The 57,671-nt window shown below is 72.2% G+C and carries 49 protein-coding genes (2 of these 49 only partly in view); 23 read left to right on the forward strand and 26 right to left on the reverse strand.

Annotated features, from left to right (window positions below; genetic code table 11):
- Window positions 1-2,625, forward strand: partial view of a type II toxin-antitoxin system Rv0910 family toxin gene (locus tag V6S66_RS16540; protein WP_334207895.1) — the 3' portion only. 330 nt of this gene lie to the left of the window's left edge; only the last 2,625 of its 2,955 coding nucleotides appear in the window; the start codon falls outside the window, past its left edge; it ends in the stop codon at window positions 2,623-2,625.
- 121 nt (window positions 2,626-2,746) lie between these two features.
- On the opposite strand, the gene V6S66_RS16545 is transcribed toward V6S66_RS16540, so the two are convergent.
- Window positions 2,747-3,583 carry an SDR family oxidoreductase gene (locus V6S66_RS16545; RefSeq protein ID WP_334207896.1) on the reverse strand — a complete coding sequence of 279 codons (837 nt, stop codon included), beginning with the start codon at window positions 3,581-3,583 and terminating at the stop codon, window positions 2,747-2,749.
- Window positions 3,583-4,932, reverse strand: a complete 1,350-nt coding sequence (locus tag V6S66_RS16550) for a cytochrome P450 (protein WP_334207897.1) — start codon at window positions 4,930-4,932, stop codon at window positions 3,583-3,585. The genes V6S66_RS16545 and V6S66_RS16550 overlap by 1 nt, the downstream gene beginning before the upstream one ends.
- 82 nt (window positions 4,933-5,014) lie before the next feature.
- Between V6S66_RS16550 and V6S66_RS16555 the strand changes: the two genes are divergently transcribed.
- Window positions 5,015-5,671 carry a TetR/AcrR family transcriptional regulator gene (locus tag V6S66_RS16555; protein ID WP_334207898.1) on the forward strand — a complete coding sequence of 219 codons (657 nt, stop codon included), beginning with the start codon at window positions 5,015-5,017 and terminating at the stop codon, window positions 5,669-5,671.
- Between the two features lie 6 nt (window positions 5,672-5,677).
- Here the strand turns inward: V6S66_RS16555 and V6S66_RS16560 are convergent, their stop codons facing one another.
- Entirely contained in the window at window positions 5,678-6,877 is a 1,200-nt protein-coding gene (locus tag V6S66_RS16560) for a sensor histidine kinase (protein ID WP_334207899.1), read from the reverse strand.
- A 113-nt stretch (window positions 6,878-6,990) separates the two neighbouring features.
- On the opposite strand from V6S66_RS16560, the gene V6S66_RS16565 reads away from it, so the two are divergent.
- Window positions 6,991-7,932 carry a DMT family transporter gene (locus V6S66_RS16565; RefSeq protein WP_334207900.1) on the forward strand — a complete coding sequence of 314 codons (942 nt, stop codon included), beginning with the start codon at window positions 6,991-6,993 and terminating at the stop codon, window positions 7,930-7,932.
- A gap of 38 nt (window positions 7,933-7,970) precedes the next feature.
- Here V6S66_RS16565 and V6S66_RS16570 read toward each other — a convergent pair whose 3' ends face one another.
- Window positions 7,971-8,195 (reverse strand): RNA-binding S4 domain-containing protein, encoded by a 225-nt coding sequence (locus V6S66_RS16570; RefSeq protein ID WP_334207901.1) that lies wholly within the window; start codon window positions 8,193-8,195, stop codon window positions 7,971-7,973.
- A 31-nt stretch (window positions 8,196-8,226) separates the two neighbouring features.
- Between V6S66_RS16570 and V6S66_RS16575 the strand changes: the two genes are divergently transcribed.
- The gene (locus V6S66_RS16575; protein ID WP_334207902.1) at window positions 8,227-8,631 is read left to right on the forward strand and encodes an RNA-binding S4 domain-containing protein; all 405 of its coding nucleotides are present in this window, start codon (window positions 8,227-8,229) and stop codon (window positions 8,629-8,631) included.
- Between the two features lie 33 nt (window positions 8,632-8,664).
- Here the strand turns inward: V6S66_RS16575 and V6S66_RS16580 are convergent, their stop codons facing one another.
- The 3 genes from V6S66_RS16580 to V6S66_RS16590 form a co-directional block, all read right to left on the reverse strand.
- Window positions 8,665-9,321, reverse strand: a complete 657-nt coding sequence (locus V6S66_RS16580) for a hypothetical protein (RefSeq protein ID WP_334207903.1) — start codon at window positions 9,319-9,321, stop codon at window positions 8,665-8,667.
- Window positions 9,305-10,657, reverse strand: a complete 1,353-nt coding sequence (locus tag V6S66_RS16585; protein WP_334207904.1) for a hypothetical protein — start codon at window positions 10,655-10,657, stop codon at window positions 9,305-9,307. Before V6S66_RS16585 ends, V6S66_RS16580 begins: the two co-directional genes overlap by 17 nt.
- 149 nt (window positions 10,658-10,806) lie before the next feature.
- The gene (locus V6S66_RS16590; RefSeq protein ID WP_334207905.1) at window positions 10,807-11,727 is read right to left on the reverse strand and encodes an alpha/beta fold hydrolase; all 921 of its coding nucleotides are present in this window, start codon (window positions 11,725-11,727) and stop codon (window positions 10,807-10,809) included.
- A 31-nt stretch (window positions 11,728-11,758) separates the two neighbouring features.
- Between V6S66_RS16590 and V6S66_RS16595 the strand changes: the two genes are divergently transcribed.
- Window positions 11,759-12,508, forward strand: coding sequence for an enoyl-CoA hydratase (locus V6S66_RS16595; protein ID WP_334207906.1), 750 nt, complete (start codon window positions 11,759-11,761; stop codon window positions 12,506-12,508).
- A 13-nt stretch (window positions 12,509-12,521) separates the two neighbouring features.
- Here V6S66_RS16595 and V6S66_RS16600 read toward each other — a convergent pair whose 3' ends face one another.
- Window positions 12,522-13,250: a hypothetical protein gene (locus tag V6S66_RS16600; RefSeq protein WP_334207907.1), complete on the reverse strand. Its 729-nt coding sequence runs from the start codon at window positions 13,248-13,250 to the stop codon at window positions 12,522-12,524.
- Window positions 13,251-13,354: 104 nt separating this feature from the next.
- On the reverse strand, window positions 13,355-14,086 hold the full coding sequence (locus V6S66_RS16605) for a hypothetical protein (protein WP_334207908.1): 732 nt from the start codon (window positions 14,084-14,086) through the stop codon (window positions 13,355-13,357).
- Window positions 14,087-14,281: 195 nt separating this feature from the next.
- Between V6S66_RS16605 and V6S66_RS16610 the strand changes: the two genes are divergently transcribed.
- The 5 genes from V6S66_RS16610 to V6S66_RS16630 all read left to right on the forward strand — a co-directional run bounded on the left by V6S66_RS16610 (window position 14,282) and on the right by V6S66_RS16630 (window position 19,226).
- Entirely contained in the window at window positions 14,282-16,159 is a 1,878-nt protein-coding gene (locus V6S66_RS16610; RefSeq protein WP_334207909.1) for an acyl-CoA dehydrogenase, read from the forward strand.
- 157 nt (window positions 16,160-16,316) lie between these two features.
- Window positions 16,317-17,105 carry a maleylpyruvate isomerase family mycothiol-dependent enzyme gene (locus tag V6S66_RS16615; RefSeq protein WP_334207910.1) on the forward strand — a complete coding sequence of 263 codons (789 nt, stop codon included), beginning with the start codon at window positions 16,317-16,319 and terminating at the stop codon, window positions 17,103-17,105.
- A 23-nt stretch (window positions 17,106-17,128) separates the two neighbouring features.
- Window positions 17,129-17,647, forward strand: coding sequence for a hypothetical protein (locus V6S66_RS16620; RefSeq protein WP_334207911.1), 519 nt, complete (start codon window positions 17,129-17,131; stop codon window positions 17,645-17,647).
- A gap of 62 nt (window positions 17,648-17,709) precedes the next feature.
- The gene (locus V6S66_RS16625; protein WP_334207912.1) at window positions 17,710-18,651 is read left to right on the forward strand and encodes an oxidoreductase; all 942 of its coding nucleotides are present in this window, start codon (window positions 17,710-17,712) and stop codon (window positions 18,649-18,651) included.
- Window positions 18,652-18,716: 65 nt separating this feature from the next.
- Window positions 18,717-19,226, forward strand: a complete 510-nt coding sequence (locus V6S66_RS16630; RefSeq protein ID WP_334207913.1) for a GNAT family N-acetyltransferase — start codon at window positions 18,717-18,719, stop codon at window positions 19,224-19,226.
- 12 nt (window positions 19,227-19,238) lie between these two features.
- Here the strand turns inward: V6S66_RS16630 and V6S66_RS16635 are convergent, their stop codons facing one another.
- The 5 genes from V6S66_RS16635 to V6S66_RS16655 all read right to left on the reverse strand — a co-directional run bounded on the left by V6S66_RS16635 (window position 19,239) and on the right by V6S66_RS16655 (window position 25,214).
- On the reverse strand, window positions 19,239-20,522 hold the full coding sequence (locus tag V6S66_RS16635) for an MFS transporter (protein ID WP_334207914.1): 1,284 nt from the start codon (window positions 20,520-20,522) through the stop codon (window positions 19,239-19,241).
- 24 nt (window positions 20,523-20,546) lie between these two features.
- A complete protein-coding gene (locus V6S66_RS16640; protein ID WP_334207915.1) occupies window positions 20,547-21,821 on the reverse strand; it encodes a dihydrolipoamide acetyltransferase family protein in 1,275 nt (424 codons plus the stop codon).
- Complete coding sequence (locus V6S66_RS16645; RefSeq protein ID WP_334207916.1) at window positions 21,821-22,834, reverse strand: alpha-ketoacid dehydrogenase subunit beta; 1,014 nt, start codon at window positions 22,832-22,834, stop codon at window positions 21,821-21,823. The genes V6S66_RS16640 and V6S66_RS16645 overlap by 1 nt, the downstream gene beginning before the upstream one ends.
- Window positions 22,831-23,973: a thiamine pyrophosphate-dependent enzyme gene (locus V6S66_RS16650; protein WP_334207917.1), complete on the reverse strand. Its 1,143-nt coding sequence runs from the start codon at window positions 23,971-23,973 to the stop codon at window positions 22,831-22,833. The genes V6S66_RS16645 and V6S66_RS16650 overlap by 4 nt, the downstream gene beginning before the upstream one ends.
- A 194-nt stretch (window positions 23,974-24,167) precedes the next feature.
- A complete protein-coding gene (locus V6S66_RS16655; protein WP_334207918.1) occupies window positions 24,168-25,214 on the reverse strand; it encodes a histidinol-phosphate transaminase in 1,047 nt (348 codons plus the stop codon).
- A 56-nt stretch (window positions 25,215-25,270) separates the two neighbouring features.
- On the opposite strand from V6S66_RS16655, the gene V6S66_RS16660 reads away from it, so the two are divergent.
- From V6S66_RS16660 to V6S66_RS16695, 8 genes are all read left to right on the forward strand, one after another.
- Window positions 25,271-26,215, forward strand: coding sequence for an EamA family transporter (locus V6S66_RS16660; protein ID WP_334207919.1), 945 nt, complete (start codon window positions 25,271-25,273; stop codon window positions 26,213-26,215).
- 306 nt (window positions 26,216-26,521) lie between these two features.
- Entirely contained in the window at window positions 26,522-26,908 is a 387-nt protein-coding gene (locus V6S66_RS16665) for a phage holin family protein (protein ID WP_334207920.1), read from the forward strand.
- A gap of 3 nt (window positions 26,909-26,911) precedes the next feature.
- On the forward strand, window positions 26,912-27,409 hold the full coding sequence (locus V6S66_RS16670) for a low molecular weight protein-tyrosine-phosphatase (protein WP_334207921.1): 498 nt from the start codon (window positions 26,912-26,914) through the stop codon (window positions 27,407-27,409).
- Between the two features lie 27 nt (window positions 27,410-27,436).
- Window positions 27,437-28,297: a fructosamine kinase family protein gene (locus V6S66_RS16675; RefSeq protein WP_334207922.1), complete on the forward strand. Its 861-nt coding sequence runs from the start codon at window positions 27,437-27,439 to the stop codon at window positions 28,295-28,297.
- 95 nt (window positions 28,298-28,392) lie between these two features.
- On the forward strand, window positions 28,393-29,082 hold the full coding sequence (locus V6S66_RS16680; RefSeq protein WP_334207923.1) for a response regulator transcription factor: 690 nt from the start codon (window positions 28,393-28,395) through the stop codon (window positions 29,080-29,082).
- Window positions 29,083-29,090: 8 nt separating this feature from the next.
- Window positions 29,091-30,536 (forward strand): sensor histidine kinase, encoded by a 1,446-nt coding sequence (locus tag V6S66_RS16685; RefSeq protein WP_334207924.1) that lies wholly within the window; start codon window positions 29,091-29,093, stop codon window positions 30,534-30,536.
- A 19-nt stretch (window positions 30,537-30,555) separates the two neighbouring features.
- Window positions 30,556-32,040, forward strand: a complete 1,485-nt coding sequence (locus V6S66_RS16690; RefSeq protein ID WP_334207925.1) for a S1C family serine protease — start codon at window positions 30,556-30,558, stop codon at window positions 32,038-32,040.
- Between the two features lie 106 nt (window positions 32,041-32,146).
- Window positions 32,147-33,085, forward strand: a complete 939-nt coding sequence (locus V6S66_RS16695; RefSeq protein ID WP_334207926.1) for a DMT family transporter — start codon at window positions 32,147-32,149, stop codon at window positions 33,083-33,085.
- Here V6S66_RS16695 and V6S66_RS16700 read toward each other — a convergent pair.
- Window positions 33,082-34,989, reverse strand: a complete 1,908-nt coding sequence (locus tag V6S66_RS16700; RefSeq protein ID WP_334207927.1) for an anthranilate synthase family protein — start codon at window positions 34,987-34,989, stop codon at window positions 33,082-33,084. The two genes, V6S66_RS16695 and V6S66_RS16700, sit on opposite strands and share 4 nt — an antisense overlap.
- A gap of 189 nt (window positions 34,990-35,178) precedes the next feature.
- Here V6S66_RS16700 and V6S66_RS16705 point away from each other — a divergent pair, with 189 nt between their 5' ends.
- The gene (locus V6S66_RS16705) at window positions 35,179-36,378 is read left to right on the forward strand and encodes an ArgE/DapE family deacylase (RefSeq protein WP_334207928.1); all 1,200 of its coding nucleotides are present in this window, start codon (window positions 35,179-35,181) and stop codon (window positions 36,376-36,378) included.
- A gap of 193 nt (window positions 36,379-36,571) precedes the next feature.
- On the forward strand, window positions 36,572-37,525 hold the full coding sequence (locus V6S66_RS16710; RefSeq protein WP_334207929.1) for a hypothetical protein: 954 nt from the start codon (window positions 36,572-36,574) through the stop codon (window positions 37,523-37,525).
- A gap of 94 nt (window positions 37,526-37,619) precedes the next feature.
- Here V6S66_RS16710 and V6S66_RS16715 read toward each other — a convergent pair whose 3' ends face one another.
- The 10 genes from V6S66_RS16715 to V6S66_RS16760 form a co-directional block, all read right to left on the reverse strand.
- Window positions 37,620-39,215, reverse strand: coding sequence for a metallophosphoesterase family protein (locus V6S66_RS16715; protein ID WP_334207930.1), 1,596 nt, complete (start codon window positions 39,213-39,215; stop codon window positions 37,620-37,622).
- Window positions 39,216-39,271: 56 nt separating this feature from the next.
- Complete coding sequence (locus V6S66_RS16720) at window positions 39,272-41,371, reverse strand: HelD family protein (RefSeq protein WP_334207931.1); 2,100 nt, start codon at window positions 41,369-41,371, stop codon at window positions 39,272-39,274.
- 110 nt (window positions 41,372-41,481) lie between these two features.
- Window positions 41,482-42,228, reverse strand: coding sequence for an enoyl-CoA hydratase-related protein (locus V6S66_RS16725; protein ID WP_334207932.1), 747 nt, complete (start codon window positions 42,226-42,228; stop codon window positions 41,482-41,484).
- A gap of 149 nt (window positions 42,229-42,377) precedes the next feature.
- Window positions 42,378-43,565 (reverse strand): acyl-CoA dehydrogenase family protein, encoded by a 1,188-nt coding sequence (locus V6S66_RS16730; RefSeq protein ID WP_334207933.1) that lies wholly within the window; start codon window positions 43,563-43,565, stop codon window positions 42,378-42,380.
- Window positions 43,562-45,487, reverse strand: coding sequence for an acetyl/propionyl/methylcrotonyl-CoA carboxylase subunit alpha (locus V6S66_RS16735; RefSeq protein ID WP_334207934.1), 1,926 nt, complete (start codon window positions 45,485-45,487; stop codon window positions 43,562-43,564). The genes V6S66_RS16730 and V6S66_RS16735 overlap by 4 nt, the downstream gene beginning before the upstream one ends.
- A 43-nt stretch (window positions 45,488-45,530) precedes the next feature.
- Window positions 45,531-47,066, reverse strand: coding sequence for an acyl-CoA carboxylase subunit beta (locus tag V6S66_RS16740; protein WP_334207977.1), 1,536 nt, complete (start codon window positions 47,064-47,066; stop codon window positions 45,531-45,533).
- A 154-nt stretch (window positions 47,067-47,220) separates the two neighbouring features.
- A complete protein-coding gene (locus V6S66_RS16745; protein ID WP_334207935.1) occupies window positions 47,221-48,411 on the reverse strand; it encodes an acyl-CoA dehydrogenase family protein in 1,191 nt (396 codons plus the stop codon).
- Window positions 48,412-48,414: 3 nt separating this feature from the next.
- The gene (locus tag V6S66_RS16750; RefSeq protein WP_334207936.1) at window positions 48,415-50,139 is read right to left on the reverse strand and encodes an acyclic terpene utilization AtuA family protein; all 1,725 of its coding nucleotides are present in this window, start codon (window positions 50,137-50,139) and stop codon (window positions 48,415-48,417) included.
- Window positions 50,140-50,364: 225 nt separating this feature from the next.
- Window positions 50,365-51,180, reverse strand: coding sequence for a TIGR03084 family metal-binding protein (locus tag V6S66_RS16755; RefSeq protein WP_334207937.1), 816 nt, complete (start codon window positions 51,178-51,180; stop codon window positions 50,365-50,367).
- Window position 51,181: 1 nt separating this feature from the next.
- Window positions 51,182-51,826, reverse strand: a complete 645-nt coding sequence (locus V6S66_RS16760) for a TetR/AcrR family transcriptional regulator (RefSeq protein WP_334207938.1) — start codon at window positions 51,824-51,826, stop codon at window positions 51,182-51,184.
- Window positions 51,827-51,983: 157 nt separating this feature from the next.
- Between V6S66_RS16760 and V6S66_RS16765 the strand changes: the two genes are divergently transcribed.
- Window positions 51,984-53,864 (forward strand): DUF3352 domain-containing protein, encoded by a 1,881-nt coding sequence (locus V6S66_RS16765; RefSeq protein WP_334207939.1) that lies wholly within the window; start codon window positions 51,984-51,986, stop codon window positions 53,862-53,864.
- Between the two features lie 229 nt (window positions 53,865-54,093).
- Here the strand turns inward: V6S66_RS16765 and V6S66_RS16770 are convergent, their stop codons facing one another.
- A complete protein-coding gene (locus V6S66_RS16770; protein WP_334207940.1) occupies window positions 54,094-55,353 on the reverse strand; it encodes an alpha/beta hydrolase in 1,260 nt (419 codons plus the stop codon).
- A gap of 147 nt (window positions 55,354-55,500) precedes the next feature.
- On the opposite strand from V6S66_RS16770, the gene V6S66_RS16775 reads away from it, so the two are divergent.
- Window positions 55,501-57,030: a flavin-containing monooxygenase gene (locus V6S66_RS16775; protein ID WP_334207941.1), complete on the forward strand. Its 1,530-nt coding sequence runs from the start codon at window positions 55,501-55,503 to the stop codon at window positions 57,028-57,030.
- Window positions 57,031-57,158: 128 nt separating this feature from the next.
- On the forward strand, window positions 57,159-57,671 hold the start of the coding sequence (locus tag V6S66_RS16780; RefSeq protein WP_334207942.1) for an ATP-dependent 6-phosphofructokinase. 807 nt of this gene lie beyond the right edge of the window; the window shows 513 of its 1,320 coding nt (coding positions 1-513); the start codon lies at window positions 57,159-57,161; its stop codon lies beyond the right edge, outside the window.

Raw genomic sequence — 57,671 nt, forward strand, 5'->3', positions numbered from 1 at the left:
TTCGTGCAGCAGATCTCGCTGATGGACATCCCCGCCCAGGCGCGCTGGCACGTCGAGCGGGCCGACGACTCCGGCTACGCGCTGCGCGGCACCGGTCCGATGGGCATCACCGTGGGCCTGTGGTGCTCGATCGCACCGCACGCCGGCGGCACCGCCGTGCGGATGGACGGCGCCCTCGACGGGGCGCCCGTGCGCGGACCCATCGGGCTGACCGCGGTGCGCAGCGTCGAGTCCGCGCTGCAGGAGTCGCTGGCAGCGCTCGCCGCCCTGCTCGAGGGGGGTGCCGCCATGCTGCGCGTGCCTGACGAGCCCGTCCTGCACGAGCGCACCGGCACACTGCTCGACCCCACGACCCCGGTCGTGATCGGTGTCGGCCAGGTCGTCCAGCGCACGCCCGACCTCGAGGGCCCCCTCGAGCCCACCGCGCTCTCGGCCGAGGCGCTGCGCCGAGCGGCCACCGACGCGGGCGGCACCGCCGACCTGCTCGCCGCCGCCGACGTGGTCTACGCCGTGCCCAGCGCCTCGTGGGCCTACCGCGACCAGGCCGGTGCCGTCGCCGCACTCGTCGGCGCGCACGACGCGGCCACGGTGCAGACCTCCCAGTACGGCGGCGACGGGGCCCAGCTGGCGCTCAACGACGCCGCCCAGCAAGTCGTCGACGGCTCCGCGCACGTCGTGCTCGTCTCGGGCGCCGAGGCCGGCTCGACCGTCTCGGCGCTCCAGAAGGTCGGTCGGGACCCGGAGTGGACCCAGCAGGCCGACGACGCCGCCCCCGACCGCGAGATCGGCATCGACCGCTCGGCCAACACCGAGATCGAGACCGGCGTCGGGCTCGGCGCACCGATCTACGTCTACGCCCTGATCGAGTCCGCGCTGCGGGGCGCCGCGGGCGAGGACGCCGACGAGCACCAGGGCCGCATCGCCGACCTCTGGGCGCGGGGCAGCGAGGTCGCCGCCGACAACCCGTTCGCGTGGGACCCCACGGCACGCACCGCCGAGGAGATCGCGACGCCCACGCCCGACAACCGCAGCATCAGCGACCCGTACACGAAGCTCATGTGCGCGAACCTGCAGGTCGACCTCGCGGCCGGCGTCATCGTGGCGAGCGTCGCGGCGGCGCAGGCGGCTGGAGTGCCGCAGGACCAGTGGGTGTTCCTGCACGCGGGCGCCTCGGCGACCGACGAGTGGTTCGTCTCCGAACGTGCCGACCTCGCGGAGTCCCCCGCGATCGCCGCGGCCGCGTCGGCGGCGCTCGACCACGCCGGCATCACCGCGCAGGACCTCGGTCCGATCGATCTTTACTCGTGCTTCCCCGCCGCCGTCCAGCTCGGGGCGAAGGCGCTCGGGCTGCCGTGGGCCGACCCGGCACGGCCCCTGACGGTGACGGGCGGGCTGACCTCGGCCGGCGGCCCCGGCAACAACTACGGGCTGCACGCGGTCTCGACGATCGTGCCTCTGCTGCGCGAGGCGCGGGAGGAGTTCGGGCTCTCGAGCTCGCTCGGCTGGTACGCCACCAAGCACGCCCTCGGCGTCTACTCGGCCACGCCCCCGGGCCGCCCCTTCGCCCACCTCAAGCCGGCGTTCGAGCGGCCGCCGGCGCGGCGGGTGCTCGCGACGCTCGAGGCCTCCGCCGTGGTCGAGGCCGTCACGGTGCCGTTCGGGCGCGTGGGCGACCCCGAGGCCGTGATCGTCTCGGCGATCACGGCGGCCGGCGACCGCGTGCTGCTGCGCCGCGAGGATCCCGACGAGGTCGTCATGCTCATGGAGACCGATCCGCTGCGGCGCACGATCCGATTCGACGGCGACCGGCTCGTGCTCGACGACGCGTCTCCCGCCGACCTGCCGGCCCCGCCCTCCGCGACGGTCCGCACGGACCGCGCCGGTGACCACGGCGAGGTCCTGGTCATCACGCTCGACCGCCCGGCCGTGCGCAACGCGGTCGATCGGCCGATGGCGCTCGCCCTGGAGCGTGCCGTCGACGACGCCGAGGCCGACGCGTCGGTGCGCGTCATCGTGCTGACCGGTGCGGGTGGCACGTTCTGCGCCGGCATGGACCTCTCCGGCGCCCACCGCGGCGAGATCCCCGTGACCGACCGGCGCGGGCCGCTCGGGCTCACGGCGGAGCCGCCGACCAAGCCGACGATCGCCGCCGTGGAGGGCCCGGCGCTGGCGGGCGGGTTCGAGCTCGCGCTGTGCGCCGACCTCGTGGTGGCCGCGGACGATGCGATCTTCGGGCTGCCGGAGGCCAAGCGCGGTCTGCTCGCCGCCGCGGGCGGGCTCTGGCGCACCGCCGTCCGACTCCCGCGCCCGGTGGCGATGGAGCTCGCACTCGTCGCTGAGCCCCTGCCGGCGCGGCGCCTCGCCGAGCTGGGCCTGGTGAACTCGGTCGTGGAGCCGGGCACGGCCCTCGAGGCAGCACTCGACCTCGCGAGGAAGATCGCCGCGAACGCCCCCCTGTCGATCACGGTCGGCAAGCAGATCGTCGACGCGGCCCCGACCTGGTCACCCGAGGAGGGCTTCGCGCGGCAGAGCGAGCTCGCGAGCCCCGTGATCCTGTCCGACGACGCCCGCGAGGGCGTGGCGGCCTTCGCCGAGAAGCGCACCCCGCACTGGACCGGCCGCTGACACAGCCACCGGTGGTTGAGGTGCGACGAGCGCCAGCGAGGAGCCTCGAAACTGACCAGGGTTTCGAGGCTCGCGCCCTGGAGGGCACTCACACCTCAACCACCGGTGGCGAGGCGGGTGGCTAGGAGCGGCGGGCGCGGTCCTCGTAGGCCTGGCGCTTCGCGGCGTCGGCGTTCTTGAAGACCTGGTCGGCGCCCATGGCCCGGGCCACCGCCTCCTGGACGAACCGCGGGAGCGCGCCCGTCGTCTTGACGATGGCCTGGCTCCAGCGCGGCACCCAGACCTCGGCCTTCGGCTTGCGCAGCACGCTCTCGATGACCTTCGCGACGTCGTCGGCCGTGACGGGCTTGACGCCCTTGGCCGCCGGCACGCCGGCCGACAGCTCGGTCTGCACCACGGTGGGCAGCACGACGCTGACGTCGACCCCCGCGGGCGCCAGCTCGCTGCGCAGCGCCTCGCTCAGACCCACCACGGCGAACTTCGACGCCGAGTAGGTGGCACCGTCGGCCACCGCGAGCCGCCCCACCGCGGAGGCGACGTTGACGACGTGGCCGTGGCCGCGCTCGACCATGCCCGGCACGACGGCCTTGGTGCCGTGGATGACCCCGTGCAGGTTGACGTCGACGATCGCCTTGGTGACCTCGTCGGGCTCCTTGAGGATCGAGCCGATCGGCATGATCCCGGCGTTGTTGACGAGCGCGTCCGGCGGGCCGGCCTCCGCCGTGGCGGCGAGGAAGGCGCGCCACGAGTCGGCCGACGTCACGTCGAGCGCACCCGCCAGGGCGCCGCGACCGATCTCGGAGGCGACGGTCGCCGCGAGGGCACCGTCGAGGTCGCCGAGCACCACGGTGCAGCCGGCCGCAGCGAGCCGCTCGGCCGTGGCGCGGCCGATCCCGCGCGCGCCTCCGGTGATGACGACGACGCGTCCGGCGAGGTCGTGCGCATTCGATGAGGGCATCAGCGAGCTCCTGGGGTGGTGAGGGGGTGGAGGTCGACGGGCTGTCCGTCGTCCGGGAACGGCAGCGAGCCGTAGTTGAGGGGGGTGGAGTAGTCGGCCGGCACGGTCCAGCGGAAGCGGCGCAGCAGCTGGTGCATGATCGCGCGGACCTCGGCCCCCGCGAAGTGCATCCCGAGGCACTTGTGCACGCCGCCTCCGAACGGCTCCCAGGCGTGGCGGTGCACCTTGTCCTCGCGGCGCTCGTCGGAGAACCGGTCGGGGTCGAACCGCTCCGGCTCGGTCCAGTACTCGGGCATGTGGTGCTGGAGGTGCACCATGACCGCCGTGAGGCGGCCCGCCGGAATCGGCACGCCGAGGATCTCGGTGTCCTTGACGGTGCGGCGCGCCAGGACGGGAACCGGCGGCACGAGGCGCAGCGACTCCTTCATCACGAGGTCGAGCGACGTGAGTCCGCCGAGCGCGTCGAAGTCCGGGTGCGCGGGCAGCATCATCGACTCGTCGCGGCACCGTTCCTGCCACTCGGGGTGCTGGCCGAGGAACCGCATCATGGTCGACACCGTGATCGTGCTGGTGTCGTGCGCGGCCATGAGCAGGAAGATCATGTGGTTCACGACGTCCTCGTCGGTGAACGACGTGCCCTCGTCGTCGGTCAGACGGGTGAGCACCGAGAACAGGTCGTCGCCGCCGGAGGCCCGCCTCTCGCCGACCTGGCGCCCGAGGAAGTCCTCCAGCAGCGCCCGCCCCTTGGTCGCACGCCCCCACCGGGTACCGGGCACCGGGGCACGCACGAAGCCCGTGGCCGCCTGCACGCAGTCGATGAAGGCCGCGTTGACCCGGTCGAGCTCGGCGTCGTCGGCGAGGTCCGCGCCCCCCATGAAGATCTGGGTCGCCAGGTCGAGCGTGAGCTGCTTGAGCGCGGGGTACACCTGCACGCCCCGGCCCGGGCTCCAGGCGTCGAGGCCCCGCGAGATGGCCGGGCCGAGGCCCTCGACGTACCCGTGCAGACGGTCGCGGGTGAACGCCTCCTGCATCAGGCGCCGGTGACGGTGGTGCTCCTCGAAGTCGAGCAGCATGAGCCCGCGGTTGAAGAACGGACCCACGAGGTAGTCCCACCCGAGCTCGTTGCTGAAGGCCTTCTCCGGGTTGCGCAGCGCCTCGGCGCAGGCGTCCGGGCCGGTGAGCACGGTCCACCTGCGACCGAGGAACGGCATCTCGGAGACGGGCCCGAACCGGTCGTGCTGGTCGCGCATCAGCGCCAGGGGGTCGTTGATGTAGGCGAGCGTCGGACCCAGGACGGGCACGGCCCGTCGTCGGGGCACCCGAGGGTGGGTGAGCGTGGTCGTGGACATCCGTCCTCCATCTGACAGGGAGCCCTGTCAGTTTGTGACCCAGGTCATGTCCTGTCAAGCACCGCAGTGGGAGGATGCGGTCATGAGCTCCCCTGCCGAGTCGGCCGGCACGACGCGCACGTACGGCGGTCGCTCCGCCGACGACCGGCGCGCGGAGCGTCGCGAGCGCCTCGTGGCCGCGACGGTGCGCCTGCTCGGCGAGCGCGGTGAGGGCGCCACGACGATGACGGCGGTGTGCGCCGAGGCGGGCCTGACCGAGCGCTACTTCTACGAGTCGTTCGCCGGTCGCGAGGCCGCGCTCGTCGCCGCGCTCGACGCGGTGTCCGACGACATCGCCGCAACAGCGGTCGCGGCGATCACCGAGACCGAGGGCCCCGCCACGGCCCGCGCCCACGCCGCGCTGGCTGCGCTCGCGGCCTGGGTCGACGACCACCCCGACGACGCGCGCGTGGCCCTGGTCGAGTCGAGTGCGCACCCGGCCCTGCGGGCGAGGCGGCGCGAGCTGCTCGGCACGTTCGCCGACCTCGTCGTCACCGAGGCCACGGAGCTCTACGGTCCCTCGAGCTGGAGCCCCGTGCGCGCTCGGGCCCAGGGCCTCATCTACGTCGCCGGACTGGCCGAGCTGGTCACGGCGCGCATGGCGGGCGAGCTCGACCTCACGACCGAGGAGCTCGTCGAGATCGGCGCCGACTCGTTCGAGCGGCTCGCGCGCGCGACGCTCGAGGACCCCCGCGACTGACGAAGGTCAGGTGTTCGCGGCGGGCAGGCGGAACCAGGCCTCGGCGCCGCCACCCTCGCGGGGCCGCAGGCCGATCGTGCCGCCGTGCGACTCGATGACGCGGCGGCTCGTGGCCAGGCCGATCCCGGTCCCGGGGAGCTCGGGGTGGGCCCGCTCCAGCGGCTCGAAGACCCGCTCTGCGTCGGCCGGGTCGATGCCGACCCCGCGGTCGCTGACCCGGATCTCCCACGCGTCCTGGTCCTCGACCGCCGAGATCTCGACCCGCGGGTCCTCACCGCCGAACTTGAGCGCGTTCGTCACGAGGTTCTGCACGACGGCGCGCAGCTGGCCGGCGTCGCCGGACACGACCGGCAGCTCACCGATCGCCAGCCGGGGGTCGTCGGGGGCGATGCCGAGATCGAGCGCGACCGCCTTGACGACGCCGCCCAGCGGTGTGGGGCGCAGCCTGAGGGAACCGCCCAGGCTGGCGAAGCTCAGGATGTCGCGGATCATCGCGCCCATGCGGTCACTGCCCCGCTGCGCCGTGTCGATCCAGAACTTGGCGTCCTCCGGCGGATCCGGCAGGGCGTCGATCTGCTCGTCGAGGAGGTCGATCGACATCGAGACCGTCGACAGCAGGCTCGAGAGGTCGTGGCTGATCTGCCCGGCGAAGGCCGACAGGTGCTCGTTCGAGCGGTGCAGCTCGTCGCGCAGCGCCTCGGTGCGAGCCAGGGCCTCGGCGAGCTGGCTCGTGCGCTGGGCCAGGCCGAGCACATCGACGATCCGATCGGCGAGCGTGAGCAGGAACGCCGTCCGGGTCGCGTCGAGGACTCGCGGCTCCAGGTCGAAGACGCACAGCGTGCCGATGATCTCGCCGCCCGGCAGCACGAGCGGGGTGGAGGCGTAGAAGCGGACGTCGCCGATCACCCCGGTCACGAAGGGGTTGTCGCGGTAGCGGTCGTCGAACCGGGCGTCCTCGACGACGATCGACTCGCCGGACTCGACCGTGAGCCGGCACATCGAGTCCTCCCGACGACAGATCGCGGCGTCGAAGCCCACCGCCGCCACCTGGTGCTGGGCGTCAGCGGTGAGGATGTTGATCGTGGCCATCGGGACGTCGGCCATGAAGGCCGCGAGCTCGACGATCGACTGCCACTCGGCGGGCGGGCTGTCGATGACGTGCTGCTCGGCGATCAGGGCATCGACGTCGGTGACGGAGCTGGTCAACGGGTCCTCCTCCCCACGGCCAGCTCACAGCCTACGACCCGGGACGGTCGCCGAGCGCAGGATGGGCGCACGGCATCGCGAGCGGGTCCCGCGGGCGCCACTAGCCTGAGCCGGTGACGAGCGACACCGCCCATCCGACGCGCTCGCCGCGCCTCGGCCTGCTGCAGATTTGTGCGGCCGGCTTCCTCTGGGGCACGGGCGGGCTGGTCGTCACGATCCTCCACGAGGACGACGGGCTCGGCGCCATGACGACGAGCGCCTGGCGGATGCTGGTCGCCGCCGTCGTGCTCGTCGCGGTCACGGCCCTCGCCCGGCGGCTCGGTTCCCTCGTCGCGACGTTCCGCGCCCAACCGGTGGTGGTGGTCGCGGTCGGCTGCTGCACAGCGGTCTACCAAGGCCTCTACTTCCTCGCGGTCCTCGCGGTGGGCGTCAGCGTCGCCACCGTCGTGTCCCTCGGGCTCGCGCCCGTGCTGGCCGCCGGATGGGAGCACGCCCGCGCCGGGACCCGACCCGGACGACGCGAGCTCGTGGTCCTGGGGACGGCGCTGACCGGCCTGGTCCTCGTCTCGGCGGCCTCCGCCGGGCACGGCGGCCCGGGCGATGCCCCGGTCCTCGGACTGGTGCTCGCGACCGCGTCAGGAGCCGCCTACGCCGCCACCACCGTGCTGGGCCACCACCTCGCTCGAGACGTCGACCCGCTCGCCCTCACGACGTGTGCGACGTCCGTGGGGGTCGTGGTGCTCGCCCCGTTCCTGCTGCTGGCCGCCGCCGGGTCCGGGCCGGTCGTGAGCACGCGACCCGAGGGCCTGCTCCTGCTCCTCTACCTGGGCGTGTTCACCCTGGCGCTGTCCTACGGGCTCCTCTACGCGGGGCTCCGCACGACCTCGGGGTCCGCGGCCACCGTCGCGACGCTGGTCGAGCCGCTCAGCGCAGCGGCCCTGGCGGTCGTCCTGCTCGACGAGCGACTCACCCCGCCCGCGGTGATGGGCGGGGTGCTGATCCTCGCCGCCGTCGTCGGCATCCGTCCCCGGGAGATGCCGCCCGCACCGACCTGAGACCGGTCGCGGGGCCGAGCGAGGGGCCGGGCGACGGGTCAGGCGATGCGGTACGAGATCGCGCCCGTCGGCACCATGACGCTGACGACGTCGCCGCGCACGAGCTGCCGCCCGCGCCGGGTCTCGACCTCCCCGCCGACCGTCACGTCGCCCGACGCGATGATCGAGGCGGCGTGCGCCCCGGACTCGGCCAGACCCGTGAACTTCAGCAGCTGCCCGAGCCGGATCATGTCGCCCGAGATCGGCACGTCCTCGATGTCCATGCCCCCAGCCTGCCGCACGTAGGCTCGCAGGATGAGCGGAGCCGGCCCCGAGGCGACCACGGCGAGCGTGCGTCTCGACGCGTGGGTGTGGTCGGTGCGCCTGTTCGGCAGTCGCTCCGCGGCCACCACGGCCTGCAAGGGCGGGCACGTGCACCTCAACGGCAAGCGGGCCAAGCCGTCGCAGCCGGTGCGCGTCGGCGACCGCGTCGAGGCCACCACGCCGGGCGGGGTGCGCGTCGTCGTGGTCCGGCGCCTGCTCAGCAAGCGGGTCGGCGCGTCGGTGGCCGTCGAGTGCTTCGAGGACCACTCGCCGGCGCCCGAGCCCCGCGAGGTGCGCCTCGCGATGCCCCGACGCGATCCCGGTGCCGGCCGACCCACCAAGCGTGAACGCCGGGCGATGGACCGCTTCCGCGGACGCGGGGCGTCCGAGGACTGAGTGACCGAGGACTGGGCGACCGAGGACTGGGGGTCAGCGCTCGTCCATCGGCGTCATCGGCGGCGCGAGGTTGACGAGCGGCGCGGCTCGGTGCCCCCAGGCACTGTCGTTGACCCACCGGTCGCCCATCGCCGTGCGCTGTCCGTCGCCCCAGCCCATCGGCTTGCCGATCGCGAGGTTGTACGTCGCGCAGGCTGCGATGAGCACCATCGCGACATTGCGGCGGCGCCAGTCGGGGTTGACGTAGACCTGGTCCATCTCCCCCGTGTCCGGGTACCACCGGATCGACCCGATCTGCTGCTCGCCCACGAGTCCCGTGACCTTCGACTGGGCCGCCGGGTCGAGCACCGCGCCGTCCGACACGTCGAAGCCCGTGAACGCCACGAGGTTGATCGCCCGCGGAGGTCCTGTCTCGGGGACCTCCGCGAACCACACCGGCGGGGCCTTCGGGGCCACCCCGGTACTGATCTCGAGCGTCGTGACCTCGCCCTCCGCACCGATCCGGGCACGGGTCAACCAGGCGTCGCCGACCCGCTCGGCTGCCGCGGCTTCGGGCAGGACGACCGGCGGCGGGTCCTGCCCGTCGTCCGATAGCAGGACGGCGAACCACACCGGGAAGTCGTCCTCACCCAGGGCGACGACCTGGGTGAGGCCGGCGGGGACGTCCCGCGGGTCAGCCGACGGGCCCACGGCCCGGACGACGACGCGCCGCCATGGCACCCGCACCCGCGACGACGAGCAGCGCGCCGACGGCGAGCAGCTCCTCAGCGGGCCCTCCGGTGCTCGGCAGGGTGCCGTCGGCGGCGCGGGAGCGCACCTGGTTCGACGTGCCGACGTTGCCGGCACCGGCCGGAGCGACCGGACCGGCCGGCGGGGTCACGACCGGGGCCGCGTTGACGGTGATGGTCGCGACGCCCGTGAGGGTGCCGTTCTGCGTGGCGACGGCGTAACCGAAGGTCGTCGTGCCCACGAACCCCGCGTTGGGCGTGAAGACGATGCGCGAGCTGCCCGACGGGGCGGCCGCCGCGACGGGCTCCGTGATGGCGACGAGGTCGACGGGCTGCTCGGAGACCGGGGGCAGGTCGCCGGTGACCTCAGCGGTGCCGTTCGGCGACTGAGAGGTGACGGTCACGCCGGTCACCCCGTTCTCGGGGGCGAGATCGAGCGGGGCGACGACGTCGATCACGACGGGCTGGTCCTCGGTCGTGGTTGCCGCGATCGTCTCCGGCACGGCCGAGACGTCGAAGTCGAGGAACTTGGTGCTGCTGCTCGGGATGCAGATCTGATCTCCCTCGACGACGAGGACGGAGCACAGCTCCGGCAGCACGGTCTGGGAGGCCGGGGCGATGACCAGGCCGGCGGGGACGCTGGTGGGCGTCACGACCGCCGTCTGGCCGGGCTCGAGGTCGAGGTTGCTGCCGTTCGCGAAGTCGGCCGGCACGCACACCGTCGACTCCTCGGGCACGGTGCACGTCGTCGACGCGTCCGGCAGGGGAGCGCCTCCCTCCGTCGTGCCCCCGCTCAACGTGATCGACATCGTCGTGCCACCGAAGGTCGTGCCCTCGGGCAGGTAGGAGCCGTCGGCCTGCTGCACGCCGATGCGGACCTTCTGGCTGCCGTAGACCGGGGCGACGGCGGGCTGGACGGCAGGATCGGCGACCTCGCCCATGTCCTCCCCCGTCTCGACCGCCGGGGCGGAACCGTCGGCCTCGCTGGCGCCCTCACCCTCGGCGTCGCCCTCGCCCTCACCCTCGGCGTCGCCCTCGCTCTCGCTCTCGGCGGCACCCTCGGCGTCCGGGGCTTCTGCCTCCGGCGCGGACTCGTCGGAGGCAGCGCTGGCGCCGATGTCGCCGGCCGGCTCCTCAACCTCGAGGACCTGGGTCGAAGGATCGACCTCGTCGGACTGGGTGGCGTCCTCGGCCATCGCGCCGGACGTGCCGGACGCGACGACGGCGAGTCCCGCAGCGGCGCCGATCGCAGCACGGGTGACGAGGCCCTGAGGGCGGCGGGAACGATGGTGGCGCATGCAGTCTCCTGGAGGGCTGGGAGCGTCCGAGAGTCGAGCGCCGGATGCATCATGCCCCGTCCCGGGGCCGCGCGTCCCACCGGATCGCCCGACGGACCAGAGTTCACTCATCAGCACCAACCCGCACCGGTCCTGAATGACTACGTCGATCAGCCCTCGAGCGACTCGAGCATCTCCTCGATGCGCTCGACCAGCACCCCGGGCTGCTCCTCCGGCACCCAGTGCCCGGCGTCGTCGACGACCCGCATCGACATCGTGGGACCCACGAGGCCGGCTGCCACGAGCCGCGGCACGAGGACGACGTCGCGGCGGCCGGGCAGGAACAGGATCGGCACGTGGTCGTAGGGCGCCTGGTACTCGCGCTTGCGCATCGCGATGAACTCGCGGGTCAGGAACGTGGCGTACGTGGACCGGCCGGCGGCCGCGCGGGCCGGCTCACGGAACCGCGCGAGGTACGGCTCGACCGCCGCGTCCGACCAGGGCTTGCCGTCGCGCGACCCGCCCGCGAACACGCGCCGGAGCACGAACTGGCCGAGGCCGCGCTGCAGGAGCGCGCCCCACGGCCCGCCGACGAGCGGTTGGTAGAGGAAGCGCCAGAGGTCCTTGGCCGGGATGTCGGTCCACGGGGCGATGATCGCGGTGGCCACGACGCCGCGAGTGAGGTCGGGGTGGCGACCGCCGATCAGGATCGACAGCCAGGCTCCCCAGTCGTGACCCACCACGAGGGGTCGGTCGAGGCCGAGCTCGCCGATCACGGCGGCGAGCTCGTCGGCGACGACCCGCTTGTCGTAGCGGTCGCCGCCCGGTGGCGGAGCATCGCTCCAGCCCGCGCCTCGGCTGTCGAGGGCCACGACGTGGTGACGCTCGGCGAGCAGCGGGATGACCCGGTGCCAGCACCACCAGTGCTGCGGCCAGCCATGGACCAGCACGATCGGCGCACCCGGGTTGCCCACGCCGGCCTCGGCCACGTGGATCCTCACGCCGTCGACCTCGATCCACCGGTGCTCGACGCCGTCGAGCTGGGGCATGCCGTGCGCGTCCGCTGCGCTCGCGGCGCTTTCCGAAGCCATGCGGCCGAGACTAGCGGCCTAGGCTCGGGCCATGTCACTCGTCGACCTGACCGCCGATGGCGGCGTCCGCACCATCACGCTCAACGCTCCCGAGCGGCTCAACGCCCTGGACCGACCGCTGCTCGACGAGCTCCGGGCGGCGGTGCATCAGGTGGCCGACGACACCGAGGCGCGGGCCCTGGTGGTGACCGGAGCGGGGCGCGGGTTCTGCGCCGGAGCCGATCTCGACGGGCTCTTCGGCGACCGCACGCGTCCGACCGGGGTCCTGCGCCAGGTGCTGCTGGACGTGTACGCGTCGTTCCTGCCGCTGCGCGACCTCGCGATCCCCACGATCTCCGCGGTCCACGGCCCGGCGGTCGGCGCCGGACTCAACATCGCGCTCGCCTGCGACGTCATCATCGCCGGCCCGGAGGCGAAGTTCGGCCCCACCTTCACCTCGATCGGCCTGCATCCCGGCGGCGGGTGCACCTGGATGCTCACGCAGCGGATCGGCGCCGGCAACGCCGCCGCGGTGCTCTACGCCGGCGACCTCGTCGACGCGGCGACCGCGCTGCGCCTCGGCCTGGCCCAGGAGCTCGTCGACGATCCGAAGGCTCGCGCGGGCGAGCTCGCGGCGCGCTACGCGTCCCGCAGCCCGCGGCTCATGGCCGACGTCAAGGAGACGGTCCGCGTCGCCGCCACGAGCGACCTCGCCACGACCCTCGACGTCGAGTCGTGGGCCCAGGCCTCGTCCCTCGCGAGCGAAGAGTTCGCGTCGTTCGCCGAGCGATTCACGCGGTAGGGGGCCGGGCCGATCAGGCGTCGGCGTCCTCCAGGACGGTCTCGAGGCGGTCGACCGCGGCCTCGGAGATCGTCAGCATGATGTCGTCGCCGAGAGTGCCCTGGGTCGCGGCACCGCTGATCGTGAGGACGTCGCCGATGCGGACGAGGGTGTAGCCCTGGCGCAGCACCTCGGCGCCCTCCTGCGTGAAGGTCAGGTCGATCGCGAGCCCCTCGTCGCCGAGGTCGTAGCCCTCGAGCTCGTCGAGGTCGAGGGTCATGACCTCGACCGTGGCCTCCGCGCCGCCGAGGTCCAGGGTGAAGGTCGAGCACTCGTCGAACAGGTCGCGCACCGCCTCGAGCTCCTCCTCGGCCTCGCCCGCGGCGTACGACTCGACGGTCGAGTAGACCGTGACGGCGTCGCCCTCGAACTCCGCCTGCGCCTTCTCCTCCTCGTCGACGCCGTAGTCGTCGTCGAGGAAGTCGGCACACGCCTGGTCGCCATCGACGATGTCGTCGCCGCTGAGGTCAGCCTCCTCGACGTCGACCTCCTCGATGCCGTCGTCGAGGCCCTCCACGTCGTCCTCGGTCAGGAGCGCGTCCCGGAGGTCGGACTCCGAGAGGCCCGAGTCCTCCTCGGTCGTCTCGCTGGACGTGGGGTCGGGATCGGGGTCGCCGTCGTCGGAACCGCAGGCGGTGACCAGGAGCAGCGCGGACAGGGCGGCGGCCGGTGCGGCGGCCCGGAAGAACGAACGGGTCTTCATCTGAGGTCCTCAGGAGTCGGGGCGTGACGAGGGTCCGACGCGTCGAACGCCGCGAATGTTCCCGGCCACCTCACCGGTGGGCGGGAAAGGACCCGGGAACGGCCTCAGCCGATCTCGTCGACGAGGTCCTGCAGCTTCTCCTCCGCGACCGTGGCGACCTCGAGGAACGGGCTCGGGTCGTCCCCGGCCGCGATCTGGCCGCCCGCCTGCGCGACGATCCCGTCGATCTCGATGAAGTGGTAGTACATCGCGCGCGTCGGGGTGCCGTTCTCGGACAGCGTGAACTGCAGCCGCAGGCCGTCGTCGCCGAGGTCCTCGAAGCCCGGCAGGTCGGCGAACTCGACGAGCTCGGCCGTGACCTCGATCGGCTGCTCGCCGGGCGTCACCTCGAACCGGTCGCAGACCTCGAAGATGTCGCGGATCGCCGGCAGCTCCTCGTCGCCGTCGCCGCCCTCGAAGTACTTGATCGAGGTGTAGACGGCCGAGACGACGACGTCGTCGCGAAACTCGAAGTCGTATCGGTCCGACTCGTCGCCGCCGTAGTCGCTGTCGAGGTAGTCGATGCACTCCTGGGCGCCGTCGGTGACCGCGTCGCCGCCGGTCGTCTCCGCCTGCCGCGCGCTCTCGAAGTCGGTGCCGAGCTCGGCGGGGATGTCATCGATGCGCAGCAGCGCCGAGCGGAGCTCCTGACCGCTGGGGGCCGCGTCGGCGTCCTCGGTCTCCGCGGAGGTGGGCTCCGGCTCGGGATCGGGTTCCGGGTCGTCGCCGCACGCCGCGAGCAGCGTGAGAGCCAGGAATGCCGTCCCGGCCGCCAGCATGTTGCGACTCGTCCTCACGATGCATCCTTCCCAGGCCCCCGACATGACGCTCCCACCGTAGCCAACCGGGTGCCGGAAGGAGGACGTGTCAGGGAACATGTGCCCAGGACTCCCGCATGTTACTTCTGAGTACTACTATGGGGTAGCCGGGACAGGACACCTGCCCGGACCCGTCAAGCAGCACCCCGACACCCCCGAGGGATGGATCGGCCCATGAGCCACTACAAGAGCAACCTGCGCGACATCGAGTTCAACCTGTTCGAGCTGTTCGGCCGAGGCGACGTCTACGGCCAGGGCCTGTTCGAGGACTTCGACCTCGACACCGCCAAGAGCGTCATCGCCGAGATCGAGCGCATCTCGCGCGACGAGCTCGCCGCGTCCTTCGACGCCGCCGACCGCAACCCGCCGGTGTACGACCCGGCGACCCACTCCGTCACCATGCCCCAGGAGTTCACCGCGAGCTACCAGGCCTGGATGGACGCCGAGTGGTGGCGCCTGCAGGTCCCCGCCGAGCTCGGGGGCCAGACCGCCCCCAGCTCGCTCGTGTGGTCGTCGGCCGAGTTCGTCCTGGGCGCCAACCCGCCCATCTGGATGTTCGCCTGCGGTCCGGCCTTCGCGCGGATCGTCTTCGAGAACGGCATCGACCGCGACAAGACGATCGCCCAGCACATGGTCGATCGCCAGTGGGGCGCCACGATGGTGCTGACCGAGCCCGACGCGGGCTCCGACGTCGGCGCCGGCCGCACCAAGGCCTTCCCGAACGAGGACGGCACCTGGAACATCGAGGGCGTCAAGCGCTTCATCACCTCGGGCGAGCACGACATGTCCGAGAACATCATGCACCTCGTGCTGGCCCGCCCCCAGGGCGTCGAGGGCCTCGGCGGCCCCGGCACCAAGGGCCTGAGCCTGTTCCTGGTCCCGAAGCAGCACTTCGACCTCGAGACCGGTGAGCTGACGGGCGAGCGCAACGGCGCCTACGTCACCAACGTCGAGAAGAAGATGGGCATCAAGGTCTCCACGACCTGCGAGGTCACCTTCGGCGATGCCTCCACCGGTGAGGGCCAGGCCGCGCGCGGCTGGCTGCTCGGCGAGGTGCACGACGGCATCAACCAGATGTTCCGGGTCATCGAGAACGCCCGCATGTTCGTCGGCGCCAAGGCCATCGCCACGCTGTCGACCGGCTACCTCAACGCGCTGGAGTACGCCAAGGAGCGCGTCCAGGGCGCCGACCTGACCCAGGCCGGCGACAAGACCGCACCGCGCGTCACGATCACGAACCACCCCGACGTGCGTCGCTCGCTGCTGACCCAGAAGGCGTTCGCCGAGGGGCTGCGCTCGCTCGTGGTCTACACCTCCACGTGGCAGGACGCGATCCAGATCAAGGAGGCCGCGGGCGAGGACGCCTCCGTCGAGGAGGGCATCAACGACCTGCTGCTCCCCATCGTCAAGGGCTACGGCTCCGAGCGCTCCTGGGTGCTGCTGGGCACGGAGTCGCTGCAGACGTTCGGCGGCTCGGGCTTCCTGCAGGACTACCCGATCGAGCAGTACGTCCGCGACGCCAAGATCGACACGCTCTACGAGGGCACGACCGCGATCCAGGGCCAGGACCTGTTCTTCCGCAAGATCGTCAGGGACAAGGGCCGCGCGATCGGCTTCCTCTCGAACGAGATCAAGCAGTTCATCGCCGACGAGGCCGGCAACGGTCGCCTGAAGGTCGAGCGCGACCTCCTGGCCCAGGGCCTGGCCGACACCGAGGCGATCCTGGGCGCGATCTTCACCGACCTGATGGCCTCGAACCCGGCCGACGAGAAGGGCGACATCACCAACATCTACAAGGTCGGTCTCAACACGACGCGCCTGGTGTACGTGCTGGGCGACCTGACCGTGGCCTGGCTGCTGCTGCGCGGCGCCGAGGTGGCGCTGGCCCAGCTCGACGCCGGCGCCTCGGGCTCCGACAAGTCGTTCTACGAGGGCAAGATCGCGGCGGCGTCGTTCTTCGCGAAGAACACCCTGCCGAAGCTCGCCGCCGAGCGCGCGATCGCCGAGAGCATCGACGACTCCGTCATGGACCTCGACGAGGCCGCGTTCTGACGCACGCCTGACCTGCCTGCTCGACCCAGGGGCCCGCCGGAGCGATCCGGCGGGCCCCTGTGCGTCGGCACGAGATGGTGCTGGGCGTCAGCACGAGTTGGTGCTGGGCGTCAGCACCGTCCTCACCCGGCGGGCGGGGGTGGTGCAGAGTGGGCCCATGGACAGCCAGGAGATGTACGTCACCGCGTGGAAGCAGACCTCGGACGCGATCATCGAGCTCGTCAGGGGCCTGGACGAGGAGCAGCTCACCACGCCGACCGACCTGCCCGGCTGGGACGTCCACGACGTCGTGGCCCACCTGGCGCACCTCGAGCAGGTCGGCAGCGGCGACCCCGAGGAACCCACCGGGGTCGCGATCGTGGCGGCCGACTACACCAACGCCGGCGTCGCCGTGCGCCGCGACGTCCCCACGGCCGAGCTCCTGGCCGGCTTCGAGCGCGACGTCGCGAGCCGCCACGCCGCGCTCACCACGACCCGCCTGGACCTGGCCGACATGGCACCCGTCACCCCCTCCGGGGTCCCCTGGACGTGGGAGACGCTGCTGCGCAACCGCGCGGTCGACGTCTGGGTCCACGAGCAGGACATCCGGCGCGCGGTCGGACGTCCCGGTTCCCTCGACTCCCTGGGCGCGCAGGTCACGACGCACACGTTCGCCGCCGGGATGGGCTTCGTGCTGGGCAAGAAGGTCCGCGCCGAGCCGGGCAGCGTGGTGCGCTGGCTCGTCGAGGGCGACGTGCAGCTCACCCTCGAGCTGGAGGTCGGCGAGGACGGCCGAGCCCGTCGCGCCAAGCCGGGGACGTCGGCGGACGTCACGCTCGACATGACCTCCGAGACCTTCACCGTGCTGGCCGCGGGTCGCCGCACGCCCGACCAGGTCGAGGTCCGCTACGCCGGCGACGGCGACCTCGCCGCGCGGGTGCTGGCGAACATGACCCTGACCTTCTGAGCCGCGTCTGGGAGAATGACGGGGTGCGTCTCACGAGCCCCCTCTGGTACCTCGCCGCCGTCGCGATCGCCCTCGGCGGCTCGATCACCGGCACGGCGATCGCCGCCGGTGCGTGGGACGGCGTGCGGTCGGCCACGATCTCGCCGGCCACCGCACCGGTCGACGCCGCGGGCCGCACGCTCGCGATCTTCACCGACCAGCCGCAGGAAGGCCGCGAGATCACCTGCACGACGCGTCCGGCCGACCAGCCCGAGGCCGCGGGCGACGAGGTCAAGGCGGCCGCGCTCGACATCGTGGTCGAGCAGCGGGGCACCGACTGGCACCTGCTCGCCCTGCGGCCCGAGGGCAAGGACGGTGTCACCGTCTCGTGCCTGCCCAGCGACGGCCAGGTCGACACCGCCCTGTACGGCTTCGCCGTGGTCGACGGGTTCGAGAGCGCCGACCGTGGAGCGACGATCGGCACGCTCGCCCTCGGGGCCGCGTTCGTCCTGGCCGGCCTGGTGTTCTGGCATCGGCGCCGCGCGCACCAGGCCGAGGAGTAGGGCCCGCGCTCGTCGCCCCCGTCCCCCGGCCGTACCGACGGTCGACCGCTAGCCTCGGGCCCATGACCTGGACGACCGACGACATCGGTGACCTGACCGGCCGGCGCGCTCTCATCACGGGGGTGACCGGCGGGCTCGGCACCCAGCTGGCCCGCGAGCTGGCCCGCCACGGCGCCTCGCTCGTCGTCACGGCGCGCGACGCCGCGAAGGCCGAGGCCACGGTCGCCACGGTCCGCGCCGAGACGCCCGACGCCGACATCGAGGTCGTCTCGCTCGACCTCGCCGACCTCGCCGACGTGCGCCGTGCCGCCGACGAGGTCCTGGAGCGCTGGGACCGGATCGACCTGGCGATCAACAACGCCGGCATCATGATCCCGCCGTTCCGCGAGACGGTCGACGGCTTCGAGCTGCAGATCGCGACCAACCACCTGGGCCACTTCGCGTGGAACGCCCACCTCTGGCCGCTGCTGCGCGACTCGTCCGCCCGGGTCGTGGCGGTCTCCTCGGTCGCCCACACCATGGTCAACGGCATCGACCTGCGCTCGCTCACGACCGAGGGCTCTCCCCGCCGCTACAAGCGGTGGCAGTCGTACGGCGAGTCGAAGCTCGCCAACCTGGTGTTCTCGCAGGAGCTGGACCGACGCGCGTCGGCCGCTGGCCTGGGCGTCGTGAGCGTCGCCGCCCACCCGGGCGTGGCCTCGACCGAGCTCACCAAGACCGGCTTCGGCGTGGGCGGCGGCGGACCCATCGGCTTCCTGATGCACCACGGCACCCACCTCGTCGCGCAGTCGGCGCGAGCCGGCTCCCTACCGGTGCTGCAGGCGGCGACCGATCCCGCGCTGACCGGCGGAGAATACCTGGGACCCCGGGGCTTTCGCGGCATGCGAGGCCGCCCCGGCACCGCCTCCATGACCCGCACCGCGCGCGACCCCGAGCTCGCCCGACTCCTCTGGGAAGCCTCCGAGCGGGCGACCGGAACCCCGTTCCCCGTGGCCGGTGACTGAAACCCCCGAGGTGCAATTGGCGGCGAGTTGACATAATGTAGGGGTCAATGAGCCAAGACACGAACATGAACACCACGTCCACCCCCACGCTGGAGCCCACGCTCCCCGATGCGAGCGGTTCGTACGTGCGCCCCATGGAGGCGGCTGACTTCGACGCCGTCGTCGAGATCAACCAGGGCGCTCTCGAGGGTGTCGGTCCGCTGGACCGCGACTCCCTCGCCGACCTGGTCGCCATGGCCGACGACGCCCTCGTCCTCGACGACGACGGCGCGATCGGCGGCTTCGTCATCACCCTGCCGAAGGGTGTCGACTACGACTCCAGCCGCTACCGCTGGTTCGAGGACCGGCTCGAGGAGTACGTCTACCTCGACCGCATCGTCGTGGCCTCCACGCACCGCCGCCAGGGCGTGGCCTCGCGTCTCAACGAGGCGATCGAGGGCAACCTGCCGATCGGCCTGGAGATCTACGAGACCAACGACGGCTCGATCGCGTTCCACGAGACCCGCGGGTACCGCGAGGTGGGCCGCCTCGAGCACGAGGGCAAGGTCAACCTCATGATGCTGCGTCCCAGCTGACGCATCCAGCTCCTACGTCGCCGCGGTTCCCGTCTCGGGGGCCGCGGCGACGTGCTGTCGGGTGCGGCGCCGCGACCGGAAGATGTTCGCCAGGCCCACGCCCCACAAGACGTACTGGGCCGACATCGCCCAGCGGAACGCCTCCGGCGTGTAGTCGGAACCGGGTGGGGTGCGCCAGTCGAGCACCAGTCCGATCGCCACGACCAGGAGCAGGCTCGCGATGAAGCCGCCCTGGTTGATGATGCCGATCGCCGTGCCGAGCCGGGCGTCGGGATTGAACTCGCGGCCGAACTCGAACCCGATGATCGACGCCGGCGCACCGATGCCCACGATCACCACGAGCAGCACCAGCAGCCAGGTGGGGGCCTCGCCGGGCCAGACCAGCACCGCCGTCCACACCGCCACCATCGCCAGGACGATGCCCATCACCAGGTCGGACCGATGGAACGGGTGACGGGTCGTGACCGCGGCCAGCACCGGGCCGGCCACGACCAGGGCGACGACGAGCACCGTCAGCAGCAGCCCGGCCTCGTGTGACGATCGGCCTTCCCCCCGCACGAAGAACGGGTAGCCCCACAGCAGGGCGAGCGTCGTGGCACTGAACTGCGTCGTGAAGTGCGTCCAGAAGCCGAGGCGGGTGCCGGGATGGCGCCACGACGCACTCAGGCTCCGGCGCACGAACGCCACCGAGATCGCCGATCCCGGGCGGCGCCACTGCCCGGGCGCATCGCGCACCACGACGACCACCAGGAGCGTCACGACCAGGCCCACCCCGGCGGCCGCGAGGTAGGCGTTGGTCCAGCCCCAGTGGCTGAACGCCCACGTCATCGGCAGGGCCGCGACGATCGAGCCCACCTGGCCGGTCGCCCCGGTCAGCTGCGTCATGAGCGGGACCCGCCGCGTCGGGAACCAGGTCGCGACGAGCCGCAGGACGCACGTGAAGGTCAGCGCGTCACCGATGCCGACCAGGACGCGGGCCGCGACGGCGAGCGGATAGGACTCCACGAACGCGAAGCAGACCTGCCCGACCGTCATGACGACGGCGCCCGAGACCAGCAGCAGACGTGGTCCGTACCGGTCCAGCGCGAGCCCGACGGGCACCTGCAGGCCCGCGTAGACCAGGAGCTGCAGCGTCGTGAAGGTGGCGAGCTGCGCGGCCGAGATGCCGAACCGGTCGGCCGCCTCGAGGCCCGCGACCGCGAGCGACGAGCGGTGGAAGACCGCGAGCAGGTAGGCCGCGAGCGCCACGCCCCAGATGAGGAGCGCGGACCCCTGGCGATCCCGCGTCCGCGTCACCCGCCCATCGTAGGGAGCAGCGGGTCAGACGGTCAGCGCCAGGGCCGGGTCGTGGAGGAGGTCGGCGACGTCACGCAGGAACCGCGATCCCTGCTCGCCGTCGACGGCCCGGTGGTCGAAGCTCAGCGCGAGCGTCGTGACCCAGCGCGGCACGACCTGGTCGTCGGCGTCGACCCAGGGCTTGCGGGTGATGGCGCCGACCGCGAGGATCCCGGTCTGCCCCGGCGGCAGGATCGGCGTTCCGGCATCGATGCCGAACACCCCGATGTTGGTGACGGTGAACGTGCCGCCCGCCATCTGCGCCGGCTGCAGCCGCCCACTGCGGGCGACCCCCACGAGCTCGGCGACCTGGGCCACGAGCTCGCGGAGGCCGAGGGTGTCGGCGTCGGGGACGACCGGCACGACGAGGCCCCGGTCGGTGGCCGCCGCCACGCCCAGGCCCACGTGCGCGGGAATCGTGAGCGCCTCGTCGCCCCACCGGGCGTGCAGCTCGGGGGTGCTCCGCAGGGCCAGGCACACTGCGCGCAGCACGAGGTGCAGCGACGAGACCGGCACGTCACGCCAGGCCCGGTCGGCGCGCAGCCGGTCGACGAGCTCCACGGTGCGTGAGACGTCGACCTCGACCCACTCGGTGACGTGCGGGGCCGTGAAGGCCGACTCGACCATGGCCTGGGCCGTGACCCGCCGCACCGCGGAGTGCGGCACCTCCCGGTCGGCCCCACCGGCGGGCGCCGGAGGGGCGGCGGGAGCAGGCGATGCGTCGGGACGAGCACCGGCGTAGGCCTCCAGGTCGCGCCTGGTCACGACGCCGTTGCTCGGCACGTGCGCGAGGTCGACGCCGAGACGGCGAGCGAGCAGGCGCACCGGCGGCGCGGCACGGGGCCGGTCGACCGCGGGCGGCTCGGCGACCACGCTGGCCGCTCCACCGCCGGCCGCCGGCGAGCGACGGCGTCGACGACGGCCCGCCTCGCCCTTGGGTCCGTAGCCGACGAGCATCCCGTGCTCCGGCGCAGCGGCAGCTGCGGAGTCGGAGCCGGCAGCGCCCTCGTCCGGACCGGAGCCGGCCGCCTCCCCGATCACCACGATGGGCGTGCCGACGGGGACCGTGCGCCCCTCCTCGACGAGCAGGTCACCCACGACCCCCGCGAACGGGCTGGGCAGCTCCACGACCGACTTGGCGGTCTCGATGTCGACCAGCACGTCGTTGACCGCGACGACGTCGCCGGGCGACACGTGCCACGTGACGACCTCGGCCTCGGTCAGGCCCTCGCCGACGTCCGGCAGGCGGAAGGCGGGCATCAGGCGATCCCTCCCGGGCGCTCGGAGGAGGCGAGCTCGGCGCCGGCGGCGTCGAACGTGGCGTCGACGGCATCGAGGATGCGGTCGACGTCGGGCAGGAAGTGCTCCTCGGCGCGGCTCGGCGGGTAGTGGATGTCGTAGCCCGTGACGCGGCCGACCGGCGCCTCGAGGTGGAAGAAGCACTGCTCCGTGATCCGCGCCGCGACCTCGGCGCCGAGGCCCAGCGTGCGCTGCGCCTCGTGCACCACGACGACCCGACCCGTCCGGCGCACCGAGGCGACGACGGGGGCCAGGTCGAGGGGGGAGAGCGTCCGGAGGTCGACGACCTCGATCTCGCGGTCCTCGGCGGCCGCCGCCTCGGCCGCCGCCAGACAGGTGGCGACCATCGGCCCGTACGTGACGAGCGTGGCGTCACCCCCGGGGCGACGCACCTGCGAGGACCACAGCGGGTCGGGGTCGTCCCCGACCTCCCCGGTCTCCCAGTACCGGCGCTTGGGCTCCATCAGCACGATCGGGTCGTCGCTCGCGACGGCCTGCTGCACCATCCAGTACGCGTCGTGCGGGCTGGACGGGGCGAGCACCTTGAGGCCCGGCGTCATGACGAACTGGGCCTCCGGACTCTCCGAGTGGTGCTCGATCGCACCGATGCCGCCGCCGTACGGGATGCGGATGACGATCGGCATCCGCTGGGTGCCGCCCGAGCGGGAGTGCAGGCGGGCCACCTGGTTCACGATCTGGTCGTACGCGGGGTAGACGAAGCCGTCGAACTGGATCTCGACGACCGGCCGGTAGCCGCGCATCGCGAGGCCCACGGCCGTGCCCACGATGGCCGACTCCGCCAGCGGGGTGTCGATGACGCGCGCCGGACCGAAGTCCTTCTGCAGCCCGTCGGTGACGCGGAAGACGCCGCCGAGGCGGCCGATGTCCTCGCCCATCAGCATGACGTGGCGGTCGGCCTCCAGCGCCTTGCGCAGCCCCGCGTTGAGGGCCGCCGCGATGCTCATCCTCGTCATCGGGCGGCCTCCTCGTCGCCGAGGGCCCGCCAGGCCAGCACGGCCTCGCGCTGCTCCTGGAGCTCGGGCGTGGACTCGACGTACATCCGGTCGAACAAGTCGGCGAGGTCCGGGTCCGGCACGGCCCGGCAGGCGGCCCGCAGGTGCTCGCCGAGCGCATCGGCCTCGGCGTCGAGGGCGGCCAGGGCCTCCGCGTGGGAGCCGGTGGCGTCGAGCAGGGCGCGCACCCGGGCGATCGGGTCGCGGGCCTCCCAGTACTCCTCCTCCGCGGACTCGCGGTACCGGGTCGGGTCGTCGGAGGTCGTGTGCGCCCCCCGGCGGAACGTGACCGCCTCGATCAGGGTGGGGCCGCGGCCGTCGCGCGCCCGCTGCAGCGCGGTCTCCATGACGGCCCGGCAGGCGAGCACGTCGTTGCCGTCGACCCTGACCCCGGGGATGCCGAACCCGTCGGCGCGACGCACGAGCGGCACGCCGCCGGGACGATTCGTCGGGGTCGAGATGGCGTACTGGTTGTTCTCGATCACGAAGACGACCGGCAGCGTGAACGAGGCGGCCCAGGAGAGCGCCTCGAGCGTGTCGCCCTGGCTGGTCGCGCCGTCGCCGAGGTACACCGCGACGGCGGCGTCCTTCGCGGCGTCGTCGTGCCCGACGGCCTCGTCCATCAGCACGCCCATCGCATACCCGGCGGCGTGCAGCGTCTGCGCGCCGATGATGATCGCGGGCAGGGCGACGCCGTGCTCGGCGGGGTCCCAGCCGCCCTGCTCGGAGCCGCGGTAGAGCCCGAGCAGCCGCTCGGGCGGGACGCCGCGGACCCAGGTCACGCCGTGGTCGCGGTAGGTCGGGAACGCCATGTCGTGCGGGCGCAGCGCGCGGGCCGTGCCGACCTGGACGGCCTCCTGCCCCAGCGACGGTGGCCAGAGGCCCAGCTCACCGTGCCGCTGGAGGGCGTAGCCCTCGGTGTCGATCCGCCGCGTCAGGACCATGTCGCGGTGCAGGGCGAGCAGATCGTCCTCGGAGCCGGACCACGCGGCGTCGGGGTGCTCGACCCGACGGCCGTCGGGGGTCAGCAGGCGGACGAGGTCGGACTCGTCGAACGCGGCTGCGGCGGGGCTGGCGGTGGTGGACAGGGACGGGTGCATGGGATCTCCCGACGTCGGCCGGGCCCGAGGTCGTCGGGCACGGATTCGGTGGTGCACCGCCGGTTGACCGGGTGTGGTCGTGACGGTGTGACCTGAGTCACCACCACGGTAGAGGATCGCCGGTCGCCCGCCAAGGGCCGACACCCGGTTGCAACCCGCCTCCGGTCCTCACGGGACCTCGGACCCCGCCGGCGTCAGAGCCCGCCCGCGAGGGCCTCGACCACGAGGTCGTTGGCCGCCGGGTCACCGATCGTGACGCGCACGCCCTCGCCGGCGAAGGGGCGCACCGAGACCGGCTCGCACCGCGCGGCGACGTCCATCGCCCGCTCGCCCACGGGCAGCCAGACGAAGTTCGCCTCCGACACCGGCACCTCCCACCCCGCCGACCGCAGGGCTGCCGCGACGCGGTCGCGCTCGGCCACGACGGCGTCGACGCGCGACCGCATGGCGTCGCGCTCGCCGAGCGAGGCGATCGCCGCGGCCTGCGCGACGTCGGAGACGCCGAAGGGCACCGCCACGCGGACGGCCTCGATGACGTCACGACTGCCGACCCCGTAGCCGATGCGGAGCCCGGCGAGCCCGTGCGCCTTCGAGAACGTGCGCAGCACCAGCACGTTGTCGCGGGCCCGCATCGCGGCGAGCCCGGAGGCGGCCTCCGGGTGGCGCACGAACTCGACGTACGCCTCGTCCACGACCACGAGCACGTGCGACGGCACCTGGGTCAGGAAGGTCTCGAGCGCCGCCGCGGTGACCACGGGCCCGGTGGGGTTGTTCGGGGTGCAGACGAGCACGACCTTGGTGCGCTCGGTGATCGCGGCCGCCATGGCGTCGAGGTCGTGGGTCGCGTCGCGGCGCAGCGGAACGGGCACCGCCGTCGCGCCGGTCACGGCGATCGCCAGCGGGTACGCCTCGAACGAGCGCCACGGCAGGACGACCTCGTCGCCGGGCCCGGCGAACGCCGCGACGGTCCGGTACAGGACGTCGACCGAGCCCGTGCCGGCGCTCAGCTGGTCCGGCTCGACGTCGAGCTCGGTGGCCAGCACGTCGTAGAGGGCGGTGATCCCGGCGTCCGGGTAGCGGTTCATCCGACCGAGCATCTGGGTCGCCGTGGCGAGCACGCCCGGGAGCGGGGCGAACGGCAGCTCGTTGCTCGAGAGCTTCAGGTCGTCACTGACCGCCGCGCGCCCGGGACGGTAGGGCGGGACGGCGGCGATCGCGGGACGGGGCACAGGGGTCGACATGACCTCGAGGGTAGGACGAGGCCGGGGGCGTCGGAGCCGGACCTGCACAATGAACCGTGACCCCGCGCCCCGTCCTCGGCTACGTCCTCGTGGTCGGTGCGGCCGCGCTCTTCGCCGTCAACGCCGGCGTCTCCCGCGTGCCGCTGCGGTCCGGCACCGACATCGAGACGTTCACCTCCGTCCGGGTCACGGGGGCGCTCGCGGTCCTGGCCCTGATCGCGCTCCTCACGGAGCGCTCGGCGTTCCGCGTGCCGCGAGGGCGGCAGGTCGTGCTCGTGATCGGGCTCGGGCTCGTGGGTGTCGCCGGGCTTCAGGGGTTCTACAACGTCGCGATCGACCGGCTGCCGCTCAGCATCGCCCTGCTCGTCGAGTATCTCGGGCCGGTGTGGGTCGTGCTCTGGGTGCGATTCGTGCGGCGTGAACCGGTGCAGCCGCGGATGTGGCCCGCACTGGGGCTCGCGCTGGTGGGCCTCGCCCTCGTCGGCCGGATCTGGACCGGCGTCGCCTTCGACGGGATCGGCCTGGTCGCGGCGCTGCTGGCCGGCCTCTGCTTCGCGGCGTACTTCCTCCTGGGTGAGCACGACACCGGCGCCATGACGCCACTCGCGGTCATCCTGTGGGCCTTCGTGGTCGCCGTGGTCGCGATCAACGTGATCCAGCCGTTCTGGACCGCCGACCAGCTCGGCACGTCGGCCTCGCTCCTGGGGCGGCTCGACCACCTCGCGGTGCCCGCGTGGGTCGCGATGGCCTTCGTCGTCGTGCTCGGCACGACGGCGCCGTTCTTCCTCCTGCTGCTCGCGCTGCGCCACCTCCCCGCCACGACCGTCAGCGTCGTCGCGATGCTTGAGCCGGCCGGTGCGGTCGTCGTGGGCTGGCTGTGGTTCGCCGAGAGCCTCGCCCCGGTCCAGGTCGCCGGGGTGCTGCTCGTCCTGGGCGGCATCGTCCTGGCCCAGACCTCCCGCCGGGCGCAGCCCGAGACCCTCCCCCCAGCCCTCGTCTGAGGCCGCTCGTCCGTCAGAGCGGCCCGGCAGACGCTGGGCGACAAGCGGCCACGGACCCAGCGGAGGGCGCGACGGTCTCCCTCGCCCTGACCGACAAGTTACGGAGTTAACACGGCAGCTCGTGACAGGGCACGGGACATGTGCCGTGCCCTGTCACGATCTGCCGTGCCCAGTGGTGAGAAGGCGCGCAGGCCCGACCCGCACGTCTTGGTCCGTGGCCGCTTGTCTGTCACCACGGCTGGCGTTCAGGTACCGGCGCTTTCGAGGCCTCAACTGTCCGCCGCCCTCGTATGACAGGCTTCCCGCATGGAACGTTTCTTGAGCACCTGGGTCGCGAGCTCGGTGGCGCTCGCCTTCTCGGCGTGGCTCCTCGGCGAGCACATGGACATCGGCGACCCGAACGAGACCATGACCAACCGGGTCCTCGCGGTGCTGGTCGTCGGCCTGATCTTCACGATCGTCAGCATGTTCGTCGCGCCGACCATCAAGCTGCTGTCGCTGCCGTTCATCATCCTCACGCTCGGTCTCGCGCTGCTCGTGATCAACGCCCTGATGCTGCTGCTGGTCGAACGCATCACCGACGGCTTCGGGGTCGACTTCCTGATCGACGGGTTCTGGTGGGCCGTGCTCGCCTCGATCGTCATCTCGATCTCACAGGCGTTCGTGCGCGCGTTCCTGCCCGAGGGTGACTGACCCGTGACCGACGACGCCCAGCCGTACCGGGTCACCTTCGTGTGCCTGGGCAACATCTGCCGATCCCCCACGGCGCACGTCGTGCTCGAGGAGAAGCTCGCCGCCGCCGGCCTGGCCGACCGGGTGACGGTCACGTCGTCCGGCACCGGTGGGTGGCACACGGGCGAGCCCATGGACCAGCGGGCGGCCTCGACCCTGAGTGGTGCCGGCTACGACCCGACGCGCCACCTGGCCCGGCGGTTCTCGATCGACGATTACGCCGAGAACGACCTCATCCTCGTGATGGACCACAGCAACCAGGCCGACGTGCTCGAGCTCGCGCCGACCGTGGAGGAGCAGCAGAAGGTGCGGATGTTCCGCTCCTTCGACCCGGAGGCCGGACCCGACGACCTCGAGGTGCCCGACCCCTGGTTCGGCGACGGCGAGGGCTTCACCCACGTGCTGGCGATGGTCGAGCGCACGTGCGACGCACTCGTCGAGCACCTGCGCGACCCGAGGTGATCGACCCAGCCCGGTAACGTCTCGCCCATGGCACGGATGACGGGCACCGCGGCACGCGGCGAGCAGCTGCTCGGCGTCGCCGTCGTCTCCACCACCCCGGTCGCCGGCGGCGACGTCAGCACCGCCACCCGGCTGCGCCTCTCGAACGGCCGATCAGCCGTGATCAAGACCCGTCCCCAGGCGCCGGCGGGGTTCTTCGCGGCCGAGGCGCGCGGTCTGCGCTGGCTCGCCGAGGCCGGCGGAGCCGCCGTGCCGGACGTGCTCGCGATCGACGACGACTGCCTGGTCCTGGACTGGATCGAGCCCGGCCGGCCCACCGCCGAGGCGGCCGAGTCGCTCGGCCGCTCGCTGGCCGCCACCCATGCTGCCGGCGCCGACACGTTCGGGGCACCGCAGGACGGCTACATCGGCCTGGCCCCGCTGCCGAACCGTCCGCTCGACCGCTGGCCGGAGTTCTACGCCTCGCGCCGCGTCATGCCCTACGTGCGCGCGGCCCTCCAGCGCGGCGCGCTCTCCCCCGCCGAGGCCGACGACATCGAGCAGGTCGTCAAGCGCATCCACACGCTCGCCGGCGACGACGAGCCCGTCGCCCGCATCCACGGCGACCTGTGGTCGGGCAACGTCGTCTGGGGCCAGGACGACACGGCGTGGATCATCGATCCCGCCGCGCACGGCGGCCACCGCGAGACCGACCTGGCGATGCTCGCGCTGTTCGGCATCACGCACCTGCAGCGCATCCTCGACGCGTACCAGGAGGTCGCGCCGCTGGCCGACGGCTGGGAGGACCGCCTGGCGCTGCACCAGCTGCACCCGCTGCTGGTGCACGCCGTGATGTTCGGCGGCGGCTACGGCAGCCGCGCCGCCGACGCCGCCCGCTCCTTGCTCTAGGTGTCCCGGCGAAGCCGGCTGTCCGGTCGCTCACCCTTCGACGGAGTTGCCCGGAATCTCAGGCGTGCCTCAGGGCCACCCGGCAGACTGGGCCCATGCGCATACTCGTGGTCGACGACGATCGCGCCGTCCGTGACTCGATCCGGCGGTCGCTGGAGTTCAACGGCTACACCGTCGAGGTCGCCACCGACGGTGTCGACGCCCTGGCCCGCACGCCCCAGGTGCAGCCCGACGCGATCGTCATGGACGTCATGATGCCGCGGCTCGACGGCCTCGAGACGACCCGCGCCCTGCGCAACGCGGGCAACGACGTCCCCATCATCGTGCTCACCGCGCGCGACGCCGTGACCGACCGCGTCGACGGCCTCGACGCGGGCGCCGACGACTACCTCACCAAGCCGTTCGCGCTGGAGGAGCTGCTGGCGCGACTGCGCGCGCTGCTCCGGCGGGCGAGTCACTCGGCAGAGGCCGAGGACGAGGAGCCCCTGGCCTTCGCCGACCTCTCGCTCGACCCCGTGACCCGCGAGGTGCGTCGCGGCGACCGCGAGATGTCGCTGACCCGAACCGAGTTCACGCTCCTCGAGCTGTTCCTGCGTCGGCCCAAGCGCGTGCTGGAGCGCTCGTTCATCCTGCAGGAGGTGTGGGGCTTCGACTTCCCCACGACCGCCAACTCCCTCGAGGTCTACGTCGGCTACGTCCGGCGCAAGCTCGAGGCCGAGGGTGAGACGCGACTGCTCCACACGGTGCGTGGCGTGGGCTACGTGCTGCGGGAGACCCCGCCCTGATGGCCATCATGAGGGCGCTCGACCAGGGTCGTCGCGAGCTGGTCGGGACGGTCCACGAGCGCGTCCACCAGTGGACGCTGCGGGTGTCGCTCGCGGCGCGCGTGGCCACCCTCACGACCCTCGCGGTGGCGCTGACGCTCGGCAGCGTCAGCGCGAGCGTGTACCTCGTGGTGCGCGCCGAGCTCGTGGGCAACCTCGACGCCTCGATCCGTGACCGGGCCGAGCAGGCCGTCGCGTCCGGGTACACCCCCAGCTCGATCGATGCCCGCGACGCCGACCTGCTCGACGTTGCGGGCATCGAGATCTTCACGCTCCAGGGCGGCGCGTCGTTGACGAGCCTGACCAACAGCACCGAGGTCGACCTGAGCGACGCCGAGGTGGCCGTGTCCCTCGGTCGGGTCCCGACCTCGGCCCGGACCGCGATCGTGGGCGGGATGACGTACCGCGTCGTGGCCGTGCCCGCCGGTCCGGGATCGGCGCTCATCATGGTGCAGCCGATGGACTCGATCCAGCAGACGCTCGACCGCCTCGGCCTGATCCTCGTCATCACGACGCTCGCCGGCATGGCCGTCGCGGGCGCCGCGGGCTGGGCCGTCGCCACCAACGGCCTGCGTCCGGTCCGTCGCCTCACGCGCGCCGCCGAGCACGTCGCCCGCACCCAGGAGCTCAACCCGATCGAGGTCGTCGGACGCGACGAGCTGGCGCGCCTCACGACGTCCTTCAACCAGATGCTGCTGGCCCTCGACGCCTCGCAGGTGCAGCAGCGCCGGCTCGTGGCCGACGCCGGGCACGAGCTGCGCACCCCGCTCACGAGCCTGCGCACCAACGTCGAGCTCCTGACCCAGTCCAGCCAGGCCGGCCGGCCGCTGCGCGACGAGCAGGCGGTCGAGGTCATGACCGACATCCGCGCCCAGGTCGAGGAGCTCACGACCCTGATCGGCGACCTCGTCGAGCTCGCCCGCGACGAGCCGCTCCACCACGACCCCGAGCCGATGGACCTCGCCGACGTCGTCGCCCACGCAGTCGACCGCGTGCAGCTGCGGGCGCCGGCCCTCACGTTCGACGTCGACCTGGCCGCGTGGTGGGTCGAGGGCGAGCCGCGGGCCCTGGAGCGCGCCGTCACCAACCTGCTCGACAACGCCGCCAAGTGGAGCCCGCCCGACGGCACGGTCGAGGTGACGCTCGCCGAGGGGCTCGTCACCGTCCGTGACCACGGGCCGGGCATCGCCGAGGCCGACCTGCCGCACGTCTTCGAGCGCTTCTACCGCTCGAGCGAGGCCCGCACCCTGCCCGGGTCCGGCCTCGGGCTGTCGATCGTTCGCCGTGCCGCCGAACGCCATGGCGGTACCGTCGAGGTGGAGTCCCAACCCGGACGCGGAGCGACCTTCCGCATGTCGGTGCCGGGCAGCACCTTTTCGCCCTCTCACACGTCCGCCTCAGAGTCGTCTCAGTGATTCCGGAGATCCTGTCCTCATGAACGCACCGCACGATCCGTTCGGCGAGGACGCTCCGCGCCCCGCCACCGACCACGAAACCGCCTCGCCGTCCACCCCTGACGCGCCGAGGGTTCACGACGCGAGCGCCGCCGACAGCGTCCCGACGCGGAGCATCGACGCGAACGTCGTGCCCCCGCCGCCGCACGACGGCTCCGGCGAACCGCCGGTCGACCCCGCCAGCGCGGGAGCCCCGGCCACGACGTCGGTGCTGCCGGCCGGGTCCGTGGTGCCCGCGGCCCTGTCCACCGACACCCGGAGCGAGGGCGTGCCCCCGTCGGACTCCGGCTCGCACCTTCCTCCGGCGAACCCGCCCGCACCGCACGAGGACTCGTCCTCGGCCAGCAGCGGCGGCTCGGGACGCGGACGACGCGTCGGCAAGGCCGTCGGCGTCGGTGTGCTCGTCGCGGTGATCGCGGCCGGCGCGGGCTACGGCGGCGCCGCCCTGCAGGGCACCAACGACAACGGCACCACGGTGCCCGACAGCACCTCCGCCCTCGACGTCCCCGCCTCCGACGTCGAGCCGGCGCCGCAGGGTGACGTCGAGAAGATCGCGGCCGAGGTCATGTCGTCGGTCGTGCAGATCAACGTGCGCAGCGGTGACGAGGGCGGCTCCGGGTCCGGGGTCGTGCTCAGCTCCGACGGCGAGATCCTCACCAACAACCACGTGGTCGAGACCGCGGCCGAGGACGGCACCATCACGGTCGCGTTCAGCGACGGCACCAACGCCGAGGCCACGATCCTGGGTCGTGACCCCGTCACCGACCTGGCCGTCATCAAGGCCGACGGCGTCTCGGGTCTCAAGCCCGCCACGCTGGGCAGCTCCGCCGACCTGCGTGTCGGCCAGGACGTCATCGCGATCGGCTCGCCGTTCGGGCTGGAGAGCACCGTCACCACGGGCATCGTGAGCGCGCTCAACCGTCCGGTCGAGTCCAGCGACGCCTCGGGCGAGAACGCCACGGTGTTCCCCGCCGTCCAGACCGACGCCGCGATCAACCCCGGCAACTCCGGCGGCCCGCTGATCGACATGTCGGGCAACGTCATCGGCATCAACTCCGCGATCCGCACCAACTCGAGCGCGTCCGGCTCGATCGGTCTCGGGTTCGCGATCCCGGTCGACCTGGCGCGCAACGTGGCCCAGCAGCTCGTCGAGGGCAAGACGGTCGAGCACGCCCGCATCGGCGTGACCGTCACGCCCGCCACGGAGGAGGACGAGCTCACCGGCATCGGCGCCGAGATCCGTGAGGTCGAGGACGGCGGCGCCGGTGACGACGCGGGCCTGCAGGCCGGCGACATCATCACGGCGCTCAACGGCATCCCGGTCGCGAGCTCGAGCGCGCTCGTCGCGTCGGTGCGCGGTCACCAGCCGGGCGACGTCGTGGAGATCACCTACCTGCGCGACGGCAAGACCGAGACGGCCGACGTCACGCTCGACTCCGACGGCGGCGAGCTCTCCGAGGAGTGACCCTCACCCGTTCGCACCGTGAGCGGACCGCGGACTGGCCCGATCTCGACGAGATCGGGCCGTCCTGCGTCTGTCGGGTGTCGGTGCCCCTCACTAGCGTGAGCCCGTGACGTCCCCCTCGCCCTCCACCACCTCCCCCTCCACCGGCATCGCCGCACGCGACCTCTCCGTCGGGGCCCTGGCGGTCACGGTGGTGCTGTGGGCGTCGGCGTTCGTCGGCATCCGCGCCGTCACCGACACGTTCGACCCCGGCCCCCTGGCCCTCGGCCGGCTCCTGGTGGGAGCGGTCGCGCTCACCGCGCTGGTCCGGCCGTGGCGATTCCCGCTGCCGCACGGTCGCACCCTCGGCCTGGTCGTGGTCTACGGCGTCATGTGGTTCGGCGCCTACAACGTCGTGCTCAACGCCGGCGAGACCTACCTCGACGCGGGCACCGCGGCCCTGGTGGTCAACGTCGGCCCCATCCTGATCGCCCTGTTCGCGGGCTGGTTGCTGAAGGAGGGGTTCCCGAGGCCGCTGCTCGCCGGCATGGCCGTCGCGTTCGCCGGGGTGGCCCTCATCGCCGTCAGCACCCGCAACGGCGACGGCGTCGAGACGGCCAGCGCGGCCGGGGTGCTGCTGTGCCTGGCCGCCGCGGTGCTCTACGCCGTCGGCGCACTCACGCAGAAGCCCACGCTCGCCACGGTCTCGCCAGGGATGTCGGTCTGGATGGCGTGCAGCATCGGTGCGGTCGTCTGCCTGCCGTACGGGCCCGAGCTCGTGTCGGAGGTCGGCGACGCCGGCACGACCGACCTGGTCTGGCTCGTCTACCTCGGGGTGTTCCCCACCGCGATCGGCTTCACCACGTGGGCCTACGCGATGCGGCGACTCACCGCAGGGCAGGTGGCCTCCACGACCTACCTGGTGCCGGTCGTGGCCACGGGCATCTCGTGGGTCCTGCTCGGCGAGGTTCCCGCGGCCCTGGCGTTCGCCGGCGGCGCGCTCTGCCTCGCGGGCGTCGGCATCACCCGGTGGCGACCGCGCCGCACCGTGCCGACCCCTGCCTAGCGGCCGACGAGGTCCAGCACGAGCTCGCGCAGGATGCCGAAGCCGTTCTGGGTCAGCACCGACTCGGCGTGGAACTGCACGCCGCGGTAGTGCGGGCCCGCGATCAGGTGGATGTCGCCGGTCGGCTCGTCGCGCTCGACCGTGACGCCGGCCGGCAGACCGGCATCGGGCACCCGGGCCACGAACGTGTTGTAGAAGCCCACCGTCTCGGGGCGCCCGAGGACCTCCAGGCGGCTCTGCGTCCCCTGGAACACGATGTCCTTGAACACCAGGTCGAGCCCGATCCGGTGGGCGAGTGCCTGGTGGCCCAGGCACACCGCGAGGAACGGTCGCTCCGTGGCGAGCAGCTCGTCGACGACGCCGTGGATCACCGAGATCTTGGGGTCGTCGACATCGCGTGGGTCGCCGGGGCCCGGGCCGACCACGACGAGGTCGTAGCCGTCGAGCGCGCCGGGGGCGTAGGCGTCGTGGCGCACGACGTCGGTCGTCATGCCGAGCACGCCGAACACGTGCGACAGCATGTTGACGAAGTCGTCCTCGCCGTCGAGCACGACGACGCGCTTGCCCTGGAGCGTCGCCTCGGGTGCGGCGCCGGACTGGTCGGTGAGCCAGAACTGGCTCAGGCGCTGGTTGCGGGCGCCCAGCGCGATGAGCACGTCGTCCTCGCGGGTGAACGCGTCGTAGCCCTCGGTCGCCGCCGGCGCGGCGTCGACCAGGCCGAACGCGCTGAGGATGCCACCGGCCTTGGCCCACGTCTCGGCGGTCTCGTAGGCGGGGTCGGAGTCGCGCACGAGCGTGGCCCCGGCCGTGACCTTGAGCCGGCCGTCGACGCTCACGTCAGCCGTGCGGATCAGGATCGGCGCGTCGGCCCGCTGGCCACCGTCGGCGTCCCGGCCGATCAGCGCGGCGACGGAGGCGTAGTACCCGCGTCCTCCGGGCTCGTAGCGCGAGATCAGCCGGCAGGCGTTCTCGACGGGGCTGCCCGTCACCGTGGCGGCGAACATCGAGTCGCGCAGCACGTCACGCACGTCGCGGTCGGTACGGCCCGAGAGGAGGTACTCGGTGTGCACCAGGTGCGTCATGGGCTTGAGGTAGGGCCCGAGCACGAGGCCGCCCTCGTGGCAGATGTCGCACATCTGCTTGAGCTCCTCGTCGACGACCATGAACAGCTCGTAGATCTCCTTCTCGTCGCGCAGGAAGTCGAGCAGCGCGGTCTTGCGCTCGGTGTGCGTCTCGAGACCCCGGAGTCGGAACGTGCCGCTGATGGGGTTCATGCGGACCTCGCCGTGCTCCACGCTGACGTGCCGCTCGGGGCTCGCGCCCACGAGGTAGCGGTCGCCCGTGAAGATGCAGAACGTCCAGAAGGCGCCGCGCTCGCGCTCGAGCAGCCGGCGCAGCACCGTGAGCGCCTCGGCGTGACCCCACGACTCCAGCTGCGCGCGGTAGTGGCGGCCCACGACGAGGTTGGCACCCTCGCCCTGGCCGATCTCGTCGTCGATGATCTGCCGCACGACCTGCGCGTAGTCGTCGTCGCTCGTCTCGAACCCACCGCGGTCGGCGAACTCGACGGGCACGTCGGGCAGCTGCTCGAGCAGCTCGGCGAGGCTGATCTCGACCTGCAGGTCGGCACGGATCACGCTGAGGGGCGTGCCGTCCTGGCGCGCCTCGTAACCGCGCTCGCGCACCTGCGCGAACGGCACGAGCACGAGGTGGTCCCAGGTGGGGCCGGCAGGGGTCCCGGGCCCTGGGCGGGGAATGGTGGAGTCACCCTCCACGACCGGGACGTCGGCGAGCGACTCCACGTCGAGGCGCGGCCCGCCGATCAGCGTCACGGTGTCGGCCTCGCGCGAGCGGATCAGGGCGAAGGCCGGCTGGGCCAGGAGCTCGTCCAGCAGTCGGGTCATGGTGCTTCCTCACGGATTCGCCCGGGGCCCGGACGTGAAGAACGCCCAGCCCCGGTGCGAGGGGGGTCTGGGCGCGTACGACAGCAGTCCTCCTCTACGGGAGGGGCCACCACCGACGATCAAGCATGGAGCAGAGACTAGCGGATCCCCCCTGCAGCTCTCGGCGTGGTCGATTGCCAGACTGACGCCATGGACATCGACGTCGACCTGATCCGCCGCGACCTCGCGCAGCTCGTCAGCATCGACTCCGTCGGCGGGTCCGAGGGCGAGGTCATGGCCCAGCGCTGGAGCGCGGCCACCCTGCAGGGCCTGCGGCTCGACGTCGACCTGTGGCGCATCGACCTCGACGAGATGCGCGCCGACCCCGACTACCCCGGCGAGGAGGTCGAGCGTGAGGAGGCCTGGGGGTGCGTCGGTGTCTCCGGCGAGGGCACTCCGGCTCTGGTGCTGAACGGGCACCTCGACGTCGTGCCCTCGGGCGATCCGGAGTCGTGGACCGGCGCCGACCCGTGGCACCTGCACGAGGACGACGGCGTGTGGTTCGGGCGCGGCGTGTGCGACATGAAGGGCGGGGTCGTCGCGATCATCGCGGCGGCGCGGGCCGTGGCCGATGCCGGCGTCGAGCTCGTCCGGCCCTTCGCGGTGCACACCGTGATCGGTGAGGAGGACGGCGGCGTGGGCACGTTCGCGACACTGCGCCGCGGGCACACCGGCGACGCCTGCCTGATCGCCGAGCCGACGGCCCACCAGGTCGTGGCGGCCAACGCCGGTTCGCTGACGTTCCGCGTCGAGGTCCCCGGGCACTCCACGCACGGCTCGATGCGACCCACCGGCACCAGCGCGATCGACGTCTTCGAGGCGGTGCACCGGGCGATGCGCGAGCTCGAGGCGCGCCGCAACACCGCCCCCCCGGAGCCATTCACGGGCGTGCCGTGGCCCATCAGCGTCGGCATCCTGCGCGCGGGCGAGTGGGCCAGCACCGTGCCGGACCTCGTCGTGGCCGAGGGACGCCACGGGGTGATGCCGGGCGAGTCGTTCACCGAGGCGAAGGCTGCGTTCGAGCAGGCCGTGAGGCACGCCGACCACCTGTTCCTGCGTGAGAACCCCGCCGTCGTCACGTGGCCCGGCGGCCACTTCGCGGCCGGCGCGCTCCCCGGGAGCCATCCGTTCATCGGTGAGGTCTCGGATGCGCTCGGCACCTCGCCCGAGGTCGTCGGCGCCCCGTACGGGTCTGACCTGCGCCTCTACCAGGCGGCCGGCATCCCCACGGTGCAGTACGGCCCCGGTGACATCCAGCACGCCCACGCGGTCGACGAGCAGGTCAGCATCCACGACGTTGTCACCGCCGCCGAGGCCTACGCCCGCCTGATCCTCACCCGCTGCACCTGACCCCCCGGCTGCCCCTCGGGGATCGGGCGGTGAGTTACGCGCAGTTCGCTACGACGGGCGGTGAGCTGCGCGCAGTTCGTTGACCGTGAACTGCGCCTGACCCACCGCTCCCGCGGATTGTGGACAGCGGATCCGTCCACAGAGCCAGAAGTCAGGGACGCCCGGTGACATCGGCTCGTGGTGACGTGCTGGGATGCCGTCCCGACACGTGGTGCCCGCACCGCTCGCTCATCGACCCTTCACGCCCGAGGAGGCCGCGGCGCACGGGGTGACCCGACACGTGCTTCGAGGGGCGTCGTACCGGCGTCTGTTCCCTCGTGTCTGGGTGCACGTCGACCACGTCATGACGACCGGCGACTGGATCCTCGCGGCGCATCTCACGCTCCCGCGAGATGCGCGCCTGACCGGTATCACCCGGGTGCAGCAGCTCGGGCTCGACCACGGGTCTCAGTTTCCGCTGCACTTCGTCGTCGCCCGTGACCACCACATCGCGACCGACGGCATCATGCTGCACCGCACGGATCGCATGCCGTTCGCAGACGATCTCTCCGTCGTTCCCACCGCCGCCTTCATCGCCTACTGCTCCGAGGCCACCGTGCTGGACGCCATCATCGTCGGCGACTGGCTCCTGCGCGAGGACCACATCACTCTGCCCGGATTGCTCGAGCTCGCCCGGCACGACCACTGGCGTCACGGATCCGCCCAGGCGGTCTGGATCGCGCCCTACCTCGATGCACGGTCGGCGTCACCCGGCGAGTCGGAGCTCCGGGCTTCCGCCGTCTTCGCCGGCCTGCCCGCACCGGAGCTGAACGTCCCGCTCACGATCCGGGGCCGCACCGTCATCGTCGACCTGGCTTGGCTCCTTTGGAAGGTCATCGTCGAGTACGAAGGCGCGCACCACCAGGCCGACCGACGCCAGTATCTCCATGACATCGACCGCTACGGCCTCCTGCGCGTCATCGGTCTGGACTACCTCCAGGTCACCAAGGAACAGATGCGCAACATCATCGCCGTGATCACCAAGTTGCACGCCGCGCTCGTCGCTGGCGGCTACCCGGGCCCGGCACCCCAGTTCGGTCGTCACTTCCGCCGGCTCTACGGCCGCATTCCTGCCGCGCCAACACCCCGCGCCGTGCACGGGCGGTGAGTGGGGCGCAATTCGAGACCCACGAATGACGCCCGGGCCACCGCCCCGCCACACGAACGGCGCGTATCTCACCGCCCGCCCTACGCAGCGGGGGTTACTCGACGGTGTCGGGGCCGACGGGCGGGGCGTCGGTGGGCGAGTTGTCCGGGTCGACGGGGGCCTTCTCGGCGACCACGTCGGCGAGCGTGACGTAGTCCTGCGGCGTGATGGTGCCGCCGGGCGCGATGTCGACGATCTGGAGACCGACCGGACGACCGTCCTCGAACGTCACGAGCGTCATCTGGGCCTCGCGGCGCAGGCCCGTGCCGAGCGCGAACGCGTAGATCGCGCCGCCCGTGGTGCCCGTCGTGAGGGTGACGGTGGGGTTGCCGTCGTCGCTGATCACGACGTCAGGGCCAACCTGGCGGTGCAGGTGCCCCGAGAGGATCAGGTCGACGCACCCCGACTGCGCGAGATCGCGCGCCGACGCGGAGCTGTGCACCAGGGCGACCGCCACCTCGCCGTCGTCGCAGGCCGCCTCGGTCAACGCCTCGTCCTGCTGCTTGATCGCGGAGATGTTGTCGTCCTCGTCGCCCGTGTAGCCCTTCGTGAGGCCCGACGACCGGGGGTCGCTGTCGCCGATGAACCGGACGCCCTCGATCGTCGTCGGCTCGCCCTTGAGGAGCTGGAAGCCCATGTCCTCCATGTGATCGGCGATGTTGGAGCCCTGGTCGTGGTTGCCGGCGACCGCGACGATCGGCAGGTCGTCGAACTCGCGCGCGAGGGAGTTGATGCTGAACTCCTCCCACGAGGCCCCGTTGGAGGTGTCGTCGCCGAGGTCGAGCAGCATCGAGGCCTCGGCGTTGTCGGCGATCTGCCGGGCCGTGGGATCGATGGCGACGTTGTCGTGACGATCGGTCACGACGAGCGCCACGGTCTGGCCCTCGTCGGGGGTGCGGACCTCGACGTCCTTGGCGGTCTCGGCCAGCTTGTCGAAGAACGTGTTCGACTCCTGGTAGGTCCGGATGGCGCCCTCGATGAGCGACTCTCCGCTGCGCAGCGCCGCACCGTCGGAGACCTCGAGCCGCTCGATGCGGGGGTCGCTGGGCAGGTCGGGGAACACCTCCTCGAGGCTGACCCAGTCGACGTCGCGGTCGACCGAGCTGGGATCGGAGCGGTCGGCCACGACCAGACTGCCCACCACCACGACACCGACCGTGATGACGGCCAGCACCCGACGGGGCTGGGGCTGACGCGCCCCGGCGAAGATCTGCCCGCGACGCTCGCGTCCGATGCAGACCCACCCGGTCACGAGGACGGCCGCCAGGGCCACGGCCACGCCCGTGCCGCGCACGGCCGAGTCGATCCACATCTCGCGCATCGCTGCCTCGACGGCCGCGATCTCGCCCTCGGGCTGCGAGGCGATGACGGCATCGCGCGCAAGCAGCTCGTCGAGCGAGGCGACGTCGGCGTCGCCGAGCTGGATGCGGGCACCGATGCCGAACCGCGGGTCGTCGAGGGGCACCTTCACGAGCGGGAGCAGCGGGCCGAAGTCGGCGATGATCTCGCCGGAGTAGTCGGGCCGCAGGATGGCCTGGTGCGCCCCGATCGAGATGGATCGCTCGGAGGACTCGAACGTGCTGCGCGCGACCATCAGACCCACCGGGACCACCACAGCGAGCAGCACCAGGAGGGCGACCAGACGCGACATCACCGACCGCGGGACGGGACGTCGGAACTGGGGTCGTCGAAGTGTGGGCCTGAGTCTCACGCTGGCTCCTCCGTCCTCCACCGGGAGGTGCTCCCGACGGTCGTGAGCAATTGGGTGGCACGGGTCAGCACGACGTAGAACGTGCGCCACCCCGCCTCGGACTCGCCCACGAGGGCGTCGGGCTCGGCGACGACGACCGCGTCGAACTCCAGGCCCTTGGTGTCGAGGGCGTCGAGCAGGCGGAGCCGCTCGTGCGCGTCGAGCACGGGAGCCAGCTCGCGCTGCAGCGCGGCGCGCAGGGCCAGCGGCGCGACGACCGCGACCGAGCCCTCGACGCGACCGAGCAGCTTCTCGGCCTCCTCGCGCACCGCGGTGGTCAACCCGCCCGGCGGGACCTCGAGGTGGGCCGGCTGCTCGCCGGTGCGCCGCACGCCGTCGGCGAGGTCGGCGCCCGGGATGGCCCGGCGCGCGACGTCGGCGGCGAGGCCGTAGATCTCGGCGGAGTTGCGGTAATTGGTGGAGAGGCGGAAGCGGTGCTCGGGCTTGCCCTCGAGCGCTTCCAGGCGGGCCTGCTCGGCCTCGGCCGGAACCGGCCAGGACGACTGCGCGGCGTCGCCGACGATGGTCCAGCTGGCGTGGCGACCGCGGCGCCCGACCATGCGCCACTGCATCGGCGAGAGGTCCTGCGCCTCGTCGACGAGCACGTGCGCGTAGCCGTCGTCCTCGATCGAGCGGGTGGCTCGGCGGTCCTCGCGCTCGCTGCGCTCGAAGCTCATGAGCTGCTTGGGAACGTCGCCGTCGTCGTCGATCTGGGCCGGCACCTCGCCGAGCAGGTAGCGCAGCTCGTCGACGAGCGGGACGTCCTCGATGCTCGGCGTCTCGGCCTGCCACGAGGTCTTCAGCGCGTCGAGCTCCTCGCGGCGGAACGCACCGTGCGCGACGTCGGTGATGCGCTCGCGGAGGCTGCCCCACATCTCGACCGCGTCGCGCTCGGGCCACCAGGCCTCGACGAACGAGACGAAGCGGTGGTCGTCGACGAGCTCCTCGAGGAAGCCCTCGCGCCCCTTCTCGAGGGCCCGCTCGCCGTTGACCTGCTGCCAGAGCGCCTCGGCCAGCACCGCGGGCACCCGCGGCACGGCGCGGTTGTACGACGCCTGGTGCAGGAGGTGACGGCGCAGGCCGGCGAGGCGGCGCTCGTCGAGCCGCAGGACGTCGTCCTTGTAGAAGTAGCGGTACTCGGTGGGCTCGCCTGGGGCGGCCTCGGTGGCGAGGCGGCGCAGCACCCGCACCATGCGCTGGGAGCCCTTTGCCGCGGCGGCGACCGGCTCGTCGTGGCGGCCGGACTTGACGCCGTCGACGACCTCGCCGAGCGAGCGCAGGGTCACGCTGGTCTCGCCGAGGCTGGGCAGCACCCGCTCGATGTAGGCCATGAAGACCCCCGACGGGCCGACCACGAGCACGCCGCCGGACTCGAAGCGGCGCCGCTCGGTGTAGAGCAGGTAGGCCGCGCGGTGCAGGGCGACGACGGTCTTGCCGGTGCCCGGGCCGCCGCCGATGATCGTGGCGCCACGACTGGGCGCGCGGATGGCGTCGTCCTGCTCCTTCTGGATCGTGGCGACGACCGAGTGCATCGTGGCGTCGCGGGCGCGGGACATGCTGGCGAGCAGCGCCCCCTCGCCGACCACGACCATGTCGTCGGGGGCGGAGCCGGAGTCGAGGAGGTCGTCCTCGACACCGACGACCTGGCTGCCGGAGCAGCGCAGCACGCGGCGGCGGACGACGCCGGCGGGCTCGGCGGCGGTGGCCTGGTAGAACACCGAGGCGGCCGGGGCGCGCCAGTCGATCAGCAGGATCTCGCGCTCGGCGTCGCGCACGCCGATGCGGCCGATGTAGCGCCGGTCGCCCGACGCGAGGTCGAGGCGGCCGAAGACCAGGCCGTCGTGGGCGGCGTTGAGCGCCGTGAGCCGGCGCGTGGCCTGGAAGACCATGGCATCGCGCTCGACGAGACCGCCTTCGTGACCGACGTGCCCGCGGGCGTAGCCCTCCTTGACCAGGGCGCGTGCCACGTCGGCGGAGGCGTCGAGCCGCTCGTACACGGTGTCGACGTAGGACTGCTCGGACGCGATCTCGCGTTGGGCAGCAGCAGGTGAGGTCACCGGTCTCCTCAGACGTTCAGGGCGAGCAGTCCAGTGTAATCGCCGCGACCGACACCCGCGCCCACGACGGTCGAACGGTCTCGACCTGAGGTCGACCCGGCGCAGGACGCTCAGCGCTTGCGGCTGAGGAACGCGAGCATGGCCTCGCGCGCCTCGTCGCTGCCGAAGAGACGGGCCGACTGCTCGGCGACCTGGTCGCCCAGGGCGTCGATGCGGGCCACGAGGTCGTGGTTGAGCAGCACTTTCGTCTCACGGAAGCCCTGAGCGTGCCCCTGCGCGAGGTCGGCGAGCACCCCTGCGAGGGCGGACTCGAGGTCGCCGTCCGGCACGGCCCGCGTCACGAGTCCGGCGCCGACGGCCTCGGCGGCGGTGAACGTGCGTCCGGTGAGGAACACGTCGGCGGCGAACCGCGGCGCGAGACGCTCGAGCAGGCTGAGCGAGATCGTGGCCGCGGCGACCGCGATCCGCACCTCGGTCAGGGCGAACGTGACCGACTCCCCCGCGAGCACGATGTCGGCCGCACCCACGATGCCCAGGCCGCCGGCCCGCACGGGGCCACCGAGCACGACCACGACGGGCTTGACCGACGTGACGATCCGGCGTTGCAGGTCGACGATCGCCCGGGTGCCCTCCTCCATGCTCCCGCTCGAGGCCTCCGACAGGTCGGCGCCCGAGCAGAACACGCGGTGCGCCGAGCGGATCACGACGACCTTCGCGTCGGTGTCGCCCTCGGCGCTCGCGAGGTGCTCGCGCAGCTCGGTGACGAGCTGCCGGCTCAGCGCGTTGCGGTTGTGCTCGCTGTCGAGGGTGATGGTGGCGACGCCGTCGGCGACGTCCAGGTGCACGAGCTCAGACATGGGGATCCTTCGATCGGGCTGCCCACCGCTGATCGAGTTCGTCCCCGAGTAACGAGGGGCGAGTATCGAGATCGAGGTGACCGGGTCTCGATACGTCCGCTCGTTCCTCGCGGACACTCGACCAGCGAGGTGGGGGGCGGAGGGTTCGGTCAGTAGGACTTGGGCAGGCCGAGGGAGAACTGCGCCACGAAGTTGAGCGCCATCTCACGGCTGACCGGGGCGATGTTCGACAGCCGCGACGACGCCACGGCCTGCACGAGGCCGTACTCGTTCGCGAGGCCGTTGCCGCCGTGGGTCTGGATGGCCTGGTCGACGGCCTTCGCCGCCGCCTCGCCCGCCGCGACCTTGGCCATGTTGGCGGCCTCACCGGCGCCCATCAGGTCGCCTGCGGCGTACAGCGCCGAGGCCTTCTGCGTCAGCAGTCGAGACATCTCGACGTCGATGTGCAGACGCGCCAGCGGGTGCGCGATGGCCTGGTGCGCGCCGATCGGCTTGCCCCAGACCTCACGGTCCTTGGCGTACGCGACGGCCTTGCGGATCGCCCAGCGAGCCGTGCCGGTGGCCATCGAGGCGGCCATGATGCGCTCGGGGTTGAGTCCGGCGAAGAGCTGCTCGAGCCCGGCGTCCTCGGAGCCGATCAGCGCGTCGGCCGGGATGCGGACGTCGTCGAAGAACAGCGTGAACTGCTTCTCGGGGCTGATGACGCCCATGTCGATGACCTGCGCGGTGAAGCCCTCGGCATCGGTCGGCACCATGAACAGGGCCGGCTTGAGCTTGCCGGTCTTGGCATCGGAGCGACGCGCCACGACGAGCAGGTGGCTCGCCTCGTCGACACCCGAGATGTAGGTCTTGCGACCGTTCAGGACCCAGCTGCCGTCCTCGGCCTTCGCGGCGTTCGTGACGATGTTGTGCGAGTTCGACCCGGCGTCGGGCTCGGTGATGCTGAAGGCGTACGTCGCCGTGCCGTCGGCCAGGCCGGGCAGGTAGCGCTCCTTCTGCTCCTGCGTGCCGTACTGCGCGATGGTCGTGCCGACGATCGCCGGGCTGACCACCATGAGCAGCAGCGGGCAGCCGGTCGTGGCCAGCTCCTCGCACACCGCGGCGAGGTCGCCGATGTCGCCGCCGCCACCGCCGAACTCCTCGGGGATCGAGACGCCGAGGTAGCCGAGCTTGCCGGCCTCCTGCCACAGCTCGGTGGTCTTGCGTCCCTCCTTCGCGGCGGCGTAGAAGTACGACTCCCCGTACTTGGCGCCGAGCTGCGCGACGGCCTTGCGCAGCTCGCCCCGCTCGCGCGTCTCGCTGAAGGCGGCGGTGGGCGTCTCGGTGGTCACGGTCATTCCTGCTCCTCGGTCTCGATGACGGCCAGGACGGCGCCCGACTCGACCTGCTGGCCGGCGGACGCCGCCAGCTCGGTCACGACGCCGTCGGCCGGCGCCGCGATGGTGTGCTGCATCTTCATGGCCTCGAGGACCACGATCGTGTCACCCTTGGCGACCTTCTGCCCCGCCTCGACCGCGACGCTCATGACCGACGCCGGCATCGGCGCCAGCAGCGATCCCTCGGCCACCACGTCGGCCGGGTCCACGAACAGCGGCACCGGGACGAGGTCGAGCGAGCCGTGCGGGCCGTCGACGTCGACCCAGTCGGGCCCGATGGCGACGTCGTACGTCTCGGTCACCCCGTCCACCGCGAGCACGACGCGGCGGGGCTCGGCCGACACGACCTCGGCGACGTCGCTGGCGAGCCCCCGGATCGATCCGGTGTAGCTGACCGCCACCTCCTCGTCGCCGACCAGGAACCGGCGGACGCGCGGCTGGCTCGAGACGCTGCGGAACGCCGTGGGGATGCGCGACTGCACCCGTGCCGTCGTGGACGCGAGCCGCGCCTGGGCGAGCGCACCGGCGAGCACCAGACGCTCCTTCTGGTCGCCCGTGAGCGTCGGCGCCGTCCAGGCCTCGATCCGCTCGGGCAGCAGCGCGGTGTGCACGCGGCCGGCGACGAACTCGTCGTCGGCCAGCACGCCCCGCAGCAGGTCGCGGTTCGTCACGAGTCCGTGCAGGCGGGTGCGACGCAGGGCGTCGTCGAGCTTGCGGATCGCGGTGCGCCGGTCGTCGCCGAACGCCACGACCTTGGCGATCATCGGGTCGTAGAAGTGCGACACGACCGAGCCCGACTCCACCGCGGAGTCCGAGCGCACCCCTTCGGGCACCTCGAACGTGCGCAGCAGGCCGGTCTGCGGCGACCAGTCGTCGGCGGCGTCCTCGGCGTACAGGCGGACCTCGACCGAGTGACCGACCGGGCCGCTCGGGGCCTCCCCGAGCTCGCCACCCTCGGCCACCGTGATCTGCGCCGCGACCAGGTCGACCCCGAAGACCTGCTCGGTCACGGGGTGCTCGACCTGCAGACGCGTGTTCATCTCCAGGAAGAACGGTCTGGCCTCGTCTCCGGTCCCTGCCACCAAGAACTCGACCGTGCCGGCGCCGACGTAGCTGACGGCTTCCGTCGCGTTCCGGGCCGCCGTGTGCAGCGCCTCGCGCGTGGTGTCGGACAGGTTCGGCGCGGGCGCCTCCTCCACGACCTTCTGGTGGCGCCGCTGGATCGAGCAGTCGCGGTCGCCGAGGATCCAGATCGTGCCGTGGGTGTCGGCCATGACCTGCACCTCGACGTGGCGCGCGGTCGGCAGGTACGGCTCGACGAACACGGTGCCGTCTCCGAAGGCCGACTCGGCCTCCGAGCGCGCCACCGCGAGCTCGCGCTCCAGGTCCTCCGGCCGCTCGACGACGCGCATGCCGCGACCGCCGCCACCGGCGGAGGCCTTGACCAGCAGGGGGAAGTCGCGGGCCGTGGCCGTGGCCGGGTCGACCTCGAGGATCGGCACGTCGGCCGCCGCCATGAGCTCCTTGGCGCGGATCTTGCTGCCCATCGCCTCGATCGACTCCGGTGTGGGGCCGATCCAGGTCAGGCCCGCCTCGCCCACGGAACGCGCGAACTCGGCGTTCTCGGAGAGGAAGCCGTAACCGGGGTGGATCGCGTCGGCGCCGGCCGATTTCGCGGCGGCGAGCACGAGGTCGCCGCGCAGGTAGGTCTCGGCAGCCGAGTTGCCGGGCAGGTGCACCGCGACGTCGGCCTCGCGCACGAAGGGCGCCTCGGCGTCGGCGTCGGAGTAGACCGCGACCGTGCGGATGCCGAGGTCGCGGCACGTGCGGAACACGCGGCGGGCGATCTCGCCGCGGTTCGCGACCAGGACGCTGCGAATCATGAAGGAGCTCCTTGGGAGGTGTGGACGGGGGCGGTCGCGTGCGTCAAAGCCGGAACACCCCGTAGCCGTCGGTGCCCTTGATCTCGTTGTTCGCGATGACCGACAGGCAGATGCCGAGGATCGCGCGGGTGTCGCGCGGATCGATCACGCCGTCGTCGTAGACCAGGCCCGAGGTGAAGTACGAGATCGACTCCTTCTCGATCTGCGCCTCGATCATGGAACGCATCTGCGCGTCGGCCTCCTCGTCGTACGGCTGGCCCTTCGCCTCGGCCGCGCCGCGCGCGACGATCGAGATGACGCCCGCGAGCTGCTGCGGGCCCATGACCGACGACTTCGCGTTGACCCAGCTGAACATGAAGCGCGGGTCGTACGCCCGGCCGCTCATGCCGTAGTGGCCCGCGCCGTAGGAGGCTCCCATCACGACCGACAGGTGCGGCACCGTGCTGTTGGAGACGGCGTTGATCATCTGCGCGCCGTGCTTGATGATGCCGCCCTGCTCGTACTCCGCCCCGACCATGTAGCCCGTCGTGTTGTGCAGGAAGAGCAGGGGTGTGTCGATCTGGTTCGCGAGCTGGATGAACTGGGTGCCCTTCTGGGCCTCCTCGCTGAACAGCACGCCCTGCGCGTTGGCGAGGATGCCGATCGGGCGCCCGTGCAGCTGCGCGAAGCCCGTCACGAGGCTCGAGCCGTAGAGCGGCTTGAACTCGTCGAACTCGCTCCCGTCGACGAGGCGCGCGATGACCTCGCGCGGGTCGAACGGGATCTTGAGGTCGGTCGGGATGATGCCGAGGAGCTCCTCGGGGTCGAGGGCCGGCTCGGCGTAGTCGGCGACGGCCTCGGGGCCGCGCTTGCGCCAGTTGAGGCGTCGGATGATCTGGCGGCCCAGACGGATCGCGTCGTGCTCGTCCTGCGCCAGGTAGTCGGAGAGTCCCGAGATCCTCGAGTGCATCTCGGCGCCACCGAGCGACTCGTCGTCGGACTCCTCGCCCGTGGCCATCTTGACCAGCGGCGGACCGCCGAGGAACACCTTCGCGCGCTCCTTGACCATGACGATGTAGTCACTCATGCCCGGCACGTACGCACCGCCGGCGGTGGAGTTGCCGAAGACCAGCGACACGACGGGGCGGCGGTCGGCCGAGGACCGGGTGATGTCGCGGAACCCGCGGCCACCCGGGATGAAGATGTCCTTCTGGTTCGGCAGGTCCGCGCCGCCGGACTCGACCAGGTTGATCGAGGGCAGCCGGTTCTCGGCGGCGATCTGCGCGGCCCGCTGGGTCTTGCGGATCGTGAACGCGTTGGTGGCGCCGCCCTTCACCGTGGGGTCGTTCGCGACGATCATGCACTCGACGCCCTCGACGACGCCGATGCCCGTGACGACCGAGGCGCCGACGGTCTGCCCCTGCCCCCAGCCGGCGAGGCTCGAGAGCTCCAGGAACGCACTGTCGGGATCGATCAGCAGCTCGATGCGCTCGCGCGCCGTGAGCTTGCCGCGCTCCTTGTGGCGCTGGACGTACCGCTCACCACCCCCGGCCAGCGCCTGCGCGTGCTGCGCGGCGAGGTCGGCGACGCGCTCGAGCATCGAGTCACGGTTGGTCACGAAGCCCGGGTGGTCCGGGTCGACGGCTGTCTTCAACGGGTGCTCCTTCTGAAGCGGTTCTGTGGGCTGAGGTGAGTGACCGGCTGCCGCACCGGTGGTCGAGTGCCGGCGAGGAACGAGCCGGTGTATCGAGACCTCAGTAGCCGAGCAGCTTGGCGGCGAGGTCGCGCATGACCTCGTTGGCACCGCCGCCGATGCCGAGGATGCGCGCGTCGCGGTAGTGACGCTCGACCTCGGTCTCGCGCATGTAGCCCATGCCGCCGAAGACCTGCACGGCCTCGTGCACGACGTGCTCGGCGCACAGCACGGCCTGGTCCTTGGCCACGACGGCCTCGAGGATCATCGACGGGTCGGCCTTCGAGGCGACCGTGGAGCGCTCGACGGCCTGACGGGTCAGCGCCTTCGCCGCGGCGGTGCGGGCGTGCATGTCGACGAGCTTGTGGCGGATGACCTGGCGCTTGATGAGCGGCTGGCCGAACGTGTGGCGCTCCTTGGCGTAGGCGACCGCGAGGTCGAGTGCGCGCTCGGCGGTGGCGTAGCCCTGGATCGCGAGCCACAGGCGCTCGCTCACGAACTGCTGGGCGATCTGGTAGAAACCGCTGTTCTCCTCGCCCACCAGGTTGCCCACCGGCACGCGGGCGTCCTGGAAGGACAGCTCGGCGGTGTCGGAGCAGTGCCAGCCGAGCTTGCGCAGGCGGCGGCTGACGGTGAACCCCGGGGTGTCCTTGTCGATCACGAGCAGGCTGACGCCCTTGTGGCCCTCGCCGCCCGTGCGCACCGCGGTGGTCACGAAGTCGGCGCGCACGCCGGAGGTGATGAAGATCTTGGCGCCGTTGACGACGAAGTGGTCGCCGTCGCGCACGGCCTTCGTGGTGATGCCGGCGACGTCGGATCCGCCGCCGGGCTCGGTGATACCGAGCGCGCCGATCATCCGGCCGTCGAGCGTCGGACGCACGTAGCGGTCGATCAGGTCGGTGTTGCCGGAGTCGATGATGTGCGGCAGCGCGATGCCATGCGTGAACAGGCTCGCCTGCAGGCCGCCGGAGCCGCCGCCCGCGAGGGTGGCTTCGGTGACGATCGCGGCGTCGACCGCGTCGCCACCCTCACCGCCGACCGACTCGGGGTAGCCCACGGCCAGGAACCCGGCCTTCGCGGCGTCGACGTGGAGCTGGCGCGGCAGCTCGCCGTCGTCCTCCCACTGCGCCATGTTCGGGGCGATCTCCGCGCGCGTGAAGTCCTCGACGACCTTGCGCAGCGCCTTCCGCTCGGGGGTCTCCCACGCGCTCACGCCGGTGAGGTTCGGGGCTTCGGTGAGCGTGTCAGTCATGAATCAGACCTCCGGGATCAGGGTGGTGGGGACGGTGACGACGCGGGCGCGCAGCCACTCGCCGACGGCCTTGGCCTGCGGGTCGAGCCGGGTCGACGAGGCGACCCCCTCGCCGAGCAGGCCGTGGACGATGACGTTGACCGCGGCGATCCGCGGCAGCGGGTGGACCTCGACCTCGAGCGGTGCCGCCTCGGGCAGCAGCTCACGGACGCGGTCGGGGGTGAGCTCGGCCGCGAGCCAGGCGTACGCGGCGTCACGGTCGGGGTGGTCGGCCGGGATCCAGACGCCGATGTTGGCGTTGCCGCCCTTGTCGCCCGACCGGGCGAAGGCGACCTCGCCGAGCGGGACGGCGCGGACCTCGCCGTCGACGGGGGGTGACGCCGGCGACGGCTCCTCGCGGCGAGCCAGCGGGTCGAACGGCGCCGTGTCCGTCGGCGGCGCGATGTCGACGCGCGTGCCGTCGGCCAGCACCACGACGTGCGGCACGGTGTCCTGCGGCACGTACGCCGCCCGGTACTCGCCGAACGGGGCACCCTTCGACGGGGGCGCCATCAGGTAGAAGCCCGGGTACGAGGCGAGCGCGACCTGGACGGCGGCGTCGCTGAACGCGCGACCGACCGGCTCGGAGCGGCTGCTGCGCACGTGGCAGTGCAGCACCGACGTGGCCTGCGCCTGGGTGGCCGGGTCGAAGACGTCGGTGCGGTCGAGGTGCCACTCGACCTCGTCGGGGGCGTCGGCCGCGAGGGCGGCGTCGATCTGGGCCCGGATCCAGGCGGCCTTGGCCGGGATGTCGAGCCCCGTGAGCTGGAAGGCCACGGTGTTGCGGAAGCCGCCGAGCGCGTTCAGGCAGACCTTGGTGGTGGGCGGCGGGGGTGACCCCTGGACGCCGCTGATGCGGACCCGGTCGTCGCCCTCCTGCGTCAGCTCGATCGTGTCGAGGTGGGTCACGACGTCGGGGTTGGCATAGGTCGGGCCCTGGATCTCGTAGACGAGCTGCGCCGTGACGGTGTCGACCGTGACGGACCCGCCGGCTCCCTCGTGCTTGGTGATGACCGACGAGCCGTCGGCGTCGATCTCGGCGATCGGGAAGCCGAGGGGCGCGCTCAGGTCGAGGGCGCGGAAGCCGCTGTAGTTGCCGCCGGTGGCCTGCGTGCCGCACTCGATGACGTGGCCCGCGACGACCGCACCGGCGAGGGCGTCGAGGTCGTCGGGCTTCCAGCCGTGCGCGTGGATCGCGGGGCCGACGACGACGGAGGCGTCGGTGACGCGGCCTGTCACGACGATGTCGGCGCCGGCGTCGAGCGCCGCGGCGATGCCGAACGCGCCGAGGTAGGCATTCGCGGTGATGACCTCACCGAAGCCGAGCTCCTCGGTGCGCTGGCGGAGATCGTCGCCCTCGACGTGCGCGACGTTGACCTCGATCCCCTGCTCCTGCGCGGCCGCCCGGAGGGCGTCGGCCAGGCCCGCGGGGTTCACGCCGCCGGCGTTGGCGACGATCTTGACGCCCTTCTCCTGCGCGAGCGCGAGGCAGTCGGTGACCTGGCGCAGGAACGTGCGGGCGTAGCCACGGTCGGGATCCTTGAGCTGGTCGCGCCCGAGGATCAGCATCGTCAGCTCGGCGAGGTAGTCGCCCGTCAGGTAGTCGAGCTCGCCGCCCTCGAGCATCTCGCGCATCGCGGAGATGCGGTCGCCGTAGTAGCCGGAGCAGTTGCCCACGCGAATCGTCACGCTGGCATCGTGCCCCGTTCAGAACAAACAGTCAACCCTGATTGTTTGTTTCTCCACCGCTTGGCACGCCAGCTGGTGACATCCCACGGCACCTGTGCCGTGGGATGTCACGAGTTACGGAGTGAACTCCGTAACTCGACCGTCAGGTGACCGGCGGCAGTGGCCCCGCTCGCCGGTCCGTGGCCGCTTGTCGTGCACCGCGGGCAGCCTGCAGGAGACGAGTGCTTACCTGTCCGCCAGCCGCACGGGGTCGTTGCCGGGCAGGCCGGCGAAGGTCTGGATGACGTCGAGCCAGCCGTCGGCGGCGTCGCCCTCGGCCCGGACGTCGACGTCGTCGCGGTGGCGGCGGCGGGTGGCCAGGAGCGCGAAGTCCCAGGCGTCGCCGGTGACGCGATCGGCAGCGTCCTCCGGACCCCACGTCCAGAGCCCGCCCGAGGGCGCCGTGAGCTCGACGCGCACCTCGGCGGCCGGGGCCTCGAGACCACGCATCAGGTAGGCGAAGCCGCGGGTGCGGACCCCGAGGTGGCAGACGTTGCGGACGCGATCGGTCCGCGGCACCTCCAGGCCCAGCGCCTCGGCGACGTCCTGACCGTGCGCCCACGTCTCCATGTGCCGCGCGGTCGCCATCGAGGTTGCGCTCATGGGCGGGCCGAACCACTCGATCTTGGTGCCCGACGGCACGGCCGCGAGCGCGTCGGACAGGCGGTGCCGGGAGTCGCGCCAGTGGTGCAGCAGCGAGTCGGGCGCGATCTCCACGAGCCGCTCGGTCTCGCTGTCGACGAAGCCCGTCGGGTCCTGCTGCGCGACGTGCTGCAGCAGCTTCCACTCCTCGCCAGCGGCGATCGCGGCGAGGCTGGCCCGGTCGGTCCAGAGCAGGTGCGCGACCTGGTGGGCCACGGTCCAGCCCTCGGGGGTCGTGACGGTCTCCCACCCGGCGTCGTCGAGACCGGCGACCCAGCCGTCGAGCTGCTCGCTCTCGGCGACGAGGTCGGCGACCACGGGGTTGGTCGGGGTGGGGTTCGTCGGGGTGGGGTCGGCCATCTCAGGTCTCCAGCTCACGGTCGAGGGTGTCGGCCCAGGCGTCGAGGATCGACGCCCGTCGGGCGCTGTCGTCGGTGAGCGACGCGGCCAGCCCGAGGCCGCGCGCCAGGTCGAGGGTCGCCTGCACGTGCTGGCGGTTGCGGCCCCGGCTCTCGTCGACGCCGAGCAGGGCCAGGGTGTAGGCGTGTGCGTCCCGTCCGAAGCGCCGCTCGAGGGGCACGACGGCGTCCCGCAGGACGGCATCGGTGCGGGCCGCGACCCAGAGCTCGAGCGCCGCGAAGAAGACCGGCGACACGTACTGGGCCGCGATCAGGTCGAGTGCCGCGCGGGTGCGTCCCTGCGCCGGCAGGTCGGCCGCCGACTGCGCCAGCTCGAGCCGCCGCCGTTCGGTCAGGTGCTCCACGGCCGCGACGACCAGGTCCTGCTTGGTCGGGAAGTGGTGCAGCTGCGCTCCGCGGCTCACGCCGGCGCGCTGGCTGACCACGGTCGTGGTGGTGCCGGGCCAGCCGAGCTCCACGAGGCACTCGACGGTCGCCTCCATGAGCCGCAGCCGCATGACCCGGGTGCGCTCCCCCTGCGGCACGCGAGCCGCCGGTTCGAGGTCGGGCGCGACGGCCGGGTCGTCGGTGTGGGGGGTCGCGGACACCCCCACAGCATGGAGAGACCCGCAGAAACAGTCAACCCTGCCGGTTTCTGGTGTCGATCCTGGCGCCCGATCGTGGCTATTCTTCGGGCAGTCGCAGCAGGGGGCTGCGTCCGGGGCGGCCTCGGCCGCCCGTCGCCGACACCGTGGGGATCCATCGATGAGCACCTTGCCTCCGCCGCCCGGCGCACCGGGACCCGAGACCAGCGCCGGCAGCGGCACCCTGCCGCCCCCGCCCGGCGGCAGTGACGGGGCCACTGCCTCGGGCGGTCCCCCACGACGCAGCCGGCGCGGCCTGAAGATCGGCATCGGCGTGCTCGCGCTGGCGCTCGTCGCCGGTGCCGCGATCGGTGTGGTCGCCTACACCAAGCTCAGCGGCGGTGGACCTCAGCCGGCCGACGTCCTGCCGGCGAGCACGGTGGCCTACGTGCGCCTCGACCTCGACCCGTCCGCGAGCCAGAAGATCGCGCTGCTGGACCTGATCAACCGTGTGCCCGAGGTCCGCCAGGAGCTCGGCCTCGAGGACGTCGACTCGCAGGCCGATCTCCGTGAGGTAGCGTTCACCGACTGGTTCGGCCTCGAGGACGCCTGCGGCGTCGACTACGAGGACGACGTGAAGCCGTGGATCGGCGAGCGGGTGGGCCTGGGCCTGATCGGCAGCTTCGAGATCACCGACGACGAGGACGAGACCGAGCGGAGCATCGCCGAGAACTCCGTCCTCGTCCTCCAGGTCACCGACGAGGACAAGGCCCGCGCGGGCATCACGAAGCTCGTCGAGGAGTGCGGCGTGCTCGAGGACGTCGCCGGCGAGCTCGGCGACGACCTCGACGAGCCGGGCATCGCGTTCCGCGACGGCTATGCGCTCGTGACCATCTCCCCCGACAGCGCCGAGGCGGTCGACGCGGCCGCCGGCGAGGGCACCCTCGGCGGCGACAACGAGAAGTTCAGCGACGACATGGACACGCTCGGCGAGGACGGTGTCGCGTCGGTCTGGTACGACCAGGGCGCCCTGTTCGAGAAGGCCCAGGAGGCCATCGAGGAGCTCGGCGACGACGCCCCCGCCGACATCGAGGCGTTCCTCGAGGCCTACGAGATCCTCGACACCGCGGCAGTCACGGTCCGCGCCACCGACGACTCGCTCGAGGCCGCCGGCGTCACGACGCTCACCCGCGACCTCGACACGCCCGACGAGGACGGCATCGCGGGCCTGCCCGAGGACACCCTGATCGGGGCGTCCCTGGTCGGCGGCAGCCAGTTCGCCGACAACATCTGGAGCTCGATCCTGCCCCTGGGCGAGCTGTTCTTCGCCTTCGAGGCGATCGATGAGTGCTTCCCCGGCGACGAGCCCGACGCCGTCGAGCCCGATGCCAGCCCGGTGCCGGAGCCCGAGCTCGAGCCGGTCGATCCCACGGTGCCGGCGCCGCCCGAGCCGGTCGATCCGGGCACCGCGATCCCCGAGGAGGAGGAGGACTTCCAGGAGTGCACTCCCCCGACGTTCGACGACGCCCTGGAGGACTTCGAGGACGAGACCGGACTCACCCTGCCGGAGGACCTCGGGACGCTGCTCGGTGACGAGCTGAACATCTACGTCGGGTCCGACGGCCTCGACGACCTGGACCGCGCGCGGGACCTGGACGACCTGCTCGACACGGTCAAGGCCGGGATCGAGATCACGTCCGACGGCGACGTGGTCGGCGTGCTGGAGTCGCTGGTCGACTACGTGGGGATCGACCTCGACATCACCGAGACCGACGACGGCGCCATCATCGCGACGAACGACGACGCGGCCGAGACGCTGGAGTCCGACGACGGCCTGTCCGGGTCCGAGGCCTTCGGCTCCGTGATCGGGGAGCACGACCGCCCGCTCGGCGGGCTGTTCGTCGACATCGGCGGAGTCGTCGAGGGGCTCAAGGCGGCCGGTGCGCCGTCGGACCTCACGGACGACGTGTCGTTCCTGCGGGCGTTCGGCCTCGCGGTCTGGCTCGAGGCCGACGACGCGGTCGGCTTCAGCGCCAAGCTCAGCTTCAACCCGGAGGACTGACGCCACCACGCAGAGCCGCGCCACCCGTTGGTGGCCACCCCGCTGGTCGAGTGCTCGGCGAGCCCTGGCGAGCCGGCGTATCGAGACCCGGTCAGGTGCAGGCACCCCTCAACCACCGGCCGGTCCCACCGAGATCCTCCACCTGACCGGGTCTCGATACGCTCCGGCCGCGGGCGGCCTACGCACTCGACCAGCGAAGTGGTGCAGCACTCGACCAGCAGGTGGGTGGCTAGCCCCGGCGCCAGAACTGCCACCAGCGGCGGGGGGCCGGCCCGGCCGCGGTCCGCGGACCGGGGCCGGGGACCGCGGCACCCACGACGTAGCCGTCGACGGCTGCGGCCTCCGGCGAGCCCTCCGACACGACCTCGCCCGTGAGGGGCTCGGCCGACACGTGGTCCTGGTCGGTGAGCGGCGCCTCGTCGGCGACCTCCTCGCCCACGGCGAGGCGGACGAAGCGTCCGGCGAGGCGGACCGCCTCGCGGCTCTCCTCGAGCACGTCGACCACCACCGGGAACGCGTGCACCTGGCCGCGCCACAGGTGGGTCTCGACCTCCACGCCGCGGGCCGAGAGCTGCACGGCGAGGGCCTCGACCTCGGGCCGGAGGATCTCGTCCTCGACCGCCACGAGGAACGTCGGCGAGTCGATCAGGTGGACCGCGTCGAGCGGGGAGTCGAAGCCCTCGATCGCGCCCTCCTCGGGCATCCACCGCCGGCGGACCGTACGGATCTTGCGCAGCGGCAGGTAGGCGTCGTTGACCCGGCTGACGCGCTCGATGCCCTCCTTGTCGACGCGATCGGGGTCGAGGCTGAGCAGCGGCGAGAAGCCGACGATGGCGGCCGGGCGCGGGAGCCCGCGACTGGTCGCCAGCTCGGCGACCTTCATCGCGAGGTACCCGCCGGCGGAGTCGCCGGCCACGACGAGCTTGCCGGGGTGGGTCGACTCGGTGGCCAGGGCCTCGTACGCCGTGATGGCGTCGCTGACGGAGTCGGCCACGGCGCCGTGCGGCAGCTGCACGTAGTCGACGGAGATCACGGTGCCGCCGGTCGTGAGCGCCAACCGCTCGCAGACGCGGCGGTGCGTCTCGATGCTGCCGGAGAAGAAGCCGCCGCCGTGGAAGTACAGGACCGTCACCTCGCTCGGGGGCCCGTAGCGGTGGTTCATCGCCTCCGCGGGGACCCCCCCGAGGCTGAGGACCGCGCGGTCGACGTGCTCCGACCGGGGTCGCTTCGCGGAGAGCGCGTCCAGGCGGTGCACGAGCGCCAGGGTGTGATCGGTGAAGGGGAGCAGCACCAGCATGGGCTTGGCGACCAGGCGCAGCCCCCGCGCCAGCACGCGGGCCCGCAGGGTGGGCGTCTCGTGCACGATGGCCTGCTCGTGCACGACCTGCAGGGGCCCGCGACCTCGACGCACCACGCGCAGAGCGCCGTCGCGGGGCGCGTCGGTGCGCTCCCACACGCTGGTCTGGCGATTCTTGAACTCGGCACTCATGACCTTCACGGTAGCCACCTGTCGCGTCGGAGCACGGATCCAGGGACGTATCTCACACGTCTGGACGACCATGTTTGCGCAGGTCAGGCGTGGGAACGGAGCCGTCACCCCTTGCGGGATACCGTCGGTATCTGGGACCGTGAAGCCATGAACGCTGTGACCGGCACCACGTCCGGGGTTTCGCGCGCGCCCGACGCCCACGTCCACGACGCCGTCATCGTGGGGGCCGGATTCGGAGGCATGGGGGCCGCGATCGCGCTGCGCCAGCGCGGGCGGCGCGACGTCGTGATCCTCGAGCGCGAGGACGACCTCGGCGGCACGTGGCACGTCAACCGGTACCCGGGCATCGCGGTCGACATCCCGTCGTCGACCTACTCGTACTCGTTCGCGCCGAATCCGTACTGGTCACGCCTGTACGCACCCGGCGCCGAGCTCAAGAAGTACGCCGACCACGTGGCGGCGCTGTACGAGCTGCGGCCGTCCATGCGCTTCGGCGTCTCGGTCGAGCGCGCGGCGTGGGACGAGGCCGGCGGGGCCTGGGTCGTCACGCAGAGCGACGGCGCCACGGTCCGCGGTCGTCTCCTGCTGACCGCCACCGGGTTCCTGTCGCAGCCCCGGTTGCCCGACATCCCCGGCGTCGAGACGTTCGCCGGGAAGGTCATCCACACCGCCGCCTGGGACGCCGACCACGACCTGACCGGCGAGGACGTCGCCGTCATCGGCACAGGCGCCACCGCGGTGCAGCTCGTGCCCGAGGTCGCCCGCGTGGCCCGCCACCTCACCGTCTACCAGCGCACCGCGATCTGGGTGACGCCGAAGCTCGACGGTCCGGTCCCCCGCGCGGTGCAGCGACTCTTCGCGGCCGTCCCCCTCACGCAGCGTGTCGCACGCGGCGTGGGCAGCGCGGTGCTCGAGGCGATCATGGTGACCGGGGTGCTCCGGTACGAGCGGTTCAGCTCGTTCAACCGCGCTGCCGCATCGGCCGCGACGCGCCACCTCCACCGCCAGGTGAGCGATCCGGAGCTGCGCCGCAAGCTCACCCCCGACTACTCGTTCGGCTGCAAGCGGCCCACCTTCTCCAACACGTACTTCCCGACGTTCACCCAGCCGCACGTCGACCTCGAGACGACGTCGATCGCGCACGTCGACGAGCGGGGCATCGTCACGACCGACGGCCGCCGGCGCGACATCGACACGCTCGTGCTGGCGACGGGATTCGACCTGTGGGACGCCAACTTCCCGGCGTTCACGATCGAGGGCACAGGCGGCAAGGACCTCGGCGCGTTCTGGCGCAGCGAGCGCTTCCAGGCGTACGAGGGCGTCAGCGTGCCGGGCTTCCCGAACTTCTTCAGCCTCAACTCGCCGTGGTCGTACTCGGGCCTGTCGTACTTCACGACGATCGAGTCGCAGATGAAGCACATCGACCGGCTGCTGACCGAGGTCGACCGCCGGGGCGCGAGCCGCTTCGAGGTCACCGAGGAGGCCAACGCGCGGTTCCTCGCTCAGGTACGCCGCCAGGTGGGCAGCTCGGTCTTCGCCCACGGCAGCTGCGGCACGTCGCGCAGCTACTACTTCAACCAGCACGGCGAGGCCACGCTCCTGCGCCCGACCTCGACCCTCAACGCCTTCCGCGAGGCCGGCCGCTTCCCCCTCTCCGACTACGACCTGGCCTCCTAGAGGGGCCCGCTCGCGAGAGACTTTGTTGGTGGTCAGGAGAGACTTCGTGCCAACAAACTCTCTCCTGTGTACACACAAACTCTCTCGCGAGCGGTACGTGAGCCGGGGGCGTCGATAGGGTCGGGAGCATGGTGACGCTGGCGGACCTGCAGGTGACGAGGCTCGGGGAGTGCACGGTCCCGTCGCCGCTCGCGTCGTACGTCGGCGGGCGGGCCACGAACCAGTACTACGTCGGCGAGGACGACCGCATCCTGTTCGACGACACCGTCGAGCTCGTGCGCGCCCGCGGGCTGCCGCTCGACGAGATGCCCTCGTTCGAGACCGGCGGACCGCGCGCCGACATCTACTTCGAGCCCAGCAAGACTCGTGTCGGCATCGTGACGTGCGGAGGGCTGTGCCCGGGCCTCAACGACGTCATCCGTGCCCTCGTGCTGGAGCTGCACGAGCACTACGGCGTGACCGACGTGACCGGCTTCCGCAACGGGTTCGCCGGGCTCGTGCCCGAGCACGGGCTCAGCCCGATCCATCTCACACCGGAGTTCGTGCAGACGATCCACGAGCGCGGCGGCACGGTGCTCGGCTCCTCGCGCGGCGCGCAGGACGTCGGGGTCATGGTCGACACCCTGCAACGTCGACGCATC

Source organism: Aeromicrobium sp. Sec7.5, assembly GCF_036867135.1.
Classification (GTDB): Bacteria; Actinomycetota; Actinomycetes; order Propionibacteriales; family Nocardioidaceae; genus Aeromicrobium.

Bases quoted from the DNA above. Each gene is read 5' to 3' on its own strand.
- V6S66_RS16595 (WP_334207906.1), top strand. From the start codon at position 11,759: ATGTCACTCGTCGACCTGACCGCCGATGGCGGCGTCCGCACCATCACG.
- V6S66_RS16585 (WP_334207904.1), bottom strand. From the start codon at position 10,657: ATGCGCCACCATCGTTCCCGCCGCCCTCAGGGCCTCGTCACCCGTGCT.
- V6S66_RS16740 (WP_334207977.1), bottom strand. From the start codon at position 47,066: ATGCTCGAGCGCGTCGCCGACCTCGCCGCGCAGCACGCGCAGGCGCTG.
- V6S66_RS16655 (WP_334207918.1), bottom strand. From the start codon at position 25,214: ATGTCGACCCCTGTGCCCCGTCCCGCGATCGCCGCCGTCCCGCCCTAC.
- V6S66_RS16730 (WP_334207933.1), bottom strand. From the start codon at position 43,565: ATGACCGTGACCACCGAGACGCCCACCGCCGCCTTCAGCGAGACGCGC.
- V6S66_RS16770 (WP_334207940.1), bottom strand. From the start codon at position 55,353: ATGAGTGCCGAGTTCAAGAATCGCCAGACCAGCGTGTGGGAGCGCACC.
- V6S66_RS16600 (WP_334207907.1), bottom strand. From the start codon at position 13,250: ATGAAGACCCGTTCGTTCTTCCGGGCCGCCGCACCGGCCGCCGCCCTG.
- V6S66_RS16715 (WP_334207930.1), bottom strand. From the start codon at position 39,215: ATGTCGCGTCTGGTCGCCCTCCTGGTGCTGCTCGCTGTGGTGGTCCCG.
- V6S66_RS16725 (WP_334207932.1), bottom strand. From the start codon at position 42,228: ATGTCTGAGCTCGTGCACCTGGACGTCGCCGACGGCGTCGCCACCATC.
- V6S66_RS16630 (WP_334207913.1), top strand. From the start codon at position 18,717: ATGAACACCACGTCCACCCCCACGCTGGAGCCCACGCTCCCCGATGCG.
- V6S66_RS16685 (WP_334207924.1), top strand. From the start codon at position 29,091: ATGAGGGCGCTCGACCAGGGTCGTCGCGAGCTGGTCGGGACGGTCCAC.
- V6S66_RS16665 (WP_334207920.1), top strand. From the start codon at position 26,522: ATGGAACGTTTCTTGAGCACCTGGGTCGCGAGCTCGGTGGCGCTCGCC.
- V6S66_RS16690 (WP_334207925.1), top strand. From the start codon at position 30,556: ATGAACGCACCGCACGATCCGTTCGGCGAGGACGCTCCGCGCCCCGCC.
- V6S66_RS16645 (WP_334207916.1), bottom strand. From the start codon at position 22,834: ATGACGAGGATGAGCATCGCGGCGGCCCTCAACGCGGGGCTGCGCAAG.
- V6S66_RS16550 (WP_334207897.1), bottom strand. From the start codon at position 4,932: ATGTCCACGACCACGCTCACCCACCCTCGGGTGCCCCGACGACGGGCC.
- V6S66_RS16745 (WP_334207935.1), bottom strand. From the start codon at position 48,411: ATGACTGACACGCTCACCGAAGCCCCGAACCTCACCGGCGTGAGCGCG.
- V6S66_RS16705 (WP_334207928.1), top strand. From the start codon at position 35,179: ATGGACATCGACGTCGACCTGATCCGCCGCGACCTCGCGCAGCTCGTC.
- V6S66_RS16590 (WP_334207905.1), bottom strand. From the start codon at position 11,727: ATGGCTTCGGAAAGCGCCGCGAGCGCAGCGGACGCGCACGGCATGCCC.
- V6S66_RS16615 (WP_334207910.1), top strand. From the start codon at position 16,317: ATGGACAGCCAGGAGATGTACGTCACCGCGTGGAAGCAGACCTCGGAC.
- V6S66_RS16650 (WP_334207917.1), bottom strand. From the start codon at position 23,973: ATGCACCCGTCCCTGTCCACCACCGCCAGCCCCGCCGCAGCCGCGTTC.
- V6S66_RS16575 (WP_334207902.1), top strand. From the start codon at position 8,227: ATGAGCGGAGCCGGCCCCGAGGCGACCACGGCGAGCGTGCGTCTCGAC.
- V6S66_RS16680 (WP_334207923.1), top strand. From the start codon at position 28,393: ATGCGCATACTCGTGGTCGACGACGATCGCGCCGTCCGTGACTCGATC.
- V6S66_RS16735 (WP_334207934.1), bottom strand. From the start codon at position 45,487: ATGATTCGCAGCGTCCTGGTCGCGAACCGCGGCGAGATCGCCCGCCGC.
- V6S66_RS16765 (WP_334207939.1), top strand. From the start codon at position 51,984: ATGAGCACCTTGCCTCCGCCGCCCGGCGCACCGGGACCCGAGACCAGC.
- V6S66_RS16545 (WP_334207896.1), bottom strand. From the start codon at position 3,583: ATGCCCTCATCGAATGCGCACGACCTCGCCGGACGCGTCGTCGTCATC.
- V6S66_RS16700 (WP_334207927.1), bottom strand. From the start codon at position 34,989: ATGACCCGACTGCTGGACGAGCTCCTGGCCCAGCCGGCCTTCGCCCTG.
- V6S66_RS16775 (WP_334207941.1), top strand. From the start codon at position 55,501: ATGAACGCTGTGACCGGCACCACGTCCGGGGTTTCGCGCGCGCCCGAC.
- V6S66_RS16710 (WP_334207929.1), top strand. From the start codon at position 36,572: ATGCCGTCCCGACACGTGGTGCCCGCACCGCTCGCTCATCGACCCTTC.
- V6S66_RS16610 (WP_334207909.1), top strand. From the start codon at position 14,282: ATGAGCCACTACAAGAGCAACCTGCGCGACATCGAGTTCAACCTGTTC.
- V6S66_RS16755 (WP_334207937.1), bottom strand. From the start codon at position 51,180: ATGGCCGACCCCACCCCGACGAACCCCACCCCGACCAACCCCGTGGTC.
- V6S66_RS16625 (WP_334207912.1), top strand. From the start codon at position 17,710: ATGACCTGGACGACCGACGACATCGGTGACCTGACCGGCCGGCGCGCT.
- V6S66_RS16675 (WP_334207922.1), top strand. From the start codon at position 27,437: ATGGCACGGATGACGGGCACCGCGGCACGCGGCGAGCAGCTGCTCGGC.
- V6S66_RS16570 (WP_334207901.1), bottom strand. From the start codon at position 8,195: ATGGACATCGAGGACGTGCCGATCTCGGGCGACATGATCCGGCTCGGG.
- V6S66_RS16555 (WP_334207898.1), top strand. From the start codon at position 5,015: ATGAGCTCCCCTGCCGAGTCGGCCGGCACGACGCGCACGTACGGCGGT.
- V6S66_RS16640 (WP_334207915.1), bottom strand. From the start codon at position 21,821: ATGCCCGCCTTCCGCCTGCCGGACGTCGGCGAGGGCCTGACCGAGGCC.